General features: G+C 63.2%; 46 protein-coding genes, 1 tRNA gene and 1 pseudogene (1 of these 48 running past the window's edge). 23 read left to right on the top strand and 25 right to left on the bottom strand.

Features of this window, described 5'->3' with window-relative positions:
- On the bottom strand, positions 1 to 1,675 hold the 5' portion of the coding sequence (locus tag AC0L20_RS16140) for an FAD-dependent oxidoreductase (RefSeq protein ID WP_473289986.1). It extends 32 nt beyond the left edge of the window; the window shows 1,675 of its 1,707 coding nt (coding positions 1-1,675); it begins with the start codon at positions 1,673 to 1,675; its stop codon lies off the left edge, out of view.
- A 26-nt stretch (positions 1,676 to 1,701) separates the two neighbouring features.
- Positions 1,702 to 1,914: a hypothetical protein gene (locus AC0L20_RS16135; RefSeq protein ID WP_473289633.1), complete on the bottom strand. Its 213-nt coding sequence runs from the start codon at positions 1,912 to 1,914 to the stop codon at positions 1,702 to 1,704.
- A gap of 315 nt (positions 1,915 to 2,229) precedes the next feature.
- Between AC0L20_RS16135 and AC0L20_RS16130 the strand changes: the two genes are divergently transcribed.
- A tRNA-Thr gene (locus AC0L20_RS16130) sits at positions 2,230 to 2,304 on the top strand.
- Between the two features lie 94 nt (positions 2,305 to 2,398).
- The gene (locus AC0L20_RS16125; RefSeq protein WP_473289631.1) at positions 2,399 to 4,039 is read left to right on the top strand and encodes a hypothetical protein; all 1,641 of its coding nucleotides are present in this window, start codon (positions 2,399 to 2,401) and stop codon (positions 4,037 to 4,039) included.
- Between the two features lie 41 nt (positions 4,040 to 4,080).
- On the opposite strand, the gene AC0L20_RS16120 is transcribed toward AC0L20_RS16125, so the two are convergent.
- Both AC0L20_RS16120 and AC0L20_RS16115 read right to left on the bottom strand, forming a co-directional pair.
- A complete protein-coding gene (locus AC0L20_RS16120) occupies positions 4,081 to 4,341 on the bottom strand; it encodes a hypothetical protein (protein ID WP_473289629.1) in 261 nt (86 codons plus the stop codon).
- A 172-nt stretch (positions 4,342 to 4,513) separates the two neighbouring features.
- Positions 4,514 to 7,861, bottom strand: a complete 3,348-nt coding sequence (locus tag AC0L20_RS16115; protein WP_473289627.1) for a phage tail tape measure protein — start codon at positions 7,859 to 7,861, stop codon at positions 4,514 to 4,516.
- Between the two features lie 716 nt (positions 7,862 to 8,577).
- Here AC0L20_RS16115 and AC0L20_RS16110 point away from each other — a divergent pair.
- Positions 8,578 to 9,273 carry a recombinase family protein gene (locus AC0L20_RS16110; RefSeq protein WP_473289625.1) on the top strand — a complete coding sequence of 232 codons (696 nt, stop codon included), beginning with the start codon at positions 8,578 to 8,580 and terminating at the stop codon, positions 9,271 to 9,273.
- Between the two features lie 588 nt (positions 9,274 to 9,861).
- Here AC0L20_RS16110 and AC0L20_RS16105 read toward each other — a convergent pair.
- Positions 9,862 to 10,212 (bottom strand): hypothetical protein, encoded by a 351-nt coding sequence (locus AC0L20_RS16105; RefSeq protein ID WP_473289624.1) that lies wholly within the window; start codon positions 10,210 to 10,212, stop codon positions 9,862 to 9,864.
- A gap of 88 nt (positions 10,213 to 10,300) precedes the next feature.
- Here AC0L20_RS16105 and AC0L20_RS16100 point away from each other — a divergent pair, with 88 nt between their 5' ends.
- Together AC0L20_RS16100 and AC0L20_RS16095 are read left to right on the top strand one after the other, a co-directional pair.
- Positions 10,301 to 10,516 (top strand): hypothetical protein, encoded by a 216-nt coding sequence (locus tag AC0L20_RS16100; protein WP_473289622.1) that lies wholly within the window; start codon positions 10,301 to 10,303, stop codon positions 10,514 to 10,516.
- 422 nt (positions 10,517 to 10,938) lie between these two features.
- On the top strand, positions 10,939 to 11,124 hold the full coding sequence (locus AC0L20_RS16095) for a hypothetical protein (RefSeq protein ID WP_473289620.1): 186 nt from the start codon (positions 10,939 to 10,941) through the stop codon (positions 11,122 to 11,124).
- Between the two features lie 138 nt (positions 11,125 to 11,262).
- Here the strand turns inward: AC0L20_RS16095 and AC0L20_RS16090 are convergent, their stop codons facing one another.
- A complete protein-coding gene (locus AC0L20_RS16090; protein ID WP_473289618.1) occupies positions 11,263 to 12,306 on the bottom strand; it encodes a hypothetical protein in 1,044 nt (347 codons plus the stop codon).
- Positions 12,307 to 12,353: 47 nt separating this feature from the next.
- Positions 12,354 to 12,758: a hypothetical protein gene (locus AC0L20_RS16085; protein ID WP_473289616.1), complete on the bottom strand. Its 405-nt coding sequence runs from the start codon at positions 12,756 to 12,758 to the stop codon at positions 12,354 to 12,356.
- Positions 12,759 to 13,011: 253 nt separating this feature from the next.
- On the opposite strand from AC0L20_RS16085, the gene AC0L20_RS16080 reads away from it, so the two are divergent.
- The 8 genes from AC0L20_RS16080 (at position 13,012) to AC0L20_RS16045 (ending at position 29,862) form a co-directional block, all read left to right on the top strand.
- Positions 13,012 to 18,219 (top strand): DEAD/DEAH box helicase, encoded by a 5,208-nt coding sequence (locus AC0L20_RS16080; protein ID WP_473289614.1) that lies wholly within the window; start codon positions 13,012 to 13,014, stop codon positions 18,217 to 18,219.
- Positions 18,216 to 20,999, top strand: a complete 2,784-nt coding sequence (locus tag AC0L20_RS16075; RefSeq protein WP_473289612.1) for a helicase-related protein — start codon at positions 18,216 to 18,218, stop codon at positions 20,997 to 20,999. The genes AC0L20_RS16080 and AC0L20_RS16075 overlap by 4 nt, the downstream gene beginning before the upstream one ends.
- Before the next feature lies 1 nt (position 21,000).
- Positions 21,001 to 25,437 carry an Eco57I restriction-modification methylase domain-containing protein gene (locus tag AC0L20_RS16070; protein WP_473289610.1) on the top strand — a complete coding sequence of 1,479 codons (4,437 nt, stop codon included), beginning with the start codon at positions 21,001 to 21,003 and terminating at the stop codon, positions 25,435 to 25,437.
- Positions 25,427 to 27,373, top strand: coding sequence for a hypothetical protein (locus AC0L20_RS16065; protein WP_473289608.1), 1,947 nt, complete (start codon positions 25,427 to 25,429; stop codon positions 27,371 to 27,373). Before AC0L20_RS16070 ends, AC0L20_RS16065 begins: the two co-directional genes overlap by 11 nt.
- A gap of 76 nt (positions 27,374 to 27,449) precedes the next feature.
- Positions 27,450 to 28,211 (top strand): HNH endonuclease, encoded by a 762-nt coding sequence (locus tag AC0L20_RS16060; RefSeq protein WP_473289606.1) that lies wholly within the window; start codon positions 27,450 to 27,452, stop codon positions 28,209 to 28,211.
- A 61-nt stretch (positions 28,212 to 28,272) separates the two neighbouring features.
- Positions 28,273 to 28,677: a hypothetical protein gene (locus tag AC0L20_RS16055; RefSeq protein WP_473289604.1), complete on the top strand. Its 405-nt coding sequence runs from the start codon at positions 28,273 to 28,275 to the stop codon at positions 28,675 to 28,677.
- 8 nt (positions 28,678 to 28,685) lie between these two features.
- Positions 28,686 to 29,135, top strand: a complete 450-nt coding sequence (locus AC0L20_RS16050; RefSeq protein ID WP_473289602.1) for a hypothetical protein — start codon at positions 28,686 to 28,688, stop codon at positions 29,133 to 29,135.
- Positions 29,136 to 29,139: 4 nt separating this feature from the next.
- Positions 29,140 to 29,862, top strand: coding sequence for an SOS response-associated peptidase (locus tag AC0L20_RS16045; RefSeq protein ID WP_473289600.1), 723 nt, complete (start codon positions 29,140 to 29,142; stop codon positions 29,860 to 29,862).
- Between the two features lie 4 nt (positions 29,863 to 29,866).
- On the opposite strand, the gene AC0L20_RS16040 is transcribed toward AC0L20_RS16045, so the two are convergent.
- On the bottom strand, positions 29,867 to 30,367 hold the full coding sequence (locus AC0L20_RS16040; RefSeq protein ID WP_473289598.1) for a hypothetical protein: 501 nt from the start codon (positions 30,365 to 30,367) through the stop codon (positions 29,867 to 29,869).
- A 219-nt stretch (positions 30,368 to 30,586) separates the two neighbouring features.
- Here AC0L20_RS16040 and AC0L20_RS16035 point away from each other — a divergent pair, with 219 nt between their 5' ends.
- Positions 30,587 to 30,823, top strand: a complete 237-nt coding sequence (locus AC0L20_RS16035; protein WP_473289984.1) for a hypothetical protein — start codon at positions 30,587 to 30,589, stop codon at positions 30,821 to 30,823.
- Positions 30,824 to 30,863: 40 nt separating this feature from the next.
- On the opposite strand, the gene AC0L20_RS16030 is transcribed toward AC0L20_RS16035, so the two are convergent.
- A complete protein-coding gene (locus AC0L20_RS16030; protein ID WP_354099436.1) occupies positions 30,864 to 31,046 on the bottom strand; it encodes a DUF3606 domain-containing protein in 183 nt (60 codons plus the stop codon).
- 112 nt (positions 31,047 to 31,158) lie between these two features.
- Between AC0L20_RS16030 and ligD the strand changes: the two genes are divergently transcribed.
- Entirely contained in the window at positions 31,159 to 32,079 is a 921-nt protein-coding gene (gene ligD / locus AC0L20_RS16025) for a non-homologous end-joining DNA ligase (protein ID WP_473289596.1), read from the top strand.
- Positions 32,080 to 32,131: 52 nt separating this feature from the next.
- On the opposite strand, the gene AC0L20_RS16020 is transcribed toward ligD, so the two are convergent.
- The gene (locus tag AC0L20_RS16020; protein ID WP_473289594.1) at positions 32,132 to 32,653 is read right to left on the bottom strand and encodes a hypothetical protein; all 522 of its coding nucleotides are present in this window, start codon (positions 32,651 to 32,653) and stop codon (positions 32,132 to 32,134) included.
- A 157-nt stretch (positions 32,654 to 32,810) separates the two neighbouring features.
- Between AC0L20_RS16020 and AC0L20_RS16015 the strand changes: the two genes are divergently transcribed.
- Positions 32,811 to 33,374 (top strand): hypothetical protein, encoded by a 564-nt coding sequence (locus AC0L20_RS16015; protein WP_473289592.1) that lies wholly within the window; start codon positions 32,811 to 32,813, stop codon positions 33,372 to 33,374.
- A 61-nt stretch (positions 33,375 to 33,435) separates the two neighbouring features.
- Positions 33,436 to 34,161: an AbiU2 domain-containing protein gene (locus AC0L20_RS16010; RefSeq protein WP_354099439.1), complete on the top strand. Its 726-nt coding sequence runs from the start codon at positions 33,436 to 33,438 to the stop codon at positions 34,159 to 34,161.
- Between the two features lie 19 nt (positions 34,162 to 34,180).
- Here the strand turns inward: AC0L20_RS16010 and AC0L20_RS16005 are convergent, their stop codons facing one another.
- Positions 34,181 to 34,954: an SDR family NAD(P)-dependent oxidoreductase gene (locus AC0L20_RS16005; protein WP_473289589.1), complete on the bottom strand. Its 774-nt coding sequence runs from the start codon at positions 34,952 to 34,954 to the stop codon at positions 34,181 to 34,183.
- On the bottom strand, positions 34,954 to 35,877 hold the full coding sequence (gene ku / locus AC0L20_RS16000) for a non-homologous end joining protein Ku (RefSeq protein WP_473289586.1): 924 nt from the start codon (positions 35,875 to 35,877) through the stop codon (positions 34,954 to 34,956). Before ku ends, AC0L20_RS16005 begins: the two co-directional genes overlap by 1 nt.
- 267 nt (positions 35,878 to 36,144) lie before the next feature.
- On the opposite strand from ku, the gene AC0L20_RS15995 reads away from it, so the two are divergent.
- The 3 genes from AC0L20_RS15995 (at position 36,145) to AC0L20_RS15985 (ending at position 42,545) form a co-directional block, all read left to right on the top strand.
- Positions 36,145 to 40,398, top strand: a complete 4,254-nt coding sequence (locus AC0L20_RS15995) for a hypothetical protein (protein WP_473289583.1) — start codon at positions 36,145 to 36,147, stop codon at positions 40,396 to 40,398.
- Between the two features lie 173 nt (positions 40,399 to 40,571).
- Entirely contained in the window at positions 40,572 to 41,468 is an 897-nt protein-coding gene (locus tag AC0L20_RS15990; protein WP_473289581.1) for a 3'-5' exonuclease, read from the top strand.
- Positions 41,469 to 41,576: 108 nt separating this feature from the next.
- Entirely contained in the window at positions 41,577 to 42,545 is a 969-nt protein-coding gene (locus AC0L20_RS15985) for a hypothetical protein (RefSeq protein ID WP_473289983.1), read from the top strand.
- 56 nt (positions 42,546 to 42,601) lie between these two features.
- On the opposite strand, the gene AC0L20_RS15980 is transcribed toward AC0L20_RS15985, so the two are convergent.
- The 3 genes and pseudogenes from AC0L20_RS15980 to AC0L20_RS15970 all read right to left on the bottom strand — a co-directional run bounded on the left by AC0L20_RS15980 (position 42,602) and on the right by AC0L20_RS15970 (position 46,687).
- A complete protein-coding gene (locus AC0L20_RS15980) occupies positions 42,602 to 44,620 on the bottom strand; it encodes a hypothetical protein (protein ID WP_473289579.1) in 2,019 nt (672 codons plus the stop codon).
- Positions 44,621 to 45,669: 1,049 nt separating this feature from the next.
- Positions 45,670 to 45,846: pseudogene (rpmD, locus tag AC0L20_RS15975) on the bottom strand (50S ribosomal protein L30); the annotation flags it as partial.
- Between the two features lie 577 nt (positions 45,847 to 46,423).
- A complete protein-coding gene (locus tag AC0L20_RS15970) occupies positions 46,424 to 46,687 on the bottom strand; it encodes a hypothetical protein (protein ID WP_473289576.1) in 264 nt (87 codons plus the stop codon).
- Positions 46,688 to 47,802: 1,115 nt separating this feature from the next.
- On the opposite strand from AC0L20_RS15970, the gene AC0L20_RS15965 reads away from it, so the two are divergent.
- Complete coding sequence (locus AC0L20_RS15965; protein ID WP_473289573.1) at positions 47,803 to 48,207, top strand: VOC family protein; 405 nt, start codon at positions 47,803 to 47,805, stop codon at positions 48,205 to 48,207.
- 125 nt (positions 48,208 to 48,332) lie between these two features.
- Here AC0L20_RS15965 and AC0L20_RS15960 read toward each other — a convergent pair whose 3' ends face one another.
- The 4 genes from AC0L20_RS15960 to AC0L20_RS15945 form a co-directional block, all read right to left on the bottom strand.
- The gene (locus tag AC0L20_RS15960) at positions 48,333 to 48,809 is read right to left on the bottom strand and encodes a Crp/Fnr family transcriptional regulator (protein ID WP_473289571.1); all 477 of its coding nucleotides are present in this window, start codon (positions 48,807 to 48,809) and stop codon (positions 48,333 to 48,335) included.
- 172 nt (positions 48,810 to 48,981) lie between these two features.
- The gene (locus AC0L20_RS15955; RefSeq protein WP_473289569.1) at positions 48,982 to 49,620 is read right to left on the bottom strand and encodes a ferric reductase-like transmembrane domain-containing protein; all 639 of its coding nucleotides are present in this window, start codon (positions 49,618 to 49,620) and stop codon (positions 48,982 to 48,984) included.
- An 11-nt stretch (positions 49,621 to 49,631) separates the two neighbouring features.
- The gene (locus AC0L20_RS15950; RefSeq protein ID WP_473289567.1) at positions 49,632 to 50,120 is read right to left on the bottom strand and encodes a peptidase associated/transthyretin-like domain-containing protein; all 489 of its coding nucleotides are present in this window, start codon (positions 50,118 to 50,120) and stop codon (positions 49,632 to 49,634) included.
- Positions 50,121 to 50,273: 153 nt separating this feature from the next.
- Positions 50,274 to 50,696 carry an MgtC/SapB family protein gene (locus AC0L20_RS15945; protein ID WP_456767371.1) on the bottom strand — a complete coding sequence of 141 codons (423 nt, stop codon included), beginning with the start codon at positions 50,694 to 50,696 and terminating at the stop codon, positions 50,274 to 50,276.
- A 230-nt stretch (positions 50,697 to 50,926) separates the two neighbouring features.
- On the opposite strand from AC0L20_RS15945, the gene AC0L20_RS15940 reads away from it, so the two are divergent.
- Positions 50,927 to 51,922: an LLM class flavin-dependent oxidoreductase gene (locus tag AC0L20_RS15940; protein ID WP_473289564.1), complete on the top strand. Its 996-nt coding sequence runs from the start codon at positions 50,927 to 50,929 to the stop codon at positions 51,920 to 51,922.
- A gap of 133 nt (positions 51,923 to 52,055) precedes the next feature.
- Here AC0L20_RS15940 and AC0L20_RS15935 read toward each other — a convergent pair whose 3' ends face one another.
- Genes AC0L20_RS15935 through AC0L20_RS15910 form a run of 6 tightly spaced genes read right to left on the bottom strand, consistent with a single transcriptional unit; the run spans position 52,056 to position 56,657 of the window.
- Entirely contained in the window at positions 52,056 to 52,931 is an 876-nt protein-coding gene (locus AC0L20_RS15935; RefSeq protein WP_473289562.1) for an amidohydrolase family protein, read from the bottom strand.
- Between the two features lie 11 nt (positions 52,932 to 52,942).
- Positions 52,943 to 53,335: a RidA family protein gene (locus AC0L20_RS15930; protein ID WP_473289560.1), complete on the bottom strand. Its 393-nt coding sequence runs from the start codon at positions 53,333 to 53,335 to the stop codon at positions 52,943 to 52,945.
- A 25-nt stretch (positions 53,336 to 53,360) separates the two neighbouring features.
- On the bottom strand, positions 53,361 to 54,164 hold the full coding sequence (gene hpaH, locus AC0L20_RS15925) for a 2-oxo-hept-4-ene-1,7-dioate hydratase (protein WP_473289558.1): 804 nt from the start codon (positions 54,162 to 54,164) through the stop codon (positions 53,361 to 53,363).
- A 3-nt stretch (positions 54,165 to 54,167) separates the two neighbouring features.
- Complete coding sequence (locus tag AC0L20_RS15920; RefSeq protein WP_473289556.1) at positions 54,168 to 55,028, bottom strand: fumarylacetoacetate hydrolase family protein; 861 nt, start codon at positions 55,026 to 55,028, stop codon at positions 54,168 to 54,170.
- A 42-nt stretch (positions 55,029 to 55,070) separates the two neighbouring features.
- Positions 55,071 to 55,688: a flavin reductase family protein gene (locus AC0L20_RS15915; RefSeq protein WP_473289554.1), complete on the bottom strand. Its 618-nt coding sequence runs from the start codon at positions 55,686 to 55,688 to the stop codon at positions 55,071 to 55,073.
- Positions 55,689 to 55,691: 3 nt separating this feature from the next.
- Complete coding sequence (locus AC0L20_RS15910) at positions 55,692 to 56,657, bottom strand: Bug family tripartite tricarboxylate transporter substrate binding protein (RefSeq protein WP_473289552.1); 966 nt, start codon at positions 56,655 to 56,657, stop codon at positions 55,692 to 55,694.
- A 132-nt stretch (positions 56,658 to 56,789) separates the two neighbouring features.
- Between AC0L20_RS15910 and AC0L20_RS15905 the strand changes: the two genes are divergently transcribed.
- Entirely contained in the window at positions 56,790 to 57,599 is an 810-nt protein-coding gene (locus AC0L20_RS15905; protein WP_473289550.1) for an IclR family transcriptional regulator, read from the top strand.
- The last annotated feature ends 72 nt before the right edge of the window (positions 57,600 to 57,671 follow it).

Here is a 57,671-nt window from a genome sequence, read left to right as displayed (position 1 = left end):
AGCCGTGCAGGGAGGCCACGACCTGAGCGCCCTCGCCGATGGCGCCGCCGACGCGCTTGACCGAGCCGGAGCGGACGTCGCCAACAGCGTAGACGCCGGGCACCGACGTCTCCAGCGGCGCGACCAGCCGGCCCTGGTTCTGCTCGGACTGCGCGCCTGTGACGACGAAGCCGCCGCGATCGAGCGTCACGCCGCAGCCGTCGAGCCAGTTGGTGGCGGGATCGGCGCCGACGAACAGGAAGAGATTGCGGATGTCGGCAAAATCCTCGTCGCTCGAGAGCCGGCTCTTCCAGCGGATGCGCCGCAGCAGCGAGGCGTCGTCGCCTTCGAGCGCCGTGATCTCGGTGTTGAACATCAGTTCGATGTTCGGCGTGGCTCCGATGCGCTCGATGAGATAGCGCGACATGCTGGCGCCGAGGCCGCCGCCGCGGATGATCATCAGTACTTTTTTGGCATGCCCCGAGAGGAACACGGCTGCCTGTCCCGCCGAGTTGCCGGCACCGACCAACGCCACCTCCTCGCCGGCGCACAGCTTCGCCTCGACCGGCGAGGCCCAGTACCAGACGCCGCGTCCCTCGAACTTGTCGAGGTTCTCGATCTCCGGGCGGCGATAGCGCGCGCCGCTCGCGACCACCACCGCGCGCGAATGCAGGGGGTCGCAGCCATCAAGCGCCACCGAAAACGCGCCGTCCTTGCGCGTGCAGTCGAGCGACTTCACCGTCACCGGAATCATGATCTCCGCGCCGAATTTTTGCGCCTGGTTGAAGGCGCGTGCGGTCAGGGCCTGGCCGGAAATTCCGGTCGGAAAGCCGAGATAATTTTCGATGCGCGCGCTGGCGCCGGCCTGGCCGCCGAAGGCACGGGTGTCGAGCACGGCGACCGAGAGGCCTTCGGACGCGGCATACACCGCGGTGGCGAGCCCGGCCGGCCCGGAGCCGACGATCGCGACGTCGTAGATGCGGTCGTTGCGGGGGCCGCCGATCATGCCGATCGCGCGCGCAAGCTCGGTTTCGCCGGGATTGCGCAGCACCGCACCATCGGGGGTGACGACCAGCGGCCAGTCGTCCGGCTTGGGCGAATAACGCGCGATGACGTCGGCGGCGTCGCGATCGCGCGCGGGATCGAGCAGGTGATATGGCTGTCCGTTACGGGTGAGGAAGCCCTGCAACCGCACCACGCCGGCCGAATGCGACGGACCGATCAGCACGACGCCGCCGACGCCGCCCTGGAGCAGATTGACCCGGCGCAGGATCAGCGCGCGCATGATGCGCTCGCCGAGGTCGGCCTCTGCGACCAGCAGCGCGCGCAGCCGCTCCGGCGGCAACAGCAGCGTCTCGACATCGCCTTCGGCGCGGCCGTCGACCAGCGCCGGCCGTCCGGAGAGCTGGCTCAGCTCGGCCAGAAATTGCCCCGGCCCCTGGTCGATCAACGGCGTGACATGGCCGAGGCCGTCTCGCTGCGTGATGGCGACGTGGCCCTTCAGCACGACAAACATGCCCGGCCCCGGCTTGCCGGTCTCGAACAGGAATTCGCCATCGGCATAGTTGCGGACCTCGCCGAAATGCCTGACACGCTCGATCTCGGCTGATGTCAGCGCCGGAAAGGTCTGCTCAGGGCGGGTGAACCGCGACATCTGCGTGTCACTCTCGGGTCGTTGCTGCTCGTCCTGCCCCATTGCCACGTCCATGCACTCCAAAAATTCTAGTCGCCGGTCTTGCCGGTTATCTTGTCGGCGGCCCCCTCATCTAGGGAATCATCTTCGTTCTGCGAGGGGCCGCCACTTGCGGCCCGTTCGCGCGCCTGCATCCTTCGCCGCTTCAAATTTTCGCGCAGCGCCGATTTGAGGCGGTCGTCGCGGGACGCCCGGTCCTGTCTGGAGTCCTGCTTCGTGCTCTTGTCGTTCTCGTCAGCCATCACCGGTCCATTACAGCGATCGGCGATAACATGCCCGAGGAATAAGGCAGCTCAAGAGGCCCGCGCGATCCGATCGTGCGAAAATCGAAATGGATCGAATCCCGCATATCGGGCAACTGGCCAGTTGGGTGGGGATATCGGAACCTAATCCGCGGAAAGTCGGCCGTTTCGGGCCAAAATAGGCATTTTGGCCCCGATATCGACCCGATTTTATCGCTTTGGCGGAGCTAGCAAGCTTGCACAGGAGGGGGGCTTGTGGCAGATATCGGCCGCTTGGTAGGCCCCTCGTGGCGGCCGATTCTTACCCCAGCACATGCTGCCGTAGCTCAGTGGTAGAGCACTCCATTGGTAATGGAGAGGTCGACAGTTCAATCCTGTCTGGCAGCACCATTCATCCCACTGGCTGCGTTGATTTTATTGGAAATTCGGTCCTGAGTGCCACACAAGAGTGCCACACAGACCCATGGTTTCCCTGAAGTTCTCGATGTCCCAGCGTGCCGGCTCGATCGTTCCCCAATTCCGAATTCGCGTTCCGACTAAGATCGTCGATCGACTACGCGGCAAGCGCGTGTTGCTCAGCATCAGCACACCAGACGACTATCCATTCGTCCGGACGGTGACGATCGGAAGCGACGTAGCGTTTAGCCTCGGGACGGACGACAGGACCATTGCGGAGGCGCGACAGGCCAACGCTCTGGATCATCTTCGCCGGTTGTTCGATCTGACCGAAGCGGCTCCGATCAGTCTCAGTCACAAGGACATGGTCGCGCTGAGCGGCGAGACGTACCGGCTGTATCAGGAAATCCACCGCAACAACCCCGGCGAACCTGACGCATGGATGTATCACAAGGCGCTCAGTCGCGCGGCGCTTGAGGGCCGCATCAAGAGTCCACCGCCGGCAGCCTTGATGCCGAACGAGGCGAGTACCGCGACGGAGCTGTTTGGGCCTGGTGATCTGACTGCGGCTGTCAATGCCTTTCCGGCCGATCAGTATGACGCGCTCGAAGATCGGTTCGGGCTTCTCGCGGATTGGGTTCTGATCCGACAGCGCATCCACCTAAACCCGAATGACCGGCGACGCTTCCTGCGCTTGGTCGGCATGGCCAGCCTCGATGCGGGCTGGCAGCTACGACGCAATGCGGAGGGGGATTACAGCCCTGATCCGAAGGCGCAGCGCTTCCCACCGATCGAAAGCGTAGCAGCGATCAAGCCGCGGCAGACGATCACCGGCTTGCTTGACCTGTGGTGGGCAGAAGCCAAAGCGACTGGCCGCAGTCGGACCACCTATGACACTTACAAGGGTGCCATCGATCGACTGGTCAAGCATCTCGGTCATGACGATGCTCACCGTGTGACCGCGGAGGATATGCTTGCATTCAAGGATGCGCGCCTGAAGGTCGTGACCGCCAAGACCTTGAAGGATGGTGATCTGCCGGGGATCAAGTCCGTTTTCGGCTGGGCAGTAGACAATCGGAAGCTGACGAACAATCCGGCCGACGTAGTCAAGGTCAAGGCAGAAAAGAAAATCCGGTCCCGTCCGAAGGGCTTCACAGACCAGGAAGCCGGCGCGATCTTCGAGGCCTGCTGTTCTTACGTGCAGAAGCCGAAAGAGGACTCGAGGACGGCCGCCGCCAAGCGTTGGGCTCCGCTGATCGCCTGCTATACCGGCTGCCGGATTGCGGAGGCGTTACAGCTTCGGAAGGAGGATGTTCGCACCGAGTCAGGCCACGATGTTTTTGATCTCAATCCACTTGCCGGGAGCATCAAGACGGGGACTTACCGGCTGGTCCCTGTCCACCCACACCTCATCGAACTCGGGTTGTTGCGCTTCGTCGCCGACTCAGGAGACGGCCCGCTGTTCGCGAAAGGCAGCTACAAACGTGTTCTTGATTTTGTTCGGGCAGTTGTAACCGACGAACGGGTCCAGCCTAACCACGCATGGCGGCACCGCCTCAGTTCAGTCAGTCGTAATCTTGGTTTCGATCCGCGAGTCATCGACGCCATTCAGGGCCACGCGGCCCGAACATCTGGCGAGGACTACGGCGACGTGTCGGTGTTCGCCATGGCGCGGGTGATCAATTCCATCCCCCGGATTGCAAAAAACGCCCCCGGCCGGATCGGCTGAGGGCGTTGCAAAGGAGTCCGGTGGTCGGTGTGGCTGATGTCTCAGCAGGCACCGCGTGCATTCTCTGCGTCGAGATCGACTTCACCGGCCGGATTTCTCGCCCACTCGCGGCGCCATCTTGGCGCGCTCTCATCCGCAAGCTGTCTCGAATTACCGACGACGCATGGCAGCCACAGTGCATCGATGCCGGCCTTGAGCCGCCTCAGATCACGCGAGAGGATCTTGAAGGCCTCAGGCTCATTCGGATCGAACCCGACGAAGCGGCCCTTATGTCTGGTGATGCTATAGCTGGCATAGTGCATGTGTGACTCCGTTGGATGATAGTCCGGTGATTCATACGGGCGGAATGCGGGCATTGGAATTTGCAATTTCGAGCTGAGCATTTGCATTCAGACAAACGGGAGAGGCCTTTCACGCGAGGCTGCATCCGCCTGCGCAGTGATGTCTCTCCCGCCCGGCCCCGTAGGACTGGGATCAGGTATACTCACTCTCTGAGTCATGGGCGCGCCAGTTCATGGACTCGTCGACGCGGCGCTGGACCAATGTCGCGAGTGCTTCTGGATCGTGACTGTTGCCGTTGATGTGGATAGCGACGTTGCCGCCGCTGCCACCGCCAAAGCCACCCCTCGTCGGGACGCCCGCTTGAGGCGCCGCGGGAACACTCTTGATCGCTTCAGCCGGCGACGGGACCTGACCGATGGGATTACCGCGACGAACCATCAGGTTCTTGTCGGCGTCGATCCAGTGCTCGCGAACCGCGTCACCATCGTTACCGGCCAGCATCTTGATTTGCAGCCGGCCGTTCTGCATGCGGGTCTCGCCGGTCGCGAGGCCTACGTGACCACCGGACTGATTGTAACCAAGGCCGTTCGTCTGGAGCAGAACGTCATTGCGCTTGACGTCGGGAGGGCTGATCGCGGAGCCCCACCTCTGGAAGCTGTTCGCCACCGCGCTGCCCGTGCCCTTACCTCCGGCCGCGTCCAACGCCTTGTTAACGAAGCGAGCACACCAAGCATTCGACTTGCCGCGCACGTCACCGCCAAGGGCTGACGCCAACAAACGGTTGTCGGTGTACTCGTTCATGCCCTTGTACTTTTCGGCCCATGCAACGGCATCGCCGCTGCCTGCTGATCCGCCGCCGGACAGCGCATTCATCTGCTTGCGCACGCCCGCGGGCCAGCCGCTGTTCAGTCTACGTGGATCATTCGCGGCCCCGACCGGTGCATAGCGCTCCCCCATCTTGTCGAGGTTGCCGCCGGCCAGACTGTAGTTCTTTGCGACCACTTGGCCCGCCCGGCTGATCCCTGCATCGAGACTGGCGAACCGCATCTTTTTCGCCATGCCGGTTGCCGGGTCCATCAGGCCCGCCACGTTGTTTCCCGACAGCACATGAGCGTTGCCGGTTTCGTGTGCGATCACTCCAGCCAGCAGCGCAGGCGGGATGCCGTTGGTTCTGGCTGCGGCGACGATCTGATCGTATTTGCCTGCCAGAGGCGTGCCGGCGAACTTTTTGTCGAAGGCGGACCTACTCATATCGTCGACGCTGCCGCCTCCACCGTTGAAGGAAGGGATGTTGCTGCGCTTGATGATACCGCCAGAGCCAACACCGAAGTTCGGAAGGATGCCGCCCGGAGTCACGTTCTTCCACAGTGCATCGGGAGTGCCGGTGCCGCTGAGGATCCGGTTCATGTTGGCGCTGATCGCCGCGCTGCCGGCTAGTCCGCCGCCGCTGCTGTAGGTGCGCCCGTGGGAACTGAAGTCAGTGCTCATGAACGAGGCGCGTTCGATCTTCCCACCGAGATTGTCGAGCTTGTTCCCAATGAAGCTCATCGGGTGAACGTCCGCGGGGTTGAAGCCGCCGCCGGACTGCTTTTGGTACAGGTCTTTCTTGTGCTGGCGTTGCCGCTCTCGCCATTGGCTTGTCGTCTCGCCCGGCCGCTTCTTCGCGGAGTCGGGCAAGGCGGCATCGTTGTTCTCCGCCAAAAGCCAAGCCAGCAACGCGGCAGTTCCGACGGGGTTGCCGGTGGCGGCACCGAGCAACGCCCGACCACCGAGCAGGCCCGCGATGCGGCTGATGATGTTCGCAACGCCAGCGAACACCGCCATGAGCGGGGCGAGCGTTCCCAGCGCGATGGAGAGGGCAACGATCTGGCCGACCAACTTACCCAGGACTTCAGCGCTGTTACCATCCTTGCCCATGGCTGTGGCGACGCCTTTCAGCATGGCGATGACGGTATCGGAGACTGACTTGAGCCCGCCCACGAAGCCCGACGCAAAACCGATGATCTTGTTTACGTCGATGGACGACAGTTTCGCGGCGATCTTGTCGAGCGCGTCACCCATGTTGGCGACGCCAAAGGACTTCTTCAGGCGCTCGACAAGGTCTCTGGACTTCTCCGCGATCTTGCTGGAGGTGAAGATGCCGGTATGTCGATCGAACCAATCGGATACCTCAATGAAGCTCTGCTCGAAGCCGCTCCCGAATTTCTCCCATGCGAGCCCGAACATGGCCTTGATGCGGTCCCAGCGTTTCTGAAGCGAGTTCAGTTTCGTCGCTGAGAACGCGGACGCCGCGTTGCTCTTTTGGTCGATTTCCCACAGGGTCTCCCGGATTTGATCAGAGGCCTTGGCCATCTGGACTAGCTCATCTCTCCATTCCCTCTGACCCGCTAAAGTTGCAAACTTTGATCTATTCCCTTCTGACATTTTTCGCATCTGGTCGAACAGGCCGAGCAAAAATTCAGTCGGCGCTGCGGCCATTCGCTGAGCCATCTGCGCCCGGCCGCCGTACCCGATCATCCGTGCGGCCTGGTCCAGATCTTTCCCGCGCTGCCCGCGAGCGTTGCCTGCGTTGGCGAATTCGGACGTCAAGTAGCCAAGGAACGTACCGGCCTTGTTCGGCTGGAGGCCTGCCGAGATACCCACCGACGTGAAGGCGCTCAGGTCGGTTTCCTTCATCCGCGTCGTGCTCAGGGCTGACAGAGCGCGCTTATTTGCCTCAACCACTTCGTTCGGGTCTGCGGCAGTCGCAGCGGCGGCCACGGCCACCGAGGTCATCATTCGCGCTACGCGGGCGGGATCGGCGTTGCGGACGTTGCCATAGAGAGCGGTTGCGGTCTTACCGGCCAGCTTCATCAACTCACCGATGTTCATTTCGAGCGCCGACGAAGCTTCCAAGGCGTTCTCTGTGACCTTTTTTGCGGCCGATGCGTCGAAGCCCTGCTTGAGCGCCTCGGTGTAGCTGTCCAGCACCGCGGCAGCGGACTCGCCGAACTTGCTCGCGACTTGGTCCGACCAGTCACCACGAAGCCGCTTCACCTCAGCCTGCGACAGCCCGCCGAAGATTTGCGCCTTGGTCTCGGCGACGTCGGCTTCCATCCGCCGCTTGAAGGCGGACGCGACGCCGGAGATGGTGATGCCGCCTGAGATGAGCGTGGTGGTTGGCGAAATGCCACGGGGGAGCGCGCCACGGCCGCCGGAGCTGGCACCACGACCAACGGCGCGTTGCTCAGCCTGCCTGCGGTTGTAGGTCTGCCGGTCGAGGCGGTCCAGTTCACGATGGAACGCCCGCGCGTCACGCAGGCTGTCCGCATAGGCCGACTTCCATTCAGTGCGATAGGTCGACGCAGCCTTCCGAGCGTCGTCGGTGATCTTCTGGAGGCCGGCTGAGACACTGTCGGGAAACAGCTTGGATGCTGAGATGCCGTTGATGGACTTGACTGCGGCCTCAAGCTTGCGAACGTTCCGGAGAAGTCCGGCGATGACGGGGCTCGCGCTGTCGGTCGCGGTCAATGAGGCGTGTACACTGATGATCTCTGACATGTTTCTCTTGTTGTTGGCGCGTCGATCGCGCGGACGGTGACGATGGGGAAAATCGCCTTTTGGAAAATGCGGGCATATGGCGCGTGAAATGGTGACGCCCGATTATTTCGGGGGTGGGGGTCATGCGGATGCGTGAACCTCCACGGGTATATCGAAGGCCCGGGGATGGCCGTAAGTCCGCTTTTTGTTGGTGGCTGCGGAGCTGGCACTTCTCACCCGAGTCCCATGCCGCATAAAAAAATCTCGCCTTCACCCCTCCCGCGCTTACGAGCGCTGGGAAACTTCACTGGCCTGTGCAGGGGCGAGGACGTGATGATGATTGTGATGGTGCTCCACGGCGGACGGTGAAGTGAGAAGCCCGACCGTGGTCGCGAGGGTCCGTCACTGTGGCAAGCGGTCAGCATGGGGCGGACTGCGTCTAGTCGTTCGCAGCGACGCACCCCGCGCCGTATATGAGCGACAGACAGCCTCCCCCGGCTGGTGATCACTGACCGTCACCACGCGAGCGAGGGCACGCGGACGGACGACGCTGGGCGCCGGGGTCGGTGACCGACCACGGCAGACTTCCGTGGCGACGGCAGCTCAGCGACTCTCCACCGTGGCCTGCACCGGAGCCATGGGAGAGAACCGAAGATCGAAAGATTTCGTTGACGGGACAACTCTCCCTGCGTTACAGATACGTCAACGGACGTTGAAGTATCTGTAACAGGCGAGTCATGGCGCAGCACAACGGGAAGTTCGTCACCTACTTCCGGGTTTCGACCGGCAAGCAGGGCAAGTCTGGTCTCGGCATCGAGGCTCAACGCGCGGCGGTCTCGGCATATCTCAACGGGGGCGACTGGACGATCGTTGCCGAGTTCACCGAGGTGGAGTCAGGCAAGCGGTCTGACCGGCCCGCGCTGGAGCAGGCACTGGCCGCGGCGCGACTGCATCGGGCCGCCTTGGTCGTCTCCAAGGTTGACCGCCTTACGCGCTCGGTGGCCTTTTTGTCCCGCCTGCTTGAGGCTGGTGTTGACGTTCGGTTCGCCGATCTGCCTGTGATCGAAGGCGCTACAGGTCGTTTCCTTCTCCAGCAGATGGTTGCCGTGGCCGAGTTAGAAGCCGGCATGATCTCAGCCCGAACCAAGGCGGCTCTGGCAGCGGCCAAGCGGCGCGGTAAGCAGCTCGGTGGCAACCGTGGCGTTGTCCCCGGCGCGAAGATGCAGGAAGCGTCTCGGAAAGCCCTACTGGACCGCACCTCGAAACATGCAGCAGTTATCGGCCCGACGATCCGTAAGCTACAGGCGGACGGCGCCACGTCTTTGCGGGCGATTGCAGATGCCTTGAACGAGGCCGGCATTCCTACCGCGCTCGGCAACGGAAAGTGGCAGGCGGTGCAGGTGCAGCGCGTGTTAGCGCGGCTACCGCAGTGACACGCAATACCTGCCGGCGCTGGTGAATGTCCCAGTCGGGCACGATCGGTCGGGCAGACGGGCAAACGCGCGTGGCGTGTCCACATGGAGAGCGATGCAGCACGATCCCGACGCCAGATACCCTACCGGACAAACGCTGCCGGCTTTGGCGATCTGGTCGCGACCGTGGGTGGGTGTGCAGTAGGGTCCGGCAAGGGCGGGAGGCACAACAGCGAGAGCCAACGCGAGCGCGTGCAGTCCTGCGAGTCGTCTCATGTAAATCACCGTTGCGCCTCCAATGGACCGGCGACTCTGGAGAAGCTGAAACCGGTCCGTACTTTACCATTGGGATGACCGAACTTGGTCAACCATGTGGGGCCTCTCGCTCAACTTCAGCAAGGTGCTTCTGAGCCGCGGCGAGTGCGGCTTCCTCCGCGGAGGTGTCTCGCACCCTTAGGAGAGCTGCCTGCGCGGTCTCGACATCATATCGTGCTTCCGAGAGGCGCCGCTGCCGGTCCAGTTCCAGCAATTGGAAAACTCGCTGCTCCCTTACCTCGGGTGATACCTCGTCGATGGTGGCGGAGTTAAGTTTGTAGAACATTCTGTTAGTCATGCGCGGTTCCTCGCGATCTCGTCCATCATGGTCTTGGTGATGCCGGTGGCTCTGGCATGGCGTGCATGCCATGCGGCGTCGAGCGGACGTTTCCGACGCATCTCGCTGATTGTCCGCTCCGCGTCCGGCTTGTCCCGTTGCAGCCCGCCGAAACCGCTCGGAGCACGGTCATGCAGGTCGCGAAGATAGTCTTGGACGGACAGCGAGCCCTTACCGGGGATCGTGATCAGGTCACCGTCCAACTTGCTGCCGGCCAAATCAACTGCGACCGTCGCCATGATCGTGGAGTTGAGCGCGTAGCCCTGGGAGCGTGCAGCAGAGACGACGGCGTCCTCAATTAAGTCCATGCTCATCTCAGGCAGCCTCTCGGCGAAGGGCAGAGATCAGCGCGCGGCGCATCCAGCTTGATCGATTCGGACTGGATGGATCGTCGAGTTGCGCAGCCTGATCGATATGGTCGAGCAGGACCTTCGGGAGCAACATGGTGACGTGCTGCATCGGACTCGACACAAGTTCATGGGTGTCGAAGCTTCGTTTCATTTGGATCTCCAAAATGCAAAAAACCCGCGTGCAGTGAAGCAGCGGGCGCGGGCAGTGGTGGTGCAGGTGATCTGGGCAGGTACGAACGGGCTAATGGTTGTTCGTGTTTAGTTCTGCTATCATCAGGTATTCCCTGCCTTGATTTGCACGAAATGTCAAGTCAAATACCATGTAATTTTGCATGGCTGCCCCGCAATTATTTAGCCTTTTATGGAAGGGGTAACTAGCGCGTCGGCAGCCATCGCCTCGGGTTATCCCCGTTGCCGTTCGCGAACCTTGTGCTCAAGGCGTTTCATGTAGTCGGCCGCAGCTCTATGAGAGCCAAGCAACTTCACGAGCGCCTTTTCAAACTTTTCGGAGTCCTGTCGCCAGTCGACTCGCGCCGGCTTAGCGGTGCAAGTCCCCAAGGGAAAATGCTTCTTGTCTTGGTTCGCCGGGCGGGCGAAAGGCACGTAAACCTGCATGCGGCAGCCCTCGTCTCTGCGCCCCGTGAGCGACCTATTATTGCGTGGTGAGTTTCGCAAGGAGCGAAGATGCGAGCCAGCGAACTTGTGATGGGCTGTGCGTTCGCCGGATGCGGCGCGGGCCTATGGTACCTGTGGCGCAACGCTCAGAACTCGGCGGCGTTCTGGCATAACCTCAGCATACCGTTCATCCTTGGACCACTAGTTGGCGGGCTGCTCGGAATCATCGCCGGAAAACTGCTGGGCCTGACATAGCAATTCAATTTGTCGGCCGGAGGCCCTCCATTGGGGGGTGTCGGCATTAGTGAGGGCCGGCCGAGCGAGAGGCCGGCCGATGTGATGGCGTGGATGAGAAGGGGTCGGCAGCGGCAGTGACGCTGCCGGCTAGGTCGATCAGAACGGTGCGCCTGGGTCGCACTGGCCGCCATAGGTGCCGCACTGCTCGCCGCTGGCACGATCGAAGCGGCGGTTATCGTTCGCAGGGTGCTGCTCATCGTCCGGGTAAGACCCGTCCTCACGTTGCTCTGGATCGAAGCGCACCAGGAAACCTCCAACGCCGCTTTGCCACTGCCCATCGGCCCTGCGGCGTTCCAGGTAGCCACGCGCGACTTGCAGGATCTGACTGGACGGGACGCCAGACCGCAACAGCCTGTGCCAGCGAACCTTCGCTCCCTGGTCGGCAGTCGCCGATGGTTGGTGCTCGGCCTCTTCCGATGTTCCGGTCAGGATACGATTCAGTTCCATCCAATCTTGCTCTGCTTTTTCGCGGCTCTGTTTGTATCCACCGGTCTGCTTCTCGTGCCCCTCCTCCCAGTCGGCGCCAGAGGCGCGCTCCCTCTGAGAAGAGCGAGCGGACACCCCCGACGAATCTTCGTCGGGAATTTGTTGGTCTTTCGGTTGGGCATTGCGTTGGACATTAGGCTTCACCTCACGAAGCACCTCTGCTTCATCTCGCGAAGCACCTGCTTCATCTCGCGAAGCACCTTGCTTCGGCTTCCTGACCTTCCATTCCGCACGCTTCGCTTCCAGGCGGGCCAGTACAGACTCCACTTTCTGAGGGTCCGGCTTGTACCGATTGTTTCCTCCCGACCGATCGATGGTCATGAGACCCTTGCGCAACTTCCTTACCGTGCTGGAGATCGTGGCCTGGCTAAAGCCGTACACGAACTCAAGGTATCGGTAGGAGGGGAAGGCGTATCCTTCCTCGGCATTGAAGTGATCGGCGATCACACCGGCGACCAGCCTTTCACCGCCGGTGAATCCATCCCAGAAGTCGATCGCGCGGCGGACGCGGCTGATGTTCACTGCTATCTGTTCGGACTTGGTGTTGTCGTTGGCGTGTTTGCGTTTTTCGGAATTCCGTGACATAGTGAGCGTACTTGATCCTGTTGGAGTCGAGGGTTCGATCTCAGCGGGTTGAACGGAGATGGTCGACATTTGAAGCCCATGGCGCGTCAACGCTTTGGGCTTTGTCGTTTCTGGGGTCAGGCAGCGACGGCTGGCACCGCCTTACCGGCTGTGATGGCATGCTCGCGTGGCTTGAGGCGCGGCCCTCGGTACAGGTCATCCAAGGCGAGGCGGACTAGGTCATTCCTGGAAAGGCGCAGACGAGCACGGGCATCGTCCATCTGCCGGGCTTCTGCTTCGGTCAGACGGAAGTGGATTTGGGGGAGAGCGTTGTCATTCAACGGAGGCACCTTGAGAATAACTTGACTGGAACAAATCAGGTACACAGAAAATATGGCATAATTAAGATTGCAAGCAAAAACTTTGTTCTCCGATCGGCTTTTAGCAACCCGCCAAGCGCGAAGCCGCCCCAGCGAAAGCCTGGGCATCGCGGCGAAGGGGATCCCGCAGCACACAACTGATGGGTTGACGGCAGTCAGCATGCGGCGGAAGCGTTTGGAGTTAATGGGGAAAGACCCGCACCTCCACTTGCCTCGCCACGCAACCCATGGGACCGTGCGCCAGATTGCACCACTGACAAGGGCACACAATCGGTAGCGGCGGGAAGCTTCCGGAAGGTGAGTTCCGGACGACGTCAACCGCGGGTCAAGGCCGGCTGCGCGACAACACGGCTTTTTAGAGCGCCAAGCAGTGTCTCGCGCTGAATGATGCGTCCTGCAGCCAGGGGAAGTAAGGATGAACGTCTTCGATCTCAGCCGCAATCTGGTCGAAGAGTACGCGCGCTTTTCGCGTTCATTCACTAAGATCGCCGCCACAGACATAAAGTCTCAGCTTGACGCTCAATATGACTCCGGTCAGTTCTGGCCCGAGCCCATCGTCCAGATCAATCCTAAGTTCCTCATCGAGGGCAGCGTTCACGCGTTCGTCGAGCAGAAGCTGCTGCACCCCGGCTGCGACGTCATCTTCAAGGATTGGGCGCTGCGGAAGCATCAAGCCGAATCCATAGTGATGGATCACGATGGCAAGAGCTTCGTGGTCACGACCGGAACAGGCTCGGGCAAGTCGCTCTGCTACTTCATCCCGATCATCAACGCCGCCCTGAAGGCCAGAACAACCGATAGCCGTCCGCGTACCCGCGCCATCGTGATCTATCCGATGAACGCCTTGGCCAACAGCCAGCTGGGCGAACTCGACAAATACTTCAAGGATGTTGCGCCGGATCATCGCGTGACCTATGCGCGCTACACCGGTCAGGAGACCGAGACCGAGCGTCGGACGGTCGCCGACAATCCGCCGGACATCATCCTCACCAACTTCATGATGCTCGAGCTTCTGCTGACCCGACAGGACGAGTTGGACCGTCAGGTCATCGGCAACTGCGAGGGTCTCGACTATCTCGTCCTAGACGAGATCCATACCTATCGAGGTCGGCAGGGAGCCGACGTGGCGATGCTCGTCCGCCGCGCGAAGGATCGCCTCGCGGGCGGCAAGGCGCTAACCTGCATCGGCACGTCGGCGACCATGACGAGCGACGCCGGCGAGCAAGGCAACGCGACCGTCGCCAGAGTGGCCAGCGAACTCTTCGCGACCGCCATCACCAAGGACTGCGTGATCAACGAGACGCTCGAGAGGGTCACGAAGGTCGACGAGACCTGGGAATCCGTGAAGCACGGCTTGGCGAAAGCCGTCAATACCGGCGTCCCGGGCAACGCATCGAACGCGCTGCTAGCAGCCCATCCGCTTTCCATCTGGGCCGAAACCCGGCTCGGTATCGTGCCGGAAACTCCGGGCGGTCGCTGGGTCCGAGCCCGTCCTCTATCTGTTAGCAATGCGGCGGTCGAGCTTTCCAAGGACGCCGGCGTCTCGCCGCAGCTATGCCGCGGCGCTCTCGAGCAACTCTTCCTCGTCGCCAGCAAGTCGGAGAAGGCGCGTACCGGCCGCGGTTCGGACGATCCGTTTTTCGGAGTCCGGCTTCATCAGTTCATCTCGGGCGCCGGCCGCGCATATGCGACCATCGAATCGCCCGGGCAGCGCAAGGTGGTTTTCGACGGGCAACGATTCCTGCCGGGCTCGGGAGGCGAGAAGGCGCTGTTCGCACTCCACTTCTGTCACAACTGCGGTCAGGAGCATCATCCTGTCTGGCTCAAGACGGAGAACGACTCCAAGACATTGGAGCAGCGAGACATCGAGGACCGGCCGCCGGCGGGCAACCGGACCGATGCTCAGGGGCGCGTCTACGGCTTCTTCATGCCGACGCCGCCAACCGGCATCGATTTCAGAGGCGAACCCGACGACTATCCCGACAACTGGGTGGAGCAGGCGAGGGACGGCACCCCGCGTCTCATCGCACGATATCGTCCTTTCCAGCTAGAAAATCTGTCGGTCCGTCCGGACGGAAGTGCGGGAAGCGGCTTGCAGGGGTGGTTTCAGCCGGAGCGCTTCCGATTCTGCGCGGCCTGCGGCGAGACGACCGGCGGGCGAGGATCCGACACGTATCGGCTCGCGGGCCTGACGGCGGAAGGCCGAAGCTCCGCGACGACGATCATCATCGCTTCAATCCTGAAGTGGATGCACGATCAGAACAACTCGATTGACCATCTGAAACGCAAGATACTCGGGTTTACGGACAACCGGCAGGACGGCGCGCTGCAGGCCGGCCACTTCAACGACTTCGTGTTCGTGTCGCTGCTCCGCGCCGCCATGATTTCGGCGCTCCGCAGGGCCGGCGACGATGGTCTCGAAGACGACCTCATGGGGCGTTCGCTCCAGCGTGCCCTTGGGTTCGACCAGAACAGTCCCGACACCTACCCGGAATGGCTCGCCAACCCGAACAGCGAGGGATCGACGCTCAACGACGCCGAACGCGCCGTTCGCGACGTCTTGGCGCACCGAATCTGGGTCGACCAGGGGCGGACGTGGCGCGTCACGAACCCGAATCTCGAGCGGCTCGGTCTGATGCGCGTCGAATACAAGGGGCTCGACGCGCTCTGCCGCAACGAGGAGAAGTTCAAGGACTCGCACCCGATCCTGCGAAACGCTACGCCGGACCGTCGCAAGCGCGCGTTCACAGTGCTGCTCGACCACATGCGGAAGTCGCTCGCAGTCGCGACCGACAGCCTCGATCAGTCTTCGATCGAAGCGCTGCAGCGCCGCTCCGCACTTCTGAAGGCGCCATGGACGCTTTCGGACGAGCGGCCCCGGATCGGCGCCGCACTGGTGCTGGGGCGGTCGCAACGCACGCAGATCCCGGCGGACGAAGAGGTCTTGCGCGTCCGCGGAGGGCCGACCAGCGCGCTCGGGCGATTGCTCTCCGACTTCTCGATCTGGGGCACGCGCCTCACCACCGCCGACTATCGGTCCGTCGTGTTCGACATGCTGCGCGCGGCAGAAAACCAGATCGTCCGCAAGCGCCCGATGTTCATGGGCGAGCGCATCGACAACTGGGACATCTACGGCAACGCCGTGGTCTTCAAGCTCGGCGACGGCGTTCCTCCGGACGAGAGAGAACCCAACCCGTTCTTTCTCGAGTTCTACAAGGCGCTGGCCGCGATGATCGACGGCAGAAACCGCGCCGTGTTCTCGTTCGAGGCCCGCGAACACACCGCTCAGGTCGACAACAAGACGCGCCAGCTTCGCGAAGCGCGCTTCCGCTGGCGAGACCCCGACAAGAAGCGCCTGAAGCAAGCGGAATTCCAGGAGAAGTTCCAGGAGATCGCCGACACCGAGAGTTTCCTGCCCGTCCTGGTCTGTTCGCCGACCATGGAGCTCGGCGTCGACATCGCCGACCTCGACGCCGTCTACTTGCGCAACGTTCCGCCGACGCCGGCGAACTACGCGCAACGCAGCGGCCGCGCCGGCCGCGGGGGTCAACCCGCGCTTATCGTGACCTATTGCGCCGCCCAGAGTCCTCACGATCAGTATTTCTTCCGGGATCCGGCGGCCGTGGTGAAGGGCCATGTCAGGCCGCCGACGATCGACCTCACCAATCAGGATCTGGTCGAAAGCCATCTGCAGGCGATCTGGCTTGCCGAGACGCGCGCCATCCTGAACGCGCAGATCGCGCAGGTCGTGGACCTCGGGACCGAGGACAGAAAGCTGGTGGGCGAAATCGCTGGGAAGATCGGCGATGCGGACGCCGCGCAAAGGGCGCTCGGCCGCATCAGCGGAATGCTGAAGGGCCTATTCGAGGACACGAAGCTCACCCCCGCTTGGCTCGGCGATCTTCCGACGTACGCCCAAAGCATCGTGGGCCATTCTCCTGTGCGCTTCGACGAAGCCTTCAATCGGTGGCGCAACCTGCTCGCCTCCGCGGAGAAGCAGTATCGGGAAGCCAACGAGACGTTCACGCGACACGGCGCCACGCGCGAAGAGCACCGGATGGCCGAGCGGCTGCGCGATCTGGCCGGGGCGCAGATCAAACTGTTGCGCGACGGGTCCGAGTCCTACCAGTCCGACTACTACACCTACCGATACCTTGCGACGGAAGGGTTCCTGCCTGGCTACAACTTCCCCAGGCTGCCTCTCACGGCGTACGTCACGTCCGGATCAAACCGCCGAAACCAGTCGGTGATCCAGAGGCCGCGCTTCCTCGCCATCAGCGAGTTCGGTCCGAGAAGCCTCGTCTATCACGAGGGGCGCACGCACCGCGTCGTCCGCGTGCTGCTCAACGCAGGCATGAACACCGGAAGCGGAGACTTGACCACACAGCGTTTCTTCGTCTGCGGCGCGTGCGGAGCGTCCCACCAGGCGCCCAAGCCGGAGTTCTGCCACGTCTGCAATGCGGCCCTGGCAGGCTGCGAGGAAATCCCGCACTGCTACAAAATCGAGAACGTCCAGACCGCGCCGGCCGCCCGCGTCACGGCGAACGACGAGGAGCGTCAGCGGCAAGGGTTCGAGATCAGAACCGGCTTCCAGTGGCCGCAGCGACACAACGGTCGACTTGACGTCAAGAGCGCCCTCCTCGAGGACGACGAGGGCGTCATTGCGTCGCTCACCTTCGCGCCGGCGACGCCCATCAAGCGCTTCAACGTCGGACTTCGTCGGCGCGATCCGCAGGCGGGGCTCGGGTTCAACATCAATCCGCGGAACGGCTACTGGGAGCGCGCGTTCGACGACGACGAGGCGGACGCGCCGCCCGACCCCACCCGCGCCGTCCCGCAGCCGATCGTTCCTTACGTCGAGGACCGCAAGAACGCGCTGCTGCTGCGGTTCGGCGGCGAGACTCGCGACGCGACCGAGATGGCCGACCTCCAGTACGCCATCCTCCGCGGGTTGGAAATGACGTTCCAGCTGGAAGAGGGCGAGTTGCTCGGCGAGGCGCTTCCCTCGCGGGGAGACCGTCGCGCCATCCTGATCTACGAAGCCGCCGAGGGTGGGGCCGGCGTCCTTGGGCGCATCGTGGAGGATCCGCGCGCGTTCGGTCAGGTCATCGGGGAGGCCATCCGAATCTGTCATTTTGATGAGCGGCGATTCGCCTGTACGCCGGCGGAAAAGGACCTGCACGACGTGGAGGGCGCCGCCTGCGTCGCCGGCTGCTATCGCTGTCTCCTCTCCTACTACAACCAGATCGATCACGAGGCGATCGACCGGCGGAATCCGCAATTCAAGAGAACGCTGTCCAGGCTCGCGCGCTGCAGGATGAGGATCGAGGATCCGGCGGCACCGTTGGAGGCCAGGCCGGAGTTCGTGGACCGGTTTCACGGGGCCATGATCGCGCACGGAATCCAGCCGTTCGACGCCAAGCCATTGTTGGTCAACGGCGCGAGCCTGCCGTTCATCTGGCGCTCCGGACGCGTCGTCGCGGTGTACGAGGAAGAGCTTCCGACGCTCGCCGACGCGTTGCAGGATCTATCTCTGGCCGTGGTGCCCTTGCCGAGGGGTAGGGAGATCGATGCCGCCATCCTTAACACGCTCGCAGCAGCACTTACGGGTACCGCGAAATGAACGAAGTCGTGAGGTTCACACCGGGCGACCTCGTCCGCGCGCGCGGGCGGGAATGGGTGGTTCTCCCCGGAACGAGCGGAGAGACGCTTCGGGTCCGTCCGCTGTCCGGGTCCGAATCCGACTGGCTGACCATCGACCCCGTGCTCGAAATCGAGCCGGTGGAATCCGCGAGCTTCCCGGATCCTGACGGCAAGCGGATCGGCCCTCAAGACGAAGCGCTCCTCATGCGGGACGCGTTTCAGCTGGCACTGCGCAGAGGCGCGGGTCCCTTCCGCGGCGCGGGCCGCGTCGCCTTCGAACCGAGATCCTACCAACTCGTTCCATTGATGATGGCCCTCAAGCTGGACCCGGTCCGGCTGCTCATCGCAGATGACGTCGGAATCGGCAAGACCATCGAGGCGGGACTCATCGCGCGCGAGCTCTACGACCGCGGCGAGATCCAGCGGTGCGCCGTCCTGTGTCCACCCCATCTCGTCGAGCAGTGGGTCACGCAGCTTAACACCAAATTCCATCTGCCCGCGATCGCGGTGACGGCAGGCACCGCCGCCCGCCTCGAGCGGGATCTGCCGACGGCGGACAGCATCTTCAGGGCCTACCCCTTCACGGTCGTTAGCCTGGACTACATCAAGTCGGACCGCCGACGTCACGAGTTCATCCGCTCGTGCCCAGAATTCGTTATCGTCGACGAGGCTCACGCCTGCGTCGGCGCCGGCGACACCACACATCAACGGTATCAGCTTCTGCAAGAGCTCGGAGAAGCCGTCGACAGGCATCTCGTCCTTCTGACCGCGACCCCGCACAGCGGAGATGTAGAGGCGTTCCACAAGCTGCTGGCTCTGCTCGATTCTGATTTCGGCGGACTGGGCGATGCCGGCGGCACGGCATACACCAAATTGCGCGAGCGGCTGGCAGCCCATTTCGTCCAACGGCGGCGCGTCGACATCGAGGCCTGGAAGGAGCCGGGGCTCTTTCCGCGTCGAGAGGAAGACGAGACAACCTACAGGCTCACGGGCGAGCACGAAGCGTTCATGGACATGGTGCTCGACTACTGCACCGAGATCGTCGAGCGCGTCGGACATGACCAACGGAAGCAGCGCCTCGCCTTCTGGGGAATGCTCGCGCTCATGAGATGCATCGGCTCGAGCCCGGCGGCGGCGCTGCAGGCGCTGCGGACGAGGCTAGGCCTCGAAGAAGACGTGCTCGACCAGACCTCTTTGTTCGACGGGGATGGCGAAGACCTCGTTGCGGACGACGTCGAGCCCGCCACGGCCCAGGACGGGGATCTCGTTGCGCTTGTCGAGATGGCGCAGCGTCTCGCGGAGTATCCGAAGAAGGACCCCAAACTGAAGAAGCTTGCGGGTCGGCTCGAAGGCATGCTGAAGGAGGGCTTCTCGCCCATCATCTTCTGCCGCTACATCTCGACGGCGGAGTGGGTGGGCGAAGCGGTGCGGAAGTGGTTTCCGGACCACGGCGTCGAAGTCGTCACGGGGCGGCTTCCCGCGGACGAACGAAGGGCCCGGGTCGCCGCAATGGGCGCGATGGATCGCAGGATTCTCGTGGCGACGGACTGCCTCTCGGAAGGTATCGACCTGCAGGAAGACTTCGACGCTGTTGTCCACTACGACATGTCGTGGAATCCGACGCGCCACCAACAGCGCAACGGTCGCGTCGATCGCTTCGGCCAACCGAGAGATCTGGTACGGACGCTTCTGATCTATGGGGAGAACAATCCCGTCGACGGCGCTATCCTCGAAGTCATCCTGAGGAAGGCGAAGGCCATCCAGAAGGATACCGGCGTACCCGTGCCGCTCCCCGACGACGACCGCCGCATGACGGAGGCGCTGCTCAAGGCTCTGCTGCTGCGACGGAAGTCCGAGCGGGCCGGCCGCGGCAAGCAGATGGCGTTCGACTTCGCGTCGATTCCGGAGGCCGAACGGCTGGACGCGGCCTGGCGGGACGCCGCCGAAAAGGAGAAACGTAATCTCACCATCTTCGCTCAGCGCAGCCTCAAGCCCGAGGACGTGATGCCCGAATGGGAGAAGACGCTCGACGTTCTCGGCAATCCTCGACAGGTTTCGCGCTTCCTCGAACACGCCCTTCGGCGCTTCGACGTGCCGTTCGTCAAGGAAGCCGACGAATACCGGCTGGACGCGAGGAAGCTGCCAGAGGCTCTCGCAAGCCGGCTGCAGGACTCCGAACTCGGCGATCAAATCCGGATCCGCCGCACCGGTGGCAGCAATCACCACCTTCATCGCTCCCATCCGTTGGTCGAAGCGCTCGCCGAGCTCCTGATCGAGAACAGCTTGGACGAGAAGACTGAGACCGAGAACTACGCGGCGCTGGCTCGGACCGGGGCGTGGTCGACCGCCGCTGTGAAGAAACCCACCACCGTGTTCCTGCTGCGGATACGCCATCGCATCGTGACGGCCGGCGCATCCGGAGACACTACGTTGCTCGCAGAGGAAACAAGCGCACTGGCTTTCGAGGGCCTCTCGGCCCAGGCCTGCCTTTCCGGGCCGGCCGCCGGCGCCTTCGTCGAGGCGACGGCGGCCCACGAAACGTCGGCGACTGCAAGGGAACGCGAGGTGGCCTCCGCGCTGTCGCGGCTTCCTGGCTTGAAGGAAGCGATCGAAAGCCACGCGCGAGACCGCGCTCAGGCGCTCGTCGCGGATCACCGCCGCGTCCGCGAGGCCGTCAAAGGGGCTGGCCGCATCGACGTCTTTCCCGTGACGCCCGTCGACGTCGTCGGCGCGTATGCTCTCGTTCCGGAATTGGTGTGACATGGCTCGCCGCACCAGCCTCCAATTCGACGCCCTGCAGATCGAGGGAGCGCTTCTGCTTCCGGACGTGGTCGCGAAGATCGCCTCCCAAGAGGCCGGAGGTTCGACCGCGGAAAGCTACGGTATCCTTCCAGGACTGAAGCTGCGGGACGAAATCGGTCGCTCCTATCAGATCGGACGGGCCCTCTGGCAACGTTTCGAGATGGGTAAAGGTGGCAAGAACTCCGATCTCGCCTATCGCCAGTTCGGCAAGGACCTCCTCACCAACGTGTTGGGGTTCCGGTTCGACGACGGCAAGTCGAAGCTGCCGGCGAGCGGCTTCGAACTTCTTTCGGCCAAGCATGGCCGCGTCCCTCTCGCCATCGCCGGCATGCACGGTCTCGACCGGGCCGAAACCGTCGCCGTGGTCGGCGGTTCGTCGGTCCGCCGCTCTCCGACGACAGCGGCCCAGGGCGAGTTGAATTCGAGCGACCGCGCCCTGTGGGGGATCGCGACCGACGGCGCAAATCTTCGGATCCTGCGCGACACCGCGAGTTTGACCCGACCCGCGCTGATCGAGTTCGATCTCGACCGTATCTTCCGGACCGATCTCTACTCCGACTTCACGCTTTTCTGGCTCCTGGGCCATGAAAGCCGCTTCGGCAGCGAAGATGCTCCTCCGTCCGATTGCGCGCTGGAAGCCTGGCGCGAGGAAGGGCGGGAGCGCGGCGTAGCCATCCGCGGGCGGCTGCGTGACAGCGTCGAAGAAGCGCTTTTCGAGCTCGGCAGCGGGGTTCTGGAACATCCGGCCAACGTCCTACTGCGCAACAGACTGACCGCCGGGTCGGCAGGGCTGTTGTCGAAGCCGGACTTCTTCCGCCAGCTGCTGCGTCTGGTCTACCGGTTGATCTTCGTCATGACTGCGGAGGATCGGGATATCCTGTTCTCGCCGGACGCCGCTCAGGACAGCAAGTCGGCCTACGGGACTGGCTACTCGCTCGCCAGGCTCCGCGAGCGGTCGCGCATCAAGGCGGCCTGGGACCGTCACCATGATGCATTCGAAGGCGTAAAGATCGTCTTCCGTTCGCTCGGCTCCGGACAGAAGCGACTCGGGCTCCCGGCCCTCGGAGGATTGTTCGATTCGGATCAGACCCCCGACCTAAATTCGGCGACGATCTCCAACAAGCGCTTCCTAGCTGCGCTGTTCAACCTCGCTTGGCTACGGGAGCCGACCGGCCTGGTCCGGATCAACTGGCGCGACATGGCGACGGAAGAGTTCGGATCCGTCTACGAAAGCCTGCTCGAGCTCGCACCCGAGATCGACGACCGCGCGACCAAGTTCTACTTCGCGAACGGCGTCGGCGACACGCGCGAGAGCGAAATAACGACCAACAGCGGGCATTCGCGGAAGACCACCAGCAGCTACTACACGAAGGACGCGCTCGTCGAATTTCTTCTTGATTCCGCTCTCGATCCTCTGATCGAGAAGACAGTTGCGGAAAATCCGGGCAATCCCGACGCGCTTCTGCGGTTGACGGCGCTGGATCCCGCATGCGGTTCCGGACACTTCATCCTGGGCGCCGCCCGCCGCATCGCGCAGCGGCTCGCGGATCTTCGCAATCCCGGCGCCGCATCGATCGCCGAATATCGACATGCCCTTCGTGAGGTTGTCGCCAATTGCATCTACGGGGTCGATCAGAACGAGCTTGCCGTCGAACTCTGCCGGGTCGCGCTGTGGATCGAAGCCGTCGAACCGGGCAAACCGTTGACGTTCCTCGACGCGAGAATCCGGCACGGCAACAGCCTGATCGGGGTCGCGGATCTCAAGCTGCTCGAGGGGGGCATTCCGGATGCGGCATATTCGACGCTCGATGAGGACGACAAGGATGCCGCCTCGTTCTATCGCTCCCTGAACAAGGCGCAGCGCAACGAAGACGGAAAGAACAAGAACCAGCAGAGATTCTCATTCGCGGGAGCGCCACGCGGTCTCTTGGAGGCCGTCCGAGCCTTCGAGAGCATGCCGCAGGACGACGTGAACCAGGTCCAGGCGAAGGCGGAGCAATTCGCGCAGTTTCACGATAGCGACGAGTGGAAGCGGCTGAAGCTGGCGTGCGATCTGTTCGTTTCTCCGTTTTTCATGCCGAAAGAAACTCCTGCGCCCAGATCGGCGCCAGAAGGCACCATTCCGACGACTGACGATGTTTGGCTTTGTCTTCGCGGCAGCAGCGTCCGCTCCGAGATTGCTGAGCGCGCGTCCCGGGCGGCCGAGGCGGTTCGCGTCTTTCACTGGCCCCTGATGTTTCCGGAAGTCTTCCTCGCGCGCGGGGGGTTCGATATCGTCCTCGGCAATCCGCCTTGGGACACCATGAGCCCCGACGCAAAGGAATTTTTTGCGCCCTACGATCCTCAGGTCAGGTTTCTCTCCCCGGGTGATCAATCGAGCCGCATCGAAGAACTGAGAAAACTGCCTGGCGTGGACGATGCGTGGCGGCAATACGGCCGAAGCCTGTACGAAGCCGCGCGGTTCATGAAGGACAGCGGCCGCTTCACGCTCTTCGCGGAGGGCAACCTGGGCAAGGGCGACTTCAACGTGTATAGGATGTTCACCGAGCTGGCGCTCAGGAGCACGCGGCCCTCGGGGCACGCCGCCCAGTTCGTACCGGAGAATTTGTACAACGGCGCCAACGCCGCCGCGATCCGCCGCTTCCTCTTCGATAGAACCGAGCTCAAGCAACTCGTCGGGTTCGAGAACACCAAGCGGGTCTGGTTCGACATCGATACCCGAGCGAAGTTTTGCATGTACGTCGCTAGGCCCGGCGGCACGACCTCCTCCTTCGCTGCCGCATTCGGCACGAACAGCCTGAAGAAGCTGCACTCGCTGGCTGAAGGCTTGCCTTTCGAAATTCCCACGTCGCTGGTCAGCGAATTCAGCCCCGACGCACTCGCCGTCGCCGAAGTTGCGCATCAATCCGACATAGACATTTCGCGAAAGGTCTACGCCGCGTTTCCAAAATTCGGAGAAGGCTGGCTGGACCCGGACTTTAGGCCATACAGCCGTGAACTTGACATGGGCAATGATCGCGAAACTTTCGGGAACGATGCCGATGGCGTACCGATCTATGAAGGGCGCATGGTCGAAGCATTCGATCACCGCGCCAAGGCCTATTCGTCGGGTCGAGGCCGCAAGGCGGTGTGGCATGACCTAGCGTTCGAAACCTCCGCGAAGTCCATTACGCCCCAGTGGCGCGTGTCAGAAGGCGAGATCCCCAAGAAGCTGCGCAATCGATGGCGTCGTGTCCGCGCGGGATTCTGCGACGTCGCCAGTCCTACGAACCAGCGGGCCTTTGTCGCTGCACTCATTCCGCCGAATACGATATGCGGCCACAAAGTGCCGACTGTCCTGTTGGAGGACGAGGACCCGCGAAGCTTGTTGCTGTGGCTCGCTGTGGCCAATTCATTCGCAGTGGACTTCATCGTCCGAAAGAAGGTTGGCTTGACCATGTCGCTCACACTCGTCGACAGCCTTCCCCTGCCGAAGCACTTCGATGGAACTCCTGTGTCCTTCGAGGTCGCCAAGCGCGCCCTCAAACTCGCGGCGACCGGTGAAGAACTGCGCATGTTCTGGGAGGAGGTTGCCCCTACGCTAGGGATGGATGCCTTCGAAGACGCGCCCTGCGAGGACGAGGTCGAGAGACGCAAGCTCAGGAACGAGTTGGACACGCTGGTTGCTCGCGACGTGTTCGGCCTGAGCCAGACGGAGATCCGCTACGTCATGGATCCTGCTGACGTCTTGGGAGAGGACTGTGGATTCGAGACGTTTGGCGCCCTTAAGCGCGCCGAAATCAAGGAGCACGGGAGCTTCGTGACGCGGGACGCCATCATGGCCGAGTGGCGCAATCTGGCCGTTCCGGCCCAGGCCCCGCAACATCAGGCGCCGGCTTCTCAACCTCCGGTGCCCGTCGCCGCCGACCTGAAGGACGGAGCATGGGCGCGCCCGTCCATTCCTATCGGCGTGGACGAAGTCACCATTCTTCTGGCCGCTATCATAAAGCATCTGCCCGGCCCGACCCCTGACTGGAAGATTCGGCTTGCATTTCTGTGCACGCTCGAGCCACGAAGGCTGTTGCCTCATCTCGCGGCCAAGGACGCGTCCGAATGGAGCCGGCTGGTCGGTGCGGAGGCAGCGCCTGCGAGCACCACCAACCTCGTAGCTTTCGCGCCGAAGATCGACGCGAATTGGCGCGACGCGACCAACCACATGATCGGAAACAGACGCATCAAGGAAGACGTCAAGGCTCGGACCTGGGCGGCCGGCACAGGCCTGGATGGATTGCGGACCGACGGATGGTTCGGCCGCGCTGCGTTCGTTCTGGATGCTCTGCGAGATATCTCGCCGGATACGCTCGCCGCCGACCTGCCGGTCGAGGATCAGATGTGGATCGGCATCCGTGCAGCGTGATCTTTTCCCGAGGACATCGCTGTCGCTCTCTCCGCAGGCAGGGCGCAGCAACCCGCGGCTTTGGGTCCGCAAACTCGTCGTCTGGAGCGACCCAGGCAAGGAAATCAGAACGGTCGACCTGCGGCCTGGTCTAAACGTCGTCTGGTCTCCCGATGCGGAAATCGGGAGCTCGGATCCGATCGGTCATGGCGGCGGTAAGACCACGTTCTGCCGCATGCTTCGCTATTGCCTCGGCGAAGACAGCTTCTCTCCGGCCGAACAGCGGAATCGCATCATCGAGACCTTCCCGGAAGGCATGGTCGGCGCCGAAGTCATGATCGAGGGCGTCTGCTGGGCCGTCGTACGATTTTTCGGTCGCCGACACCCGATCGTCGTCAGCGGTGCAGTTTCTCTCGAAGACGCCTTCTCTCCGAACGTCGACAAGACCGACCTGTCCAGCTTCAGGAAGAAGCTGGTCGGCGAGGTCATCGGAGACGCTGGCAGGCTGATGCCTTCGAGCATCGATCCGGCCCGCCGATGGGAAGCCGTCCTTGCCTGGATGACCCGAGATCAGGAATGCCGGCTCCGCCATCATTTCGAATGGCGCGATCCGGAGAGCGATTCCGGGTCCCCGGTCGGAGGCCGCTCGAAGGACGACCTGCTTGCGATCGTACGTGCCGCGATTGGAGCCCTCACGACGGCCGAGATTGAGGCACGAGCCCGCGAAGAGGAGCAGAGCTCGGAATTGAGCAGACTGCGTGCCGAGCTGGGTAGATTCGATTGGCAACTCGCACGCGTCGGCGCCGATCTGAAACAGGCCAACAGACTCGGCGCAGTCGGATCCGAAACCCAGATGGAAATGGAAGTCATCAAGAAGCTGGTCGCGGATCGGGCACGTTCAGCCCTAGGCCTACCCGAGAACGCCCTCACCGAGCTGGAGCCTGCCAGAGCTGAACGGGAGCGTGCTACGCGCGCGCTCCGCGAACTAGAACGGCGGCAAACAGAGAACGACTTCAAGATCGAGTACGCCAAACGCGAGCTTTCGCTGGTCGAAGCCCAACTGCCCACAGCCAGCGCCGAACTAGACAGAAACAGGAACCCCGTCTGCCCAATCTGCAAAGTCGCGCTCGACACCGCCCTGATCGAAGGTTGCCAATTGGCCAAGGAGTGCGATCTCGACGAATTACAGCAAAGGATCGCAGCGACAGAAGCGCAGGTGCAAGAGCTCGGGGATAGAGTCGTCCAGCTACAGGCCGCCGCCGCGCCGCTCAAATCAGAGCTCGCGATCGCACGGCAGACCGCGGAGCGTGCCGATCGTACGGTGTCGCGACTCGAGACCGCGCTGGTGGCTCATTCCCGCGCCCTTCGCGAGGCAAATCGCCAGGCCGACGAGATCGAGCGTCACGGAGCACTGGCGAGGGAACGCGCCGGGACCGCAAGCGTGATTGCCCACCTCGAGTCAGAGGTCGCGCAAACCAAAGAATCGATCTCCGAACTTTTGGCTTCGCAGGCAGCCGTGATGCGCGACCTGTCCCTCAAGTTCGACGGCGTGGTCAGAGAATTGGTTCCGGGAAACGTCTCCGGAAGCGCCAGCCTGGACCGAAGGGGCCTGTCGCTGAAGATCGAGTACGACGGGATTCGCTCCACGGCCGCGATCGAATCCTGGAAGATCGTCGCGTTCGATCTCGCGGCCTTGGCGATGACGATCGAAGGCAACACACGTTTGCCTGGACTACTACTGCACGACAGCCCGCGGGAAGCGGATCTCGGTATGTCTCTCTACGAACGCCTGTTCAAGTTCATCCGTAAGCTCGAAGGAGTCGGTCCGGCTCCGCTGTTCCAATACATCGTTACGACCACGACCGAGCCGCCAAAAGAATTTCGAAAGGAGCCTTGGCTGAGGCTGGAGCTAAAAGGGTCGCCGGCGCAGGAGCGTTTCCTTAAAGTCGACCTTTGACAGGGCGAAGAACTTCGACTTGCAGGGCAAGGCGTCGCCCTTCAATCTACGACATCCACCCTGCGGAGACCTTGCCGTGCTGCAGTATCACAACCGAATTCGACTGGAGAAGATCGCGAGGGACTGCGGCTTCGAGATCATCGTCGATTCTGACGACAATGGACTTACCTTTGCGAGCAGCCTGGTGCGCGATCGTCTGCGTTTGGAAGCCCGAAGGAACGCATTCTTCGTCGAGGCAAGCTCGAAGGCGTTGATGGAGGAATTGACAACCAATTTCCTGCCGGGCCGATCCGATTGCTCGACAGACGGTAGATTCGTGATGACCTCAAGCACGTTGGCACTGCACGACGTCGCTGAACGGGTGTTTCAGTTGTCGATGTCGATGCCGTCGCGCCCCTTGGATGTCTTTCGGTCCGAAACGGCGAGTCTGCCGAAGACGACGGAAGCGGAGCGCTTGGTTGTGCAGCGCGTGGGTCAAGACATTTTCAGGGAGGCTCTGGATAAATACTGGGCCGGCAGATGCGCTGTCACCAGCATAGGCGATAGGGCGCTGCTTAGGGCGAGCCATGTGCACCCTTGGGCGGAGTGCGCGACGGACGATGAGCGGCTCGACGCCTATAACGGTGTGCTTCTGGTCGCTGACTTGGATGCGGCGTTCGACGCCGTCCTCATCAGTTTCGACGCGTCGGGCGCGGCCTTGTATTCGAAGCACCTGACGCCGGAGGGAAGGGCAGCCCTCGCCTTCAAGCTCGACGGCCGGGCCGTGCCGTTCACCGACAGGCATCAGGCCTACTTGCAAAGACATCGAGTCCGGTTCGAGGCCAGGCAGAACGGTTGAAGCCGGCCAACCCGGGCAAGTTCCGACTCGACCAAACGTTCTTGTTATGTTCTAATTGCACATGATCGATCGCCCCGCTAGCTGGCGCATGCCGAAGCCCAAGGAGATGGAGAAAATGGCCCGTCGCCTTGCCGCCAACGGGCCGCTGCGTGAACCGACTCCGGACGGTGATCTTCCGCAGGAATACTGGCAGGCGCTTCTGGACGACCCTCGCGTCGCCGCCGGCGTAGGCCGCCCCCCAACTTCATCCGGAAGTGCGCCGCGGCTAGACCAAATTCCGCTAGATTTACTGCGGGTGGGTTGCCGGCGCTGCGGCCGGACCGTCGAGATCAAAAAGGTCGATGCCGTCCGCCTCTATGGTCCGGATGCCGTCTGGCGGAGCGTCGGCCAGCGCTTACTGGGAAATATTTGCACGCAGCGGACCGGGCGCCATGAGGAAGACGGCTGCTGGCCGCTATTCGAGTAGCGCCAGCGATGGCGCCGAAACACCACCCGACTCCCCTCTCCGGAGGAGACCGAAAGGCCCTCGCCAAGGAGCTCGGCCGCGCCCGCGCCATGACGACGATCTTGGCCGTACAGTCGGCAGAAGCGAGGGCGAAGGCTGAGGCCCTGATCCGGACGGCGGACAAGCTGCTGTGCGAAAGCTGGAATGAACGCATGTGGTCGGATGGCGAACCTATCGACCCATCGCCGACGATCGACCAGGCGATCAACGGCGGCTATAGCTGGCTCCAGATCGAATGCTCCCGCTGCAAAGCCGCCCGCGACGTCGACATGGCCACGCTGCGCCATCCGCCGACCACTTTCGTCCACGACTTAGCCAGCCGACTTCGCTGCAGCAAGTGTGCGAAGGCGGGACGCCGGCCGGCCGCTACCCTGCTGCAGCTGGCGCAGCGGGCACGCCATCCGGACCAGGAGACCTGAAGACTTGTGCAATCTCTACTCGATCACCACCAACCAGGCCGCGATCAGCGCGCTGTTCCGCGTCGTCAACCGGTACGTCGGCAACCTCGCGCCGATGCCCGGCGTGTTTCCGGATTACGAGGCACCGATCGTCCGGACCGGCGCCGAGGGCCGGGAGCTCGCGACCGCGCGCTGGGGCATGCCGTCGTCGTCCAAAGCGTTGATGGACGCGACGAAGAAGCGCGCGGAGAAGCTGCGAGCCAAGGGCAAGACGGTCGACTTCAAGGAATTGCTCCGGATGGAGCCCGACGGCGGCACGACGAACATCCGCAACGTAAGAAGCAAACATTGGACACGCTGGCTCGGCGTGGAGAACCGCTGCGTCGTGCCGTTCAACAGCTTCAGCGAGTTCAACAAAGCCGAAGGCGGCGATATCTGGTTCGCACTCGACGAGTCCCGCCCGCTCGCCTGCTTCGCCGGTATCTGGACGAACTGGACATCGGTCCGCAAGGTCAAGGAAGGCGAGACCACCAACGACCTCTATGCGTTCCTGACAACAGAGGCGAATGCCGAAGTGTTCGCCATCCATCCCAAGGCCATGCCCGTGATCCTGACGACGCCCGACGAGGTCGAGACCTGGATGACCGCACCTGCCGAGGAAGCTCTGAAGCTGCAGCGGCCGCTTCCGGACGGGGCGCTCCGGATCGTTGCCCGCGGCGTGAAGGAGGACCCCGCGCCCGCCGCTTGAACGATCAGCGACTGTCTTCGCACTGCTTCAGCTTCTTCACGACCGCCGAGCTTTCGACGACCTTCCCGTCGCGGCTGAGCGGCACGTAGGCAGCCTTCCGTCCCTCCGCGTCCGTCACTTCGATGACTTGCGGCATCGTGTCGGGATATTCGCCGGCGTGCTCTTTGGTTTCGATGTGGTAGCCCTCGAAGCGCATGTCTCTGCCGTCCATTGTCGGATCCTGAGGGCGCCTCTCCGGCGGCATCGGCGGCAGATCGGGCTCAACCGCATTCCTCGGCGGAGAGCTCCAGGGGGGAGCTCCTCGATCGAGGAGGCGCCGGAGTTCGGCGACGGCCTTCCCGCGCTGTTCGAGCTCCTCGACGGCGGCGACGACCTCGTCCCGATCGAGGACGTCGAGAAGATCGTTGATCGTCCCCTCGCAGTCCCTCTCGCCCGGTTCCACGTAGCGCGCCAGGATGGCCTGCGCCCGCTCGACGGCTTCCAGCACCTGCTTATCGGCGTTCATCGACGTATTCCACGCAACTCACACGCGCCGATTCAATGGGGCCACAGGCCCCTTGTTCCTGACCCCGCACCGGTCGGAACAGGGTGGAAAAGCCGAGTCCCCCCGATTTCGAATCCCAGGGCTGTGATAGCAGCGCGGAACGCACCGCGGCCTCCAAGGATTCGCCGGACAGATGCCAGGAGCAATTCGATGCTGATGTTCAAGTAAAGGCGTCCGGCGATCCGGACGCTGCGCAGCTGGGCCATCGCTGTACTGCAGGAGGCCGGCGCCATCCGCGAGTGCGAGGAGCACGGCTGGATGCAGGACCGCGCCGATCCCCATGCCCGCGAGCGGGCATTCGAGATCGCACGGCGGGATCCGCCGGCGGGCGTCTCCTGCGAAGATGCGATCGCAGATCTGCGTGACGTGCTGGACTCGATCGGGGATAGCTGTCCGGAATGTCCGGCAGAGCAGTAGAACGCGGCCCCCCCTCTACTCGACACCCCGAACCAGAGACCTAACGGCCGAGGCGCTTGTCCACGCTCTTGCGCGAGTTGCCGACCTTCTTGACGGCCTTCTTCACCGCCGACGCTGACCTCCCGGTCTTCTTCGCCTCATAGCGCACTTCGTGCTTCTGACCGCCCGCCACTTTGGCCCGATCCTGTTTGCGTCCGCGTGCCGTCTTCTTCGTTGCCGCCATAGGCTCCTCCTGGTGAGTTGGTGGATGAGGATGCCAACGCCGCAAAGGATTCGCGGGTTCCGGAACGATCCAAACCGTGTCAGTTTGAATCGGTTGTTGCGCGGAGTCCCGAGTGGCGTTTCAGCGTAGAAAACCGGCGGCCATCGGCATCAGGGCGCCGTTCCCCGGCTTCATCGAACCGGCCTTGGCAACCTCGGTCGACAAGGTGCCGTCCGGCGCCCGCTGGATTCACGAAATCAAGTTCGACGGCTACCGCGTGCAGGTCCATCTCGCCAACGAGGCGGCCAAGGTCTTCACGCGACGCGGACACGATTGGACCAACCGCTTCAAGAAGGTCGCCGAGGATGCCTGGCACATTAAGGCAAGTTCGGCGATCATCGACGGGGAGATCGTGGTGCCCGCAGCCGACGGCACCACCGATTTCTCGGTCCTGCAGAACGAGCTCAAGGGTAAGTCGACCAGCATCGTCCTCGTCGCATTCGACCTCCTTTATCTGAACGGCCGCGACCTCCGGAAGCTGCCGCTGGTCGCGCGCAAGGCCGAGCTCAAGAAGATCATCGCCGGCACCAACGTGCAGTTCAGCGAGAGCTTCGAGATCGAGGGGCGGTCGATGTTCGAGCATGCCTGCAAACTCGGCCTCGAGGGTGTGGTCTCCAAGGTCCGGGACAGCGTCTATGCCAGCGGCCGCGGCAGCAATTGGGTCAAGAAGACCTGCGCGCAGCGTGAGACCCTGACGATCGCCGGCTTCGCGCTCGACGAAGGCAAGTGGGACGGCATCTATCTCGGGCGGCGCAAGGGAGCCGACCTAGTCTACGCAGGCAAAGTCGATCACGGGTTCGACAAGGTCACCGCCGCCGACCTGCAGAAGCGGCTGAAGCCCCTGATCCGAAAGACGCAGCCCTACTCGAAGCGGATCGCCCACAAAGGCATCTGGGTGGAGCCGAAGCTGCTCGCCGAGATCGAGTACCGGGCCAAGTCAGCGGAAGGAAAAGTGCGCCACCCGTTCTTCAAGGGACTGCGGGAGGATCTGTGATTGACGCCGCCTGGCTGATTAGCCCCATCGTTATGTTGTCCCCCCTTAAAATTCAATTCGACACGATGCCCTTGGCGCCGACGATCGACCAGCCCCATTTCTTCTTCTTGTCGATCTCGGGCCGGTCGAGAGAGAACTGGAATTTCTTGCTCTTCAGGGGATCGATGCGGAGGTCGTATGTGGGATCCGGATTCAGTCCGGTATAGATCACGCCTGGCTCCTGGTAGTTGAAGTTGTCGACGCGGTACATCTCGGCGGGGTCGTCGCCGATCGTAATCGAGAACGTGATCTCGGTGACGATGAAGCCGTTCTCGTTCTTGACCTCGGCGGTGAATCCGGGCGTGTGCGTCATGCCGAACGTGCCGTAGAAGCCGCTGGAGACTTTCAGGTGCTTGATGTCCTCGTCCGTGAGCGTGACTGAGGACTTCCGGATGCAGGCGACCTTGATCGATTTGGCTGCGACGTCCGAGGTGGCTCCCTGCATGTTCTTCAGGACGCAGTCCTCGAACGCGTTGGCCTGGGCCGCGCCCGACCACCCGGCCGCCAGCAGACCCCAAAGCACGGATTTATTCACCGATCCCCTCGATTCCTGCCCCGGACCCATCCATTATAGCCGCAACTTGGGGGAGAGTAATGGGCGGATTCAGGGGAAAGTTAGTTGTGGTCGTCTGCGTCGCCGCCGGCTTGGCCGGATGCGCGTCGGAGCCGATGACGCCAGAGCAGAGGGCCTGATGCAGGCGATTCTTGACCACCTGAAAAAGGTCGTCCGGCCCGCCCTGCGCGGTTATGTGGCGGCCGACCGCGTCTTCACGGAAGCGCAGAAGGCCGGCGCCGGCGTCGAGGAGGCCAAGGCGGCCGCAATGCTGGCAGGACGGCAGGCGGCGATCGAACTCCACCACCTATCCGACTTCGTCGTAAACAATCCGGCACCGGGCGCGACCTTCCCGGATCTCGCCGGCGCACGGGCCGCGGTGCAGTCACACCTGATCTTCCTGCGCGAACCAAGGGCACCGTACGTCGACGACGTGGTCCTGCTGCGGGATGTGGCCGACGCCTTCAAGCACCACAAGCTCGATCGTAGGAACGCCACCGTCGACGGCGCCGACGCGATCGTGATGACAGGCACGGGCTGGGGAAAGCTGAGATACGGCGAAGGCAAGTGGGGCGGCGTCGAGCAGGTCATCGTCGAGCGCAAGGACGGCTCGCAACGCGCGCTGTCGTCCGTGATGCAGAACGTGTTCGACGCCTGGCTGACGGTGCTGGGCGAGCCGCTGCCACCTATAAACGACTATTGAGATGGGCCGCCGGCTGACGAGAATCCTCGCGTCGCTCGGCCTTGCATGGTGCGCTCCGAAGATGCCCGAAAAGAAGTCCTACGTCCCGCCGACGCCTCCGGACATCCAGAAGGAGATCGAGATTTTCCGGAAGGAGGAGGAGGCCGCGCAGCAAACCTTCTTCGCCTACATCGGGATCCGCGATCTTCTCTCCCAGCGCCCAGACGTCCTCGCGGCCGTTAACAGGAATTCGATGTTCTGGCTGACGACCAACCACGCGCTGTTCGTGTCGACGTTCATCTGGCTCGGCCGCATCTTCGATACGAAATCCGCGCACAACGTCGGCTTGCTGCTGAAGGCCGTCGAGCAGAACCTGCCAGAGCTCGACCGCGAGGCCCTGCGCAAGCGCAAGGAGGAATTCATCACCCCCGCGCAGGCCGCCGACTACGTAAAGGAGAAGCACGACACCGCGATCGATGACGTCCGCGAGCTGCGGAAGCAGGTCCGCGAGTGGCGTAAGATCTATGAGCCGGTCTACGGTGAGGTCCGCGACCACCTCGCGCACAACAAAGGCGCCAAGGACGAACTCGACGCGCTGCTGGCGCGCACCAACATCGACGAGATGAAGCGCATGTTCGCGTTCCTACATGGGCTCCACGAAGCCCTGATCGAACTTTACCTCAACGGCCGCAACCCGCTGCCGCTGCCGGATGTGACGTTCAATCCGCCGCCGGCCAGACCACGCCATCCCGGCGACAAGGCCTATGCCGAGGCGCAGGCGTCGCTGCTCTCGATGGTCGGCGAGTAACTAAACCCTTTTCTTGAAGCTAAGCCTGAGGAAGGGCAATGCCCGTCATCTCGCCGAGACGAGCGATCAGGTGCTCCTGGAATTCCGGATCACTGGCCTCGCCGGCCGGCTGCTCCTGCCGGAGATGATGCCAATACCGGCCGCTCACCATAACGGCGGGATCGTCGCTTACCGCCAGCCAGGCCTGGGTTCGTTGCCCGGTCTCGATGTCGACCGGTGCGCCGGGGCCGCCCATCTTCGTACGCACCCAGCCGGGATCGACGGCATTGCTCAAAACGTCCGGCCAGCGCCGCGCCAACGCAAAAGCCAGCGCCACCGCGTGAAGCTTGCTTTCGGCGTAGGCCTTCGCTGGATCCCAGGTACGCTTCGTCCAATCGAGGTCGGCGAGTGAGCCCTCGCCGCCGCGATGCAGGCCGCTGCTGAGGTAGATCAGGCGACCGGGGCGCTCGATCAGCGCCGTCAGCATGTACGGAGCCAGCGTGTTGATCGCGAGGACCCCGGCGTGCCCCTCGGGTGTCGCGCCGCGGCTTTGCTGCGCGTAGACGCCCGCGTTGTGGATGACCGCATCCATGCGGCCGATGGCGTTGACCTGATCTGCGATGCTCCTGGTTTCAGCGGCGCTGCAGAGATCACCGACGACCACTCCTGCTGCGCGTGACGCGAACTCGCCGAGGGACGCTGCGCGCTCCGCAGACCTGGCGTGCAGCACCACTCGATGGCCCTCCCCCAGAAGCGTCTCGGCGGCGGCGCGACCGAGTCCATCGGTGCTGCCGGTGATGAAGACCAGCGCCATCAGGCCGACTTCCGCTGCGGCCTGGCCGAGGGCTTCTTTGCCGCCGCTTCCTTCGGCTTTTTGCCCTCGATGGGCATCAGCATTTCCTTCTGACCACTCGATGCCCTGCGCGGCTTCTTGGCGGGCTTCTCCGCCTTCGCCGGCGCGGCTTCCTTGCCGACGGAACGGCGCAACGCCTCCATCAGATCGACGACGTTGGTCGCCGCGGGCTTTGACTTCGGCGTGATCGGCTTGCCGGCCCGCTTCTGATTGATGAGCTTGATCAGCGCGGTCTCGTAGTGGTCTTCAAACTTCTCGGGGTCGAAACGGCCGGCCTTTTGGTTCACGATGTGCTTGGCGAGGTCGAGCATGTCCTTCGTGACCTTCACGTCCTGGATCTCGTCGAAGTATTCGGCCTCGTTGCGCACCTCGTATGGGTAGCGCAGCAGCGTGCCGACCAGGCCCTTGTCCATCGGCTCGAGCGCGATGATGTGCTCCCGGTTGGTCAGCACCACCCGCCCGATCGCGACCTTGTTCATCTCGCGGATGGTCTCGCGGATCACGGCGAAGGCATCATGGCCGACCTTGCCGTCCGGCCGGATGTAATAGGGGCGGATGAGATAGCGCGGGTCGATGTCGGCCTTGTCGACGAACTCGTCGATCTCAATGGTGCGCGTGGACTCCAGCGCGACCTCCTCGAGCTCCTCCTTCGTGACTTCGATGAACTGGTCCTTCTCGAGCTGGTAGCCCTTGACGATGTCCTCGTTGGGCACCTCGTCGCCGGTGTCGGCGTCCACCTTGAGATACTTGATGCGGTGGCCGGTCTGCCGGTTGAGCTGGTTGAAGCTGATCTTCTCGCTCTCCGCGGTGGCCGGATAGAGTGCCACCGGGCAGGTCACCAAAGACAGACGCAGGAAGCCTTTCCAGTTGGCGCGGGGGGCCATGAACGCGGTACTCCGAGTGGACCTTGGCTGGATTCAAGACGAACGAAGGTTCATGGTTCCGACATGCCGCGGGCCCGAATTTGCGACATCTATGTCGACCCGACACCCGTGCGAAGGCGTCCGGCACCCTTCGAGACCGGAAAAGCGCCTGCCGTTCGCCTGAATCTTCTATTCAGCGCGACCTGATCCTAGCTATGGGAACCGGCCCACCATCATCTGGCTGACAGATGGTGAGATAGCGACAACGCGCCCCCTGGAAAGTCACAAATGTCTCACGTCACCCGCGATAAGCCGAACTTCGCCTGGCCCCGGTTCTGGGTACCTTTGGGCGGTCCGATCGACATCTCGGATTCCGGCTTTCTGAGCGATCCTGCCGGCTCCGGCGACCCGGACGCGCCGCGGACGCTCGAAGCCTTGGCAGGCTGGCGCTCGCTCGCGCTTCTGGGCGAGCCCGGCATCGGGAAGTCCACGACGCTTAAGGAGGAGTCAGACCGCATCGAGAGGTCGGCGCGGGAGGGCGTGCTTCAATCCTGCTATTTCGACCTCCGCACGTTCTCCAGCGAGGCGCTTCTGGTTCAGAGAGTGTTTGAGAACGAGAAGATGACCCGTTGGAAGCAGGACCGCTCGCACCTCGTTCTGCATCTCGACAGCCTGGACGAGGCGCTTCTGCGCATCGAAACCGTCGCAAATCTCATCGCCGCCGAGCTGCCGGGCCTTCCCGTCGACCGCCTCTCGATCCGCATCGCCTGCCGCACTGCGGTCTGGCCGGCCGAGACGCTGGGCGCGGCGTTGGAGGACCTGTGGCCGGAAGCGGCTGTCACTCTCGAGCTCGCTCCGCTGCGCCGGCAAGACATCTTCAACGCCCTGGACGCGGAAGAGATTCCGTCCGAAGGCTTCATGAGGGCGCTGTTCTCCGCCCACGCCATCCCATTCGCTATCAAGCCCCTCACGTTGAGGCTGCTGTTGGCGATCTACCGGCAGCACGGTAGTCTCCCCGAGAGCAGCAGGGAGCTATACAAGCTCGGTTGCCTCGCCCTGTGCGAGGAAAGCAACAAGAGCCGGCGCGACACCGGGCGCCGCGGCCGACTTAACGCCGCCCAGCGAATGCGTCTCGCTGGGCGGATCGCGGCGGCGACCATCCTGGGAAACCAGTTCGCCGTCTGGACCGGCATGGAAAGCCAGTGTCCGAGTGAGGACATTCCCGTGTCCGCGTTGGCGGGCAGCGAGGAGACCGGCGACTTCGCGACGTTCGCATGCACGGATGACAACGTGCGTGAAACGCTCGACACGGGTCTGTTCGGCTCGCACGGCGAACAGCGGCTGGGCTGGGCCCATCGCGGATACGGGGAGTTTCTGGCTGCGATCTATCTCCACGCCCGCGGCGTTCCGGCCGCGACGATATTGAAGGCGGTCCGGCATCCGAGCGGCGGTCTTTACCCGCAGCTGTCGAACTTCGCGGCGTGGGCCGCCTCTCTCGACACCGATGTGCGCTCCGCGCTGATCACCGAGGATCCGGTCGCACTGCTCGCGGGCGATGTCTCCGGGCTCGACGACGAAACCAAGCAGGCGATCCTCCGGTCCCTGTTCGGCGCCGTGCAGAACAAGCGGGTCACTGACTCCGTGTACAAGCATGCGGAAATCTTCAGCAAGCTACGGCACGCCGATCTGGCGGAAGATCTGCGGCCGGTCGTCGTCAACCCGCATTTCGACGTGAGCACCCGCCGCCTCGCCCTGCTGATCGCGGATCGGTGCCGCGTCACAGAGCTCAGGGCGGAGCTTCTGCAGTTGGCATTTGACGCGGCCGAGCATCCTCAGATCCGCGGGGGCGCCATCGCTGCGCTGAAGCCCTGTCTCGACGCCGACGTCGCCCGGCAGCTGCTGCCGCTCGCCCAGGGCGCCGCAGACGCGGAGGACTCGCATCACGAAATCAAGGGCGACGCGCTGCGCTTGCTTTGGCCGGACCACGTTTCGGCCGAGCAGCTGTTTCCGCTGCTGACGCCCTCCGACGACCACTTCGTCGGCGCATACGCGCACTTCCTCCGCGCCCTTCCGGAGACGTTGAAGGCGCGAGATCTCATGCCGGCTCTGCAGTGGGCCACCCTGCTCGTCGCGGCAGGCGACCAGAGAGAAAACCATCATCTGCGGTCGTTGGCCGACGAGATCATGTTCAAGGCATGGCCGATCTTCGACGCCGAAGGCCTCACGGAAGTGTTCGTCGACCACGTCGCGGCCCGACTGCGCGATCACCGCCCGCTCTTGCTGGGCCTCGACCGAAAGGCGCAGAGGGAATTCCTGCTCTCGCTGCGGGAAGATGCTCCCCGCCGCAGGACGTTTCTCCGCGCGCTCAGCGGGAGGCAGCTCCGTCCAATCGACGTGTTCCTATTCAAGAGAGCCGAATTCGTCCAGTCGGCGGATCTCGAATGGCTGCTGTCGACGGCGCCGGGAGGCGCGGAGGAAGAGCCGGGCGTTGACGTCGAAACGCTCTTCAACATGATCGATGCGGTGTTCGACGACGAGAAGACCGACCATGTCGAGGCGCTCCACGCCGCCATGCAGCGGTCGCCGTCGGTGCATACGCGCTACGGCACCCGGTTCGATGCGGTGCCGCTGGATTCGCCGATGAGGGACGATTGGCTGGCGCGGCAAGCGCAATGGCGCGCTCTGGAGGACGGCCTGCCTCCGCCGATCGAAAACGACCCGGCCGGGAGGATCAGGCTGCTCCTGGCAGAGGCGGAGTCTGGCCGATGGGAAGCATGGTGGCAGATGACCTGCTTCCTCGCCGTGACCCCGAAGAGCCGCGGGTTCGGCGACGAGACCGACTATCTCATCGTCGACACGCCAGGCTGGAACGAAGCCGACCAGGGCGTCCGCGACCGGATCGTCGCCGGCGCGCTCCCCTATCTGACATCGGCCGATACGAGGGTTGACGAATGGCTCGGACAATGGCCGATGCCGATCCTGCGGCAAGCAGTCGCCGGCGTTCGAGCGTTTCTGGTCCTCAAGGAATGGTCGCCCGAGCGGTACGCGCGAATCGAAGACGCGATTTGGCGCAAGTGGGCGCCGGTGATCGTGGGCCTGCCTCGCAGCAACGATGCAAAGGGAGGTCCGGATCTGGACGTCGTCCTCTCCGAAGCCCTCGACCGCGCGCCGGAAGAGTTCGTCGCGGCGGTCCGCACGATCATCCGTCTCGAGCGCGAGGAGGTCCGCAAGCCCGGCAACGAGAGGAGCCGCTCGTTCTTCACGATCCTCGATCACTTGCCCGGATGCTGGAGCAACGATCGTCTGCGCGACGCGATCTCGGCCGAACTTCGCGATCCGGACAACACGCCCGCAGAATACGCCGCGCTGCTCGATGCCCTCCTGGAGGCCGGTGTCGATTCCGCGCTCGATCACTCCCTTGCCCTCCTCGCCGGAGCCGACGCCACCACCCGCGAACGGGACGTGGCGGTCGTGGACGTGCTGCTCCGCCGCGCGCCGGCACGCGCATGGCCGACCATCAGAGTGCTCATGCAAGCCGACGACGAGCTCGCCCGCATGCTGGTGGTCCGGGTAGCATTGCATTTCGACTTCGGCACGCCCTTCTACAGGCACTTCGACGAACACGACGTCGCCGCCCTCTACCGTCTTGTCGCCCGCCTCTATCCGCCGACCGGAAAAGGCGAAGAACGCCGCAATGGCTTCATGAGCGCATGGGACTCGATCGCCTATCTTCGCGACGGCCTTCCTCGGCACCTCGCGACGATGGGCACGGAAACGGCCGTCAGGCTCCTGGGCGACCTGAACGCCGAGCATCCGCAGCTGACGCAGCTTGCCTACGACCTCACGCTGGCCGAGAGGGCCATGCGCCTGAAGACGTGGTCCCCGCCCACTCCCAACGAAGTTCTCGCGTTCGCCGACGACCCGTCCCTCAAGTTGGTGAACTCCGCGGCAGACCTCGGCGCGATCCTCGTCGAGGCGCTCGCGAATTACGCGGACGCGCTGCACGGCGCGCAGACGCCTGTGCGCGACCTATGGGACCGACAGGGCGGCAAGAAGAAGGAAGTCTACCGTCCCATCGACGAGAACGGTTTCACGGACGTGATCGCGCGATTTCTCCGGACCGAACTCGGGACCAAGGGTGTATTCGCGAACCGCGAGGTTGAAGTCGGTCGCGTCCCTGGAGCTCCGGTCGGGCGCCGCACCGACATCCTCGTCAACGCGGTCCGCCGCCGGCCCAACGGCAGAACGTACGACGCGCTCACAGCGGTCATCGAGACGAAGGGCTGCTGGAACGACGAACTGTTCACCGCGATCGACGAGCAGCTGTTCCGGGACTACATGGTGCGGCTTCGCTCGCAGACGGGCATCTATCTGGTCGGCTGGTTCGAGACGGACAAGTGGGACACTACCGACTACCGCCGCGGGCAGGTTCCGAAGATGTCAGTCCCGGACGTGAGAGCGGAGCTCGAAAAGCAGGCCGCTAGATTGCCCGACGGCATTATCGTCCATCCTGTCGTCATCGAATGTCGCGCGCCATCTTGAAGGTCGGGAATCCGAAAGTTGTAGTGTTTCGACCGACGTTACCCGCAGCACAACTGGATCGCGTCGGCAGGCGCGAAAAGGCCTTGAATTGTCCAAATTTCCGATACCTTGCGACCCGCGACGCCGGTATGGTGCAGCTCTGAAGGGCCACCGGAATCCTTGTTCGAGAAGCGATGTTTCAGGACACTATCAGCCTGGCCGCGATGGCCGAGACCCTCGCCCGATCGCCTGACTACCGGGTACTGCGGCGTCTAGTGCCGCGCCCCCTGTCCGCGCCCCTCGTCGGACAGGAGACTAGGACCGGCATTCTGCTTGACACCGAGACCACCGGCCTCGATCACCGCAAGGACGAGCTCATCGAACTCGGCATGGTCAAGTTCGACTACACCTCGGACGGCCGCATCGTCGGCGTGAGGGATGTCTTCTCCGCTTACAACGAGCCCAGCGGTCCCATCTCGGCCGAGGTGACGGCGCTGACCGGTATCACCGACGAGATGGTGGCGGGTCATAGAATTGATGAGGCCGAGGTGAAGGCCTTCGTCGAGGGCGCGGTGATCGCGATCGCTCACAACGCGGGCTTCGATCGAAAATTCGCCGAGCGATCCTGGTCGATCTTCGAGCGGATGGCTTGGGGCTGCAGCATGACCGAGGTCGACTGGCGAGCGCACGGCTTCTCCGGGGGTCAGCTGGGCTATCTGCTGAACGGTGCCGGGCTCTTCCACCAGGCCCACAGGGCCGTCGACGACTGCCATGCGCTGCTCGAGGTTCTGGATTTCGCGCTGCCGACGACTGGCGCGTCGGCGCTGGCGCTCCTGCTCGAGACCGCCCGTAAGCCGACGGTGCGGGTATGGGCCGAGCAGTCGCCGTTCGAACTCAAGGAATCGCTGAAGAAGCGCGGCTATCGTTGGAACGACGGTACGGACGGTCGACCCAAGTCCTGGTACATGGACGTCTGCGAGAGCGCGATCGACGACGAACTCGCATTCTTGAAGGCGGAGATCTATCTCCGCGACGTGGAGCCGAGGATTCAGATACTGACGGCTTTCACGCGGTTCTCTGCGAGGATGTGAGCGCGGCCTACTACGCCTCCATTCTATCCGCCCTCGATCTGCTCGCAGCCCGCTACTCGGGGTGATAAGCTCGCGCGACGCAATCTTGAGAAGGCCGCGCAGTTGACCGTGCTCGTCGAGGCGAAAAAGTTCACCGGCAGGTTCTCGGCGTTGAACGGAACGAACACGCTTCCCGCCACTCGCGCGGACATCATCCGATCGCTGATCACCGTCGGCTATCCGAGCCGGAAGGTGGCCGTGAGGACTGTCGGGTTCTGGCGGGAACGGATGCTGCTCGCGATGGCTACGGGCTATCTGACGCCGAACCTGCGAACGACGCGATATTTCAGAAGTCTCGAGCAGACGGAAAAGGTAGGCGTTTCCTTCCTGCTCGGGGAGGCGTTCACGCACTGGTATGCCCAGCGTCACATGAACATCGAGTACCTCGTACACGTCGCCGGCGTCCGCGGCTGCGAATGGGTTACGCCTAAAAAGACAATGAAGCCTAAGGCAGGTGCCGCGACTCCCACACCGAAATCCCGTCCCGATTTCATCGGCATCCACCGGACCGAGAGGCACGTCTTCGAAAGCAAAGGCCGTCAACGACATCCGAGCACAAGCGCTGAAGCCAAAGCCCTCGGACAGCTGTCGACCCTGACTTCGGTGAACGGCAAGAGGCCGGTGACGCGCTGCGCGACCTTCTTCATGTTGAAGGCGTCTGGAGCCGAGGGGAAAGTCATCGATCCGCCCGCGGATGGGCACCGGATCGGTGTCGAGTTCGACGAACGGGACGCGATAGCGAAGGCCTACTCGTTCTTCCTCGACAATCCCGTCGCGGAACTACCGGGCGACATCGCACCTGGATACGTGGGACGCGAAATCGAGGAGGGCGTCTTCTTCGGGCTCGACGAGAAGGTGTTCAAGGCCATCGCGGAACGCCCGACCTCGGCACCGGCGCGCAGAGCCCGGGTCAGGGAGATATTTTCGATCCTTTCCGCGCGTGAACAGCAGTACGAGACCCGAAGAGACGACGACGCATCTCCGGGGCGAGACGGCACCCTTTTCGTCGATCGACGTCCTCCGAACGAACGCGGCTAGGCCGCTCCAGCAAGTCTCTCGCCCAAGCGGCGGGCTTTGGTTGCCGGAAGGCGGTCTTACGGCACTGGCCTATTGCGACCGTAGTGATATTCCAGCAGCGGATTGCCCGAATTGGTCGTCACGCGGGAGTTTATTCGCTTGGCGAAATCCGCCAGATCGGTGACGCCGATCAGAACGGTCGAGAGTTGACCCACGCTCAGGAAGGCCGCATCCAGCAAAGACTTCCGGGCAGGTCTACCGACAGCGGACAGTTTGGCCAGCTCGTCGCCTATCTTAGACATGACGTCCTTCAATTTCGACTTTCTCGATCGCCGCAGCGTGTCCGCCAACGCCCAGAAGAACTTGTCGTCGTGCAGCGTCCCGTGGTCGAGAAGCGTCACGCTCAACCTCACGATTTCCCTATCCCGGAAATCGAGACGGCGACCGTCCTCGAAAACTATCCGGCCGTTCGTTCGCAGCAACCGTTCGTGCTGGAGGCACTGGGACTGAGCATTCAGGACGCCGGCGACGTAGACCTCCAGCGCCGCTCCGGGCGCGCCTGCCATCGTCGCCCGGGTCAATGCCTTCGCCTTGCACTCCAGGAAGACGACATGCGTTTCGCTTTCGAAGACGAGGTCGCATTCGCCGGCGTCGGGCTTGTTGACGTTGTATTTGGCGCCGGCGAACGTCGGCGGCAGACCGGCGAGGTCGAACATCGCCAGGATCACCCGTTCCGTGCCGTCACCGGCCAGGTGCTTGACTTCGGATTTGCTGAGGACCGGACGGATGGCGGTTACCGCGGCCTCGTAGAAGGCGGGGCCGGCGAGGGACGCAAGCGGGACCACGAAGGTGCCGTCGCGCCCTTCGATCAACGGCTTGAACATCAGGTCGGCCGATTGCGCAGCGAGAGGTGAGGCGTAGCCGGCATTTACCTGGCCCGTCGCGTGGACGAAGTGCGGGAGCAGCACGTCGAGCTGGGCATCCGACAAACCCGTAATCTTCAGATCGGTCCGGGTCAGCTTCGCCGGATCCGTCTTCGTCCTCGCGAGGACGGCCTCGCAGAGCTTCACGATGTCAGCTACCGTCCATCCTCGGGCTTTCGCGAGCCGGTCATCGTATGCCGCTCCGAAGAAATGCCTGAGCATGAACGGGGCGAAGAAGAGCGACCATTGTCTGAGCCCGAACAGGTGGTCGTAAAGTCCGACTTCGCGAAGTTGCGCATCGAGCCGCCTCGGCGCCAGATTGATAGTCCAGAACCGGTTCTGCGGCTCGACGTCCAACGCAGAGACAAGATCGCGCGCAAGCGATACGGCTTCCTTCCAATTGGCAGCGGGATCAGTCGCGGTGACGGGGTTATCGGGCAGCTGCGCCGCCAGTTGCACCATGAAGCCATAAGGAAACGAGGCAGGGCGCCCTGTCGCGCTGTAGTGCCGACCGAGGAGGTACTGATCGAAGTCGTAGACGCAGTCTCTCCTCATCTGGCCTGCAAGTTGATTGAAGACCGTCGTGAGACCGATGGGGCCCCATAACTCGGATATTTTCGACGTCGCCTTGGCCAACTGGCTCGGCGACATCCAAGGGCGCCCATACTTCACCGAGACCTTGTATCCCGCCGCGTGAAGCCTGCCGATCGCAGCCGCGACGGCCTCATGACGCGGATCATGCTTCAAGAAAGCGCCTACCACGACAAGCGCACGGCCGATCGTGACGACTTCCTGCCACACCGGATCATCCGGCGTCGGCACTGACGAGTTGGCCTGCAGGCAGGCGAGGATCGTTATCAGGGGCGCTGCGCGATCCAGCGGTATGGCGCCCAGCGCATGTTCGAACAGGAAAGCACCAGCGACGGCCCGTAGATCGTGTGTGTCGAAGCCCGTGCTTCGATCCGTCGCCATGAGCGGTCGAAGACGCTCGTAGAGCGCATCCCGTTGACCGCCGACCGCGGGAGAGCCGAACCGCTTGTCGACATCGGCAAGTGTGTCGAGCTTGACCGCACGTTCAGATGAGCGGAACGCGTCTCGTAACCGAGCGACCGCCTTGTCCGTAAGTTGCCAACGTTGTCGAATGCCGAGGCGGTTATTTTGCACGCGTTCCATTCCCTCGCGCCAACCGCCCCGACGATCAGCCAAGCGGTTCGGCCGGCCATGAAGATAGCACAGACGCTGCACCAAGTGCAGATCGGCCAAATTTGTTGACGTGACGCCGCGTTAGCTTCCCGATGGGCAAGTAAAACCGCGCGTCTCGCTCGTGCTGATTTGCCATCGGAAGAGCCCAATTAAAAATCGAGTTTGGAGCTCTTGCGATGGCTTCTACGAATTCCGTTCGCGTCGCTCCATACTGCGCGACGGGGTGTGCGTCAGTGCTGCGGCAGGAAGAACTTCGGACCGCGCACCGGGTAGTGAAACTGCTCCATTGCCGGTACCTCGACGTGGCGCCGAAGGAACGCGAAGTGATCTATGTTACGTGCGAGTGAGATCTTCTTCCGTCGAATGCTGTCTTTTTCCATCGGGCCGAACGGATCGTCGGCGCGATGGACACCGTCATGATAAAAGTCGGCGAAATCCTCGAGGTTCGATAGGTGCCAGGCGAATCCGGTGCCACAGAAGATCAGGCATCCTGGACCGCCTTTTTGGGCCTTCGCGGTAGCTAGGCGGCTTTCGAATTCCAGAGCGTAATCCATGAAGTGGGATCGCGAAGCGAACACGTTGCCATAGATCGCCCCGCCCATCCATTCCTTCTCGACTTGGAAGTTGACGTTCTCTGGGTGGTATCGACTGCGATCGAGAAACTTGCGCCAGGCATCGTCGGTGTCCGCCGTCCGGGGGCGGACCGTCTTGACCTCGATGTACAGATTGTCGTCGCCACGATCGACGACGAAGTCGATCCGGCGGCCGTCCGGGAGTTCGGGTTCGTAAGTGATCGGTCCCGTCACCGTCGGGTCGTCGATCAGGAGTTTGGCGACGGCAAGCTCGTTGATCCGCTCGGTCAGAGCGCGATCGTCGCCTTTAGGATCGTTGCGACAGGCCTCGACGGCCTCCTCGAACTGAGCCCATAGCGCGTCTCCGCGGATGATGCCCGCAAGGATCGGCTCCCGATAGAGGGCGCGTACGGCGTCGGCCATCTTTTCGAGTTCGGTGGCGAGGCGCACGACACGGACTAGATGCCTCACCGCCGAGATCATCCCGCGGATTTCAGGCGTGTCGGCGCGCTCGACGACCCTGCCGATGCGGTTGAGGCCCAGTCCTACCAGTGTCAGACGTTGCTTGTGGTGCCGCCGGATGGGGCTCGCTACCTGCTCGATGGCTAGGAACGTCCTGTTCATGGCGTTCGTGAATCCGTTGAAATCGAAAGGCGGCGCCGGACCGTCCAAATCCTGTCAAGGTGGCAAGCGCCGCGGATACTAATTATGGTTGATCGCGCCGGCAAATCCGGGCTGAGTCCGGAGCTACGGTCGCTTCGACGTGCCGACGATGGGGACGGGAGCGTGCTTCGTCGAGGGTTTCGCGGGGCAGAAGCGAAACCGCCAGCCAGAACGAAGGGAATCGGAATGGTCCGGACGGTCGTTATCCCCACTGCCGGCGTCAGCGACGCCATGGCCGAGTCTCCGGGCAGCGTGAAATCCGGATAGTCCGCCGGCGCCGGCGTCCGGCTTTGGGGCGTGCCTTGTTACCAGTCGAGACCGGGAAAGGTGGGTACGTCCTCACATGCCACGGAATGAACGGGGTATACGGCGCTCTCCTGGATGCCATCGTCGCCAGGTGGCCCGACGAAGCCGCCGGATGAAATTCTACCGCTCCCGAATGCCTCGCAGACCGGTCAAATTCCTCCGTGGTGACCTTACCCGGAATGTGCTAACCGTCAGCGCGAGGCGCCTCCCAAGAGTGCCACACAAAAACAGATCACCGGGCCGAAAACTTCAATAAAATCAATAATTGATAGGATTGCTGTAACAGTTCAATCCTGTCTGGCAGCACCATTCCCTGGGTCAAATCACACGTGAAGTAGCCTTCTCGCGGCATGAGATGCCCGAGTTTTGCTTTTTCCGTAGCCCTCCTCTGTGAAGAGGGCGCAGGGAAGACCGGGTGCCGGCTGGCACCCGCGGTCTGCTGCGCAAGATGTAGCGCAAAGAGACCGCACAGCAGCATACAGGTGACGCCGAACACTCGGCCTTCCCTGCGCAGTGGGTTGACGGCTTATGCCGCGCTCTCCCCGGCGACGAGTTCCTTTTTGTCACCGTCGCCTTGCGAATTGGCGATGGCCGAAGACCCGGTTGAGCCCCGATCCATCTCCGCAAGGCTTGACCGTAGCAACGACGGCCAGGACCACACGATTTTGCCGTACGCAGCGATCCGGCTTTGCCAAGAGGCTTCGCCGGACACAGGCGCCGTTCGTCCGCACGCTAGACAAGACCTCACGAGGTTCATCTCGCCCTGGTCCGCCTTCGTGCCCGACGCTGCCGCGTCCACCACCCCCCGATCCACGTTCGTTACGACGGACGATCGCCCCTCTCCCTGGACCGGGATGGCGGATTGATACTGCGATTCCGAATTTCGGTAAAGTGGAATATTTTTGCGAGGGGGGTTGACGGGATTTTGCCGGAGGCGGGTGTGTTGCCCGACGGGTCTCCCTTGGCTGCGCCTACTCCTTTCGCCATTATCGGTGGATCCAAGTCGCAATCCTGGGACAGGAATTTCTCAGCGCACTGCGAGCAACAAGAATTCGACAATCTGGAATAGACGAAATGGCGTGGGAAAAGATCGTCAAGCGAATTGGGGTGGGTTGTTGCCCAGAATGTCAAACCCCTGGCTTTGACTATCAAGAAGGTGCAGATCCTCACGACGACGAAAGAGCCGCGGTTCTATGTCCGAACTGTGGATGGAAGGGGATGCTTGGCCAAATGCGAATCATCCCGGAGCCGGGCACAAAATGGGGCGTCGCAAAAAATGAGTGACGTGAAACGAACGTCATTGATCGCCCTGCTCGCGCGATGGTGGGCTTCACGCTTTGTGGAGCCGTTCTCGGATTCGCTGCTATGCTGATCGGAACCTCGTTTCTGAGTCGCGTACAGGGAGGCATTCACAGCGATTGGACGCTCGTTGTGCTCATTGGTATCCTCGTTTGCTTTGCTCTGGGTGGAGTTGCAGGGGCCAAAGGAGCCACCCGCCTTGTCAAGTCCTGGCGCAGCTAAGGCCTTGTTCGGTGGCCAAGCATGCATGATGGGTTTCGCAAGTGCTCTATCCATCCTACGCGAGCTTAAGACCAAGAAAAGGGGAGAGGCATGCTTGGGAACGCGAAGGTGGCAACCCGGCTTCCAGCCAAAGACCTGGATCGGGCGCGAGCGTTCTATTCGGAAAAACTCGGGCTCGAGCCGGTCGAACAGCGCGACGGTGGACTCCGTTACGTCTGTGCGAATGGCGAGTTTGCGATATTCATCTCAGCCGGACTGCCATTCGGCACGCACACACAGATGGGCTGGGAAGTTGAGGATATCGAGGCAACGGTGCGCGAGCTTCGCGTGCGGGGAGTCGAGTTCGAGGAATATGACCTACCCGGCTTGAAGACCGTTGATGGGATTGCCGCGATTACCGGGAATTACCCCAGCAAGGGTGTCGGTGAGCGGGGCGCGTGGTTCCGCGACAGCGAAGGTAACTTGCTGGGAATCGGGCAGCCGATTCGATCTTGACGAGCAGCCGGGTCGCTCGTGTGCTCGACATGCGGACGGCCGCCGCCAACCATCGCGGCCTTGCGGCGGTGACGAAACATGATGGGCTTCGCAAGTGCTCCACCCACCTACGCATTATCACTTGATCACTTGTCGTCACCCATCTGATGCGCCGCAAAGCGATCGTCGCTGCGGCGCAGCCGTCGGCATAGCTCACGATTGATGTTCTGCAGGACGATCACATAGGCGTGGATGTCGGCCTTGTAGCAGGCGTAGAGCTTCTGGGCGGTCAACTCATAGAGCACCGTCGGGCTCTCCGCGACCACTGTGGCAGAACGATTTTGCATTTCGATCAGCGTCATCTCGCCGAAGAAATCGCCGGGCTCCAGAACGGAAATCGGGATGGCGTTGCCCGCATTCGCCCGCTTGCTCACCGCCAGCCGGCCGGACTTGACGATGAACAGCGAGCGTCCGGGCTCGCCCTCCGTCACGACGGTTGCTCCGGTATCAAATCGGCACTCGACCAGCATCGACATCAGGAGGTCGAGACTTTGATCCGGGATACCGCCGAAGAACGGTGTGGCGAGCAGGAACGCTTTCAGGTCGGGGACACTGACGGCCATCGCGGAAGGTTACGCCCGGTCGCTGACTGCGGCAAGCGGAGTAGCCTGCTCCGTCATTGCGAGCGTAGCGAAGCAATCCAGAATCTTTCCGCGGAGGGACTCTGGATTGCTTCGTCGCAAGTGCTCCTCGCAATGACGAGTTGAGAGCGCTTCGCCTCTTGAGCCCAGTGAGCTACTGCCGCGCGACACTTTCCCCCCGCAGCGCCCTTCGCTTTCGCCACACTTGCAGGTCAATCATGACCTTCACGGTTGCCACGAGGATCAACACGCACAGCGCCGCCTTCGAGACTGTCTCCATAGTCCCCTCGATCAGCAGGCAATGGACGACGCTGCCTGCGACGATGATGATCGCGAGCGGAATATGGACGATGCGCCAGGTGCGCAGCCGCAATCCCAAGCGCCGGCGTAGCAGCGCGAGAAGCGCGACGGTGAAGATGGCCCACATCGCGGTCACGCCGAAGGGGGAGAACGGCGTCGGTGACGTATAGGTCAGGGCGTCGATCATGTCGGGCGGGCTGGTGATCCAGAGGCCGGCGACATGGATCACGACCGCCAGAGCGAGCGCGCCGCCGATCCAGTGATGGGCGCGCCGGCCGCGATAGGCCGACAGTCCCGGCAGATATCCGCCGATCAGCAGGGGCTGAACGAGCACGAGTCCCAGCGCGATGATCCCTGCGAATCCGGCCAGGATGTAGACCGGGCCGCGCCATGCGAGCTGCTCGCTTCCGGCAGCGAGCGCGATCGGCACGCCGATGGCCAAGGCAAGGGCGACCCAGATCAGGCTCGCCCGGGCCGGTCGCCGCCCCTTCATCTCCAATGCGATCAGGCCGGCTGAAGGACGAAGTGCGCCTCGAGGCTGGTTTCCTTTGCGCTCCGCATCACCGGTCGCAGGAAAACGGTTTTGAATTCACCGCTGTCATAGGCGAGATGGCCATGCGGCTGGCCGAAGATGGGAATGATCTGCGGCATCTCGAGCCGGAACTTGCCGTCCTTGTCGGTGAGCGTGGCGCCATGACTCTGCGGCTCGTGCTCCTGGCCTTCGGTGGTGTGTGCCCAGATCTGGATGCGCTGCCCGGCCAGTGGCGCCCCGTCGCCGGCGCGGCGCACGGTGCCGCTCATCCAGAAGCCGCCCTTGCCGATCCGCTCCACGACCGCCGCGCCCTTGCGGTAATTGTTCGCCCCGCCCGACATCGTCTCGGTCGGTGCGAGGCCGTCCGCGCGGGCAGGCAGCAGCAGGCTGGAGGTTCCGGCTGCCAGGATGGAACCGCCGGCGACGAGGAGGTTGCGGCGACTGAGTACGACCGAGGTCATGTCATTCCTCCTTGCGACGGCGCGATTGGCGACCAGACGATTTTCTGCACTGAGGTTACAACAACCAGCGCGAGGTGCCCAGTGGAGGCGAGGCGCATGATCGGTCGCAATGACGGTGTTGTGAACGGGGGTGCAGGCCGCTCGCACACGCCATCAATGATCGTCTTCTTCCTTCACCAGCGTCAACAAGCGAAGCGTCAGGAACGTGAATACGGCGACCGTCACCGCGACATCGTAAGCGCCGAGCCCGACGGAGACGCCGATGGCGCCGGTCGCCCAGAGGCTCGCGGCAGTCGCGGTGCCCTGCACCGAAGTCCCCTGCTTGAGAATAGCGCCACCGCCGATGAAGCCGATGCCGGTGATAAGGCCCTCGATCACTTTTGCCATGCCGTCAGGCGAATGCACGAGCAGGCTTTCGCTGGCCTGCACGAAGCCGCAGCTTGCCATTGCGACCAGCGGAAAGGTGCGCAAGCCCGCGCTTCGCGCCCGCTTCTCGCGGTCCCAACCAATGGGAACGGCGAGCGCGAAGGCCGCAGCCAGCGCAACGACATGAACGCCGATGTTGAATCTGTCCAAAGAAAGGCCCCGAAACGAAAATCGTCGCCATCGATCAAGCCGGCCGGCAACGCCGCAATGCGGCCCGCGGTTTCAGTGCAGGCGCATTTGCCGCATGCGTCAGCAGCAAGGACTTCGCCTCCGCGTAAGGGAGGCGGCGCAGCATCATGATCGTTTCGGCTGGTATTCCTGCGGCCGGCCCCTACATGTCGAGTTCACTTTCCCATCGCACGCTCCATCCGGACCCGCCCATGATCCCCTTCTCCGTGCTCGACCTCGCGCCCATCCGCCAAGGCGGCGATGCGTCGCAGGCGTTCCGCAATTCGCTCGATCTGGCCCGGCACGCCGAAGGCTGGGGCTACAAGCGGTTCTGGCTGGCCGAGCATCACAACATGACGGGTATCGCGAGCGCGGCGACGTCGGTGGTGATCGGGCATGTCGCGGGCGGCACCAAAACCATCCGGGTCGGATCCGGCGGGATCATGCTGCCGAACCATTCGCCGCTCGTCATCGCCGAGCAGTTCGGCACGCTGGCCTCGCTCTATCCCGGGCGGATCGATCTTGGGCTCGGCCGCGCGCCCGGCACCGACCAGTTCACCGCACGGGCCCTGCGGCGCGACCTCGCCACCAGTTCCGAAAATTTTCCGCAGGACGTGCTGGAGCTGCAGGCGCTGCTCGGCGATGTGCAGCCGAACCAGACCATCCGCGCCGTGCCGGGCATGGGGACGAAGGTGCCGCTGTGGATCCTGGGCTCCAGCACCTTTGGCGCGCAGCTCGCGGGCATGCTCGGTTTGCCGTTCGCGTTCGCCTCGCATTTCGCGCCGCAAATGATGATGCCGGCACTGCGGGAGTATCGGGCGCGGTTCGAACCCTCGGCACAGCTCGACAAGCCCTATGCGATGGTCGGCGTCAACGTGTTTGCCGCCGATAGCGACGCGGACGCGCAGCGCATGTTCTCCTCGCTGCAGCAGCAGTTCATCAATCTGCGCCGCGGCACGCCCGGCCCGCTGCCGCCGCCCGTCGACGACATGGACGCGCTGTGGTCGCCGGCCGAGAAGGCGATGGTCGGGCAGTCGCTATCCTGCTCGGCGGTCGGCTCGCCTGCCGTGGTGGAAGAGAAGCTGAAAGCGCTGATCGCGGAGACTGGCGCGGACGAACTGATGACGACGGGGCAGATCTACGACCACGCCGCGCGGCTGCGCTCGTTCGAGATCGCGGCTGGGGTAAGGGATCGGCTGGCGGGGTGAGCGCAGAGTCTGCCGCGGCCGACTTGGCGATGGCGCGTTCGTCATTGCGAGCGCAGCGAAGCAATCCAGAGTGCTTCTGCGGAAGCAAGTCTGGATTGCTTCGTCGCTCCGCTCCTCGCAATGACGGGTCGCCCTAATCCGGAAAGCCGAACAGCTTCGCCGGATTGTGTACCAAAATCTTCTCCAGCTCCGTCTGATCGGCTGCGTAGCGGTACATCAACTCCAGCAGATCGGCGTCGTTGGGCGGCTGCTTCACCGAAACCGGATGCGGCCAGTCGCTGGCCCAGACGCAGCGGTCGACGGCGGCCTCGATATAGGCGCGCGCGATCGGGATGACGTCGTCGTAAGGAGCACCGAGCTTCGAGGTCTTCTCTCCGAGCGACAGCATCACCCAGAAATTGCCCTTGGCGAGCAGCTTGAGCATCTTGCGCAGGTTCGGATCGTTCCTGCCGGCTTCCGGATCGGGCCGCGCCATGTGGTCGATCAGCACGGGCACGTCGAGATTCTCGTATTTGGCGACGCTCGAGACGATGCCGTCCTTCTCCGGCTGGATCTTGACGTACCAGCCGAGCTCGCGGATGCGGGCGATGGCGCGGGCAAAATCGGCATCCGACAGCACGGCGCCAAGCTCCTGGCGGAAGCTGAAGCGCGCGCCGCGGACACCTGCATCATGCAGCTTGGCGAGATAGGAATCGTTCGCCTCGGCGAACACCAGCGCGTTGGCGCAGCCGCGATAGTTCGGGCCCATGGCGGCGAGACCGTCGAGCACGACGGCATGATCGGCGCCATAGGTGGTGGTCTGCACGATGATGCCGCGCTCGATGCCGAGCGTCTTGTGCACGCGCAGCGCCGCTTCCCAGGTCGCGGTCGGCATCCGATAGGCAGCACCAGGGCGCTCCGGATATTTGTCGATGGGACCGAGCACGTGAAACTGGCTGTCGACGGTTTTGGGCGGCGGCGCCTTGACCGGGCGGCGCGGATTCGGGTCGAACGGCAGATAAGCGGGCATGCGCGAACTCCTCAGTCGATCATTGCGGTGAAGTCGCACTGCACCAGTGCGCCACCATCCATGTTGTCCATCGGCAGCGCGTGGCGCGCCGGGCGCGAATGCTCGTCCGGAAACATTTTGAGCCACTCGACATTCACGGGCCCGCGATTGCCGCGGTCCTTCAGCCACACCGTCATCTTGATGATGTCGTCGGTGGTGCCGCCGGCGGCCTCAACCGTCGCCTTCATATGCGCGAACATGTTAGCGCATTGCGCGTCGAGACTCTCGGGCATCGCGCCAGCCGCATCGCGGCCGAGGATGACGCCCGACATCACGAGATTGCCGATGCGGCAGGCGTTCGGAATCGGGTTGGCGTGCTTGAAGCTGCCGATATGGATGCTCTTACGCCGCGTGTGACCGGTCATGATGCGCTCCCTCTTGCTTATTGGTTCAGACGAACTGGCACGACACCGAGCCGAACGCGCCGTAGTCGGCATGAAACGTGTCGCCGCGGCGGATGTCGACCGGCCGCGTGAACGATCCCGCCAGTACCACCTCGCCGGCGGCGAGATGCTCGTCATGCGGCGCAAGGCGGTTGGCGAGCCAGGCGATGCCGTTGGCGGGATGATTGAGCACGCCGGCGGCGAGCCCGGTTTCCTCGACCTCGCCGTTGCGGAACAGCAGCGCGCCGATCCAGCGCATGTCCGCGTCCATCGGACGGAACGGCCGGCCGCCGAGCACCAGCGCGGCGTTCGCCGCGTTGTCCGAGATCGTGTCCATGACCTTTCGCGCCTTGCCCGTTTCGGGATCGACGCGGTGCATGCGCGTCTCCAGGATCTCCAGCGCCGGGGTGACGTAGTCGGTGGCGTTGAGCACGTCGAAGATGGTGCAATCGGGCCCGCGTAGCGGCGCCTTCAGCACGAAAGCGAGCTCGACCTCGATTCGCGGCGCGTGAAAGCGGTCGAACGGAATCGGCGTGGCATCGGCATAGAACATGTCGGCGAACAGCACGCCGTAGTCAGGTTCGGAAATGCCGACCGCGTTCTGCATCGCCTTCGAGGTCAGGCCGATCTTGTGGCCCTTGATGACCCGGCCGCGACTGATCTGAAGTTTGGTCCAGGCGCGCTGAACGGCGTAGGCATCCTCGATGCTGAAATCGGGATAGTCTTTGGTGAACATCGTGATCAGCGTCTTGGTGCGCTCGGCCTCGTCGAGGCGCGCGGCAAGGCGTTCAATCGTGGGAGTATCCAACATGGCTTAACTCTCCACGGCCACGGTATTGCGCAGCACGCCGATGCGGCTGGATTCGACCTCGACCACGTCGCCAACTTTGAGCCAGCGCGGCGGGTCGAAGCGGGCGCCCGCCCCTGTCGGCGTGCCCGTGACGATCATGTCGCCGGGCTTGAGAGTGGCGAAGGTGGAGAGATAGGAAATCAGAAAGTCGAACGGGAACATCAGCCGTTCGGTGGTGTCCTGCTGCCGCACTTCGCCGTTGACGCGCGTGACGATGTCATGGGGGCCGCGCGGGTCGAGCTCATCCGACGTGACGATCCAGGGACCGATGCTGCCGGAGCGATCGAAATTCTTGCCCTGCGTGACATTGAACTTGCCGTGGCGCAGCCAGTCGCGGATCGTGCCCTCGTTGCACAAGGTCATGCCGAAGATGTGCGCCCAGGCCTTTTCGCGCGGGATGTGGCGGCCACCCTGGCCGATCACGATGACGAGCTCGCCTTCGTAATCGAGCTGCTCGGAGACGTGAGGCTTCTCCAGCGGCTGACCGGAGCCCGTCATCGAGGACATGCTGCGCACGAACAGGCTGGGATATTTGGGCAGGTCGGAGCTGTCTTTATACTCCGCATTGCGCTCGGCGTAATTGACGCCGATGCACCAGAGCTTTTCGGGCGCCAGCACCGGCGGAAGCAGCACGAGCTCGTCGAGCGTATGATCCGGCTTTTGTCCGGCGACGGCTTCTTGCGCGTCGGCCAGCGCATTGGCCGCGATCAGCGCCCTCACATCGGAGAAGTCGCGGCCGATCCGCCGGGTCAGATCGACGACACCGCCTTCGATGGCGGCACCGTAGCGCGGCTCTCCGTCCACGAGATAACTTAGGAGTCGCATGGTCGTTCTCCAATGGTCTTGAGGCGCGCGCGGGCAGCGCGTTCAGTCTTTCGATTTGGGAGTCTGGAACACGCCGCGCAGCGTCACGATCTCGCCGAGCCGGGCATAGCGCGGCCCGCCGATGCGCGCGATCGGATCGAGCGCCGCAGTCTCGACCTTGCCGTCGTTCACGAGGCCGTCGCGCAGGTGGAACATCACGACCTCGCCCACGATGAGACGGCTGCGGGCGTCGCCGAATTCGAGGCACTGCCGGAAGCGGCATTCCATCGCGACGGGTGCAATGCCAAGACGCGGCACCTTGATGCGCTCGCTCGGGATCGTCTCAAGGCCAAGCTCCGCGACCTCGCTGATCTCGGGCGGATGCTCGACCGATGAGTCGTGCACGGCCTGCATCAGCGGGGTATCGGCGATGTGGATGACGTATTCCTCGGTGTCGAGAATGTTGTGCGCAGTGTCCTTGTAGTCCGCGCCCTTGCGGCCGACGCTGATGGCCAGCATCGGCGGCTTCTGCGAGACGAAGGTGAAGGCGCTGAACGGCGCGAGGTTGAGCACGCCCGCGCGCGACAGGCTCGTCACCCAGGCGATCGGGCGCGGCACCACGATGCCTGTCATCAGCCGGTAGATGCGCTCGGCGCCGAGATCGGTGGGGTCGATCCGCATCGATCAATCCGCCTTGATGTTGGCCTTGCGCACGATCGGAATCCATTTGGCGTCCTCGCGCTCGAGATAGGCCTTGAATTCGTCGGGCGTCATCGCGACGGCTTCGCCGCCGAGCTTCTCGAACTTGTCGACCACGGCGGGATCCTTCAGGATCGCGGTCAGCGCCTCGTGCAGCTTGTCGATCACGGGCGCCGGCGTGCCTGCCGGTGCGAACAGGCCGGTGAAGGTCTGGCCGTCGAAATCCTTGTAGCCGAGCTCGGCGAAGGTCGGGACATCGGGCAGCGACTTCAGGCGGTGCGGGCTGGTGACCGCCAGTGCCCGGAACAGGCCGGCCTTGATGTGCTGCAGGCTGACCGTGAGCTGGTCGAACGCGAACTGCACCTGGCCGCCCAAGAGATCGTTGACCGCGGGCGCATTGCCGCGATAGTGCGCGGTGACCCATTGCAGATCGAGGCTGGACTGCATCAGCTCGCTGAGCAGATGGTTGGTGGTGCCGGGACCGGGCGAGGCCATCGTCAGCTTGCCGGGCTCGCGCTTGGCAAGATCGATGAATTCTTTGAAATTCGTCGCCTGCACCGACGGATGCACCTCGAGCACCAGCGGCGTCATCGAGATCGTCGTGATCGGCAGGAAGTCCTTCTTCCAGCTATAGACGTCGCGCTTGTTGATCTCGGTCGCGAACAGCACCGGGCCGTTGGCGCCGACGAACAGCGTGTAGCCGTCGGGCGCCGATTTCGCGAAGGCCTCGCCCGCGATCATGCCGCCGGCCCCCGCCTTGTTCTCGATGATGAAGGGCTGGCCGAGCTTTTCCTGGAGCTTGTCCGCGATGATGCGCGCGGCGCTGTCGACATTGCCGCCGGCCGGATAGGGCACGATCAGCTTGACGTTGCGCGACGGCCATTGCTGGCCCGACGCCGGTCCCGTCAACATCGCCACTGCGGCAGCTATGGAAATCCAGATTAATCTCATGTTAACCTCCCGGCGGCGCTTCCAATTTTACGTCGATTTGCCCGAACGTCGTACACGGCATCTCGATTCGGAGCGCAATCTCCAGATGCGCGCTTTACCTGTCGAGTGAATTGTGGCGTTCTTGTCCATATTATGGACAAGACCTATTCGGCGAAATCCGCCCGCCGCATGACCGAACCGCGACAGGGCGCGCAGGCGATCCGGCGCGCGCTCGCGGTGCTGCGCATTCTGGCCGCGGGCCGCGAAGACGGCGTGCCGCTGACCGAGGTGGTGCGGGCGACCGGCCTCACCCGCCCGACCGTGCACCGCATCGTCCACGTGCTGATCGAGGAAGGCATCGTCGAACGGCATGACAGGACCGGCCGCTACGCGATCGGCAACCAGGTGCCCGAGCTCGCGCTCGCTCGGGCCCGGCCGTCGCGGCTGCTGATCGCCGCCAATCCGTCGCTGCAACGCGCCTCCACCGAGATCGGCGACACGCTGTTCCTGACGGTGCGGACCGGCAACGACACGCTGTGCGTCGATCGCAGGATCGGAATCTATCCGATCCAGGTGCTGTCGATCGAGGTCGGCGCGCGCCGACCGCTCGGCGTCTCCAGCGCAGGCGTCGCCATCCTCGCCGCGATGCCGGCCCAGGACGCCCGGAAAATCGTCGCTGCCAACGAGAAGAGACTGGAGGCCTACCGGACCGACGCTGCGACGGTGCTGGGCCAGGTCACCGCCGCGAGACGGTTGGGGTATGGCATGAGGGAAATTGGTCTGGTGCAGGGCACGAAATCGATCTCGACCTGGATCAAGACCCCGGACGGCCGCCCTGCCGCTGCGATGACCGTCTCCGCCGTTCGGACGAGGCTCGGCCCGCGTCGCGAACAGGAGGTGGCGGAGATTTTGCTCCGGGAGGCGCGGATCATCGAGCAGGCGATCCGGGGGAATACTGGATAGCGCTGACGGTGCCGCTTCACCTCTCCCCGCTTGCGGGGAGAGGTCGGATCGCTCTTGCGATCCGGGTGAGGG

The sequence above is a fragment of the Bradyrhizobium sp. Kon58 genome, assembly GCF_055807455.1.
This window is presented reverse-complemented; position numbering and strand designations above follow the sequence as displayed.

Bases quoted from the DNA above. Each gene is read 5' to 3' on its own strand.
- AC0L20_RS16040 (WP_473289598.1), bottom strand. From the start codon at position 30,367: ATGAACGCCGATAAGCAGGTGCTGGAAGCCGTCGAGCGGGCGCAGGCC.
- AC0L20_RS15990 (WP_473289581.1), top strand. From the start codon at position 40,572: ATGTTTCAGGACACTATCAGCCTGGCCGCGATGGCCGAGACCCTCGCC.
- AC0L20_RS15960 (WP_473289571.1), bottom strand. From the start codon at position 48,809: ATGGCCGTCAGTGTCCCCGACCTGAAAGCGTTCCTGCTCGCCACACCG.
- AC0L20_RS16015 (WP_473289592.1), top strand. From the start codon at position 32,811: ATGCAGGCGATTCTTGACCACCTGAAAAAGGTCGTCCGGCCCGCCCTG.
- AC0L20_RS16120 (WP_473289629.1), bottom strand. From the start codon at position 4,341: ATGCACTATGCCAGCTATAGCATCACCAGACATAAGGGCCGCTTCGTC.
- AC0L20_RS15955 (WP_473289569.1), bottom strand. From the start codon at position 49,620: ATGAAGGGGCGGCGACCGGCCCGGGCGAGCCTGATCTGGGTCGCCCTT.
- AC0L20_RS16095 (WP_473289620.1), top strand. From the start codon at position 10,939: ATGCGAGCCAGCGAACTTGTGATGGGCTGTGCGTTCGCCGGATGCGGC.
- AC0L20_RS16075 (WP_473289612.1), top strand. From the start codon at position 18,216: ATGAACGAAGTCGTGAGGTTCACACCGGGCGACCTCGTCCGCGCGCGC.
- AC0L20_RS15920 (WP_473289556.1), bottom strand. From the start codon at position 55,028: ATGCGACTCCTAAGTTATCTCGTGGACGGAGAGCCGCGCTACGGTGCC.
- AC0L20_RS16005 (WP_473289589.1), bottom strand. From the start codon at position 34,954: ATGGCGCTGGTCTTCATCACCGGCAGCACCGATGGACTCGGTCGCGCC.
- AC0L20_RS15935 (WP_473289562.1), bottom strand. From the start codon at position 52,931: ATGCCCGCTTATCTGCCGTTCGACCCGAATCCGCGCCGCCCGGTCAAG.
- AC0L20_RS15940 (WP_473289564.1), top strand. From the start codon at position 50,927: ATGATCCCCTTCTCCGTGCTCGACCTCGCGCCCATCCGCCAAGGCGGC.
- AC0L20_RS16010 (WP_354099439.1), top strand. From the start codon at position 33,436: ATGCCCGAAAAGAAGTCCTACGTCCCGCCGACGCCTCCGGACATCCAG.
- AC0L20_RS16085 (WP_473289616.1), bottom strand. From the start codon at position 12,758: ATGCTGACTGCCGTCAACCCATCAGTTGTGTGCTGCGGGATCCCCTTC.
- AC0L20_RS16115 (WP_473289627.1), bottom strand. From the start codon at position 7,861: ATGTCAGAGATCATCAGTGTACACGCCTCATTGACCGCGACCGACAGC.
- AC0L20_RS16050 (WP_473289602.1), top strand. From the start codon at position 28,686: ATGGCGCCGAAACACCACCCGACTCCCCTCTCCGGAGGAGACCGAAAG.
- AC0L20_RS16090 (WP_473289618.1), bottom strand. From the start codon at position 12,306: ATGTCGACCATCTCCGTTCAACCCGCTGAGATCGAACCCTCGACTCCA.
- hpaH (WP_473289558.1), bottom strand. From the start codon at position 54,164: ATGTTGGATACTCCCACGATTGAACGCCTTGCCGCGCGCCTCGACGAG.
- AC0L20_RS15965 (WP_473289573.1), top strand. From the start codon at position 47,803: ATGCTTGGGAACGCGAAGGTGGCAACCCGGCTTCCAGCCAAAGACCTG.
- AC0L20_RS16030 (WP_354099436.1), bottom strand. From the start codon at position 31,046: ATGGCGGCAACGAAGAAGACGGCACGCGGACGCAAACAGGATCGGGCC.
- AC0L20_RS16125 (WP_473289631.1), top strand. From the start codon at position 2,399: ATGTCCCAGCGTGCCGGCTCGATCGTTCCCCAATTCCGAATTCGCGTT.
- AC0L20_RS15995 (WP_473289583.1), top strand. From the start codon at position 36,145: ATGTCTCACGTCACCCGCGATAAGCCGAACTTCGCCTGGCCCCGGTTC.
- ku (WP_473289586.1), bottom strand. From the start codon at position 35,877: ATGGCCCCCCGCGCCAACTGGAAAGGCTTCCTGCGTCTGTCTTTGGTG.
- AC0L20_RS15930 (WP_473289560.1), bottom strand. From the start codon at position 53,335: ATGACCGGTCACACGCGGCGTAAGAGCATCCATATCGGCAGCTTCAAG.
- AC0L20_RS15950 (WP_473289567.1), bottom strand. From the start codon at position 50,120: ATGACCTCGGTCGTACTCAGTCGCCGCAACCTCCTCGTCGCCGGCGGT.
- AC0L20_RS16135 (WP_473289633.1), bottom strand. From the start codon at position 1,914: ATGGCTGACGAGAACGACAAGAGCACGAAGCAGGACTCCAGACAGGAC.
- AC0L20_RS16080 (WP_473289614.1), top strand. From the start codon at position 13,012: ATGAACGTCTTCGATCTCAGCCGCAATCTGGTCGAAGAGTACGCGCGC.
- AC0L20_RS15980 (WP_473289579.1), bottom strand. From the start codon at position 44,620: ATGGAACGCGTGCAAAATAACCGCCTCGGCATTCGACAACGTTGGCAA.
- AC0L20_RS16055 (WP_473289604.1), top strand. From the start codon at position 28,273: ATGATCGATCGCCCCGCTAGCTGGCGCATGCCGAAGCCCAAGGAGATG.
- AC0L20_RS16070 (WP_473289610.1), top strand. From the start codon at position 21,001: ATGGCTCGCCGCACCAGCCTCCAATTCGACGCCCTGCAGATCGAGGGA.
- AC0L20_RS15905 (WP_473289550.1), top strand. From the start codon at position 56,790: ATGGACAAGACCTATTCGGCGAAATCCGCCCGCCGCATGACCGAACCG.
- AC0L20_RS15915 (WP_473289554.1), bottom strand. From the start codon at position 55,688: ATGCGGATCGACCCCACCGATCTCGGCGCCGAGCGCATCTACCGGCTG.
- AC0L20_RS15910 (WP_473289552.1), bottom strand. From the start codon at position 56,657: ATGAGATTAATCTGGATTTCCATAGCTGCCGCAGTGGCGATGTTGACG.
- AC0L20_RS16110 (WP_473289625.1), top strand. From the start codon at position 8,578: ATGGCGCAGCACAACGGGAAGTTCGTCACCTACTTCCGGGTTTCGACC.
- AC0L20_RS16105 (WP_473289624.1), bottom strand. From the start codon at position 10,212: ATGGACTTAATTGAGGACGCCGTCGTCTCTGCTGCACGCTCCCAGGGC.